Below are 55,546 nucleotides of genomic sequence, written 5' to 3' on the forward strand. Positions count from 1 at the left end.
GGGGTCAGGGCCCATCTTCGCGAACAGATCATCCAGCACCCCCGACTCACGCAGCCGTCTGGCGCCTTCCTCCTGCCGCCGCCGTCGCTCCGCTCGAGCTTCTTTGTCGATCATGGTCATCAGCGTCGTCCTTCCATAAGAAGCAGACACCCCTTACACAAACGATCTGACACCCTCCACCCGGGGAACCGGCAGTGCTGATCCCTAGCGCGCAGGAACCGTTTCATGTCCGCCGACGGTGTGTATCGGTCGACCGCGAGAACACACCCGGTGATCGGGTCGGCGAGGACCCGTTCCCACCCCGTCGCGTGGCCAGCGAGTTGCCGGGCGGTGGCGGGGTCGATCGGGCACCGCCCGGCCAGCCCCGCGGGCTCATCGGTCACTCCGGCCAACGCGAGAGCGGGAACGGTGACGTTCACGATCCCCCGGATCGCACCCAACCCGCCGAAGCCGTCCGACAGTCCGGCACCGGTTTCGACGGTCGGCGTGGTGGTGAGCAGCATGTCCGCGACCAGGTCCGCACGAATCTGATCCACCGTCCTCACATCACCCGGGTCGGCGTTCTTGATCGCCTTTGCTTGTTGTGTGATCCGGTCGTGCATCGCATGCGCCAACACCGCGGGCTGCACAGAGGTGAACTCCGCCATCCCGTCCCCGAGGTCCCGCACACACGCACCCCGCGACGCACGCGCCTCCCGGTGACGCTCCGCCAACGACCTCGGCTGCAACGACTCCGCCAATCGCGCCAACGCCGACCCGAGCCGCCCCGGTGTCGTCCCCTCCGCCCGGGCCAACGCCGCAGCCTCGAACTCCGACCGCGCCTCCGCATCCACAAGCGGCAGTCCGTGTTCCATGATCACCGCAACATGCCCCGCACCGATACGCCCCGCATCCCACGCGTCGAACGTCGCGGGAAACGCCTCGGCCAACACCGCGGCATCGTTCATGCGGCGCTGCACCGTCCGGTCCGACATGTTCGCCGCGACACCCAACTCCGCCGCCAACGCCCGCACCGGCAACTCCGCCTCACGCGACGAGACCGACACCAACTCCGCAACCCGCCGCATCCCGAGGTCCGCCGCATCCGCCAACACCCGCGCCTGCGCCGCCTGCGCCCGCGCCACCGCCCGGGACGCCTCCGCGAACCGCACCGCCAGGTCACGCGCGGCACATCAACATCCTCATCGGATGCGACACGCATGTTCGAATGCATGTTCGAAACTCTACGGACGACCACCGACATCCGACGCCCGAAAAGCACCGAAATCACGCCAAGACCGAGCGCGAAAGATGAGAGTTCCCACATCTGACGATGCCCAAGCATCGCGGCTGCTCAGCCCCGGTCGACGAAGCCCTGGTCGAGAATCCGGGCGACGACCCGCTCTGCAGCGCGCCCGTCCTCCCGGGCGGTGAACTTCCGCCGCCACGCCCCGTAACGCGTCGCATAGGTCGAGGTCGTCGACGGGTCCTCGATCGCCCCGACGAGATCGTCGAAGGTGCGGACGACCGGTCCCGGCGCGTGCGCCTCGAGATCGAAATAGAACCCGCGCAGCTCCCCGCGGAAGTGCTCGAGGTCGGGCACGAAGAAGTACATCGGCTTCGCCGTGACCGCGAAGTCGAACATCAGCGACGAGTAGTCGGTGATCAGGGCATCGGCCGCGAGCAGCAAGCGCGAGACATCCGGATACCGCGTGACGTCGATGACCCGCGTCCCGGCGGCGTCGCGCCCCGCCTGAATGGTCCGCGAGTGGCCGCGCACCAGGACGAACGCGCCCGTGCGGCGCGCCAGCTCGGCGGGATCGAAGAAGTCGACCATCTGCTCACGGTCATCGCGCCAGGTGGGGGCATAGAGCAGCACGCGTTCGCCTTCCGCGATGCCGAGCTGCGCCCGGACGGCCGCCCCGTCACCCGTCGTGAGGACGTCGTTGCGGGGGTACCCCTCGACCCACACCGGACGGGTGAGAAAGGCATAGGCCTTCCTCATGATGTTCTCGCTGTAGGGATTCGGGGCCAGGAGCACGTTCCAGCGCCGTGACTCCCGCACGACAGCCACGGCGCGACGGGGGTCGAAGCCGGGCCGGTGCAAAGCCAGGCGCTTCAACGGCGTACCGTGCCACGTCTGCAGGACGTGCTGTCCGGGGCGTCGCGCGTAGGCTCGGCGCAACCAGTCGTTGACGACGAGCAGACGTGCCGAGCCGCGGGTACGCCACCACTCGGGGCTGCCCTCGACGACCGGAATCGCCCCGTCGGGTACGGCTACCGAGAGATCGACAACGCTCCAGTACCGGACCACCCCCGGTGCGACACGAGCGAGCTCACGATCAATCGCGAGCGGGTTGCAGCTCGCCGAGCGCCCGTAGAAGCTCTCGAAGAACACCGCATTCTCGAGCGGGGCGGTACGTCCGACGTACCTGCGCGCGAGCGCGTCCTGTCCGGCCCCGGAGTCGTAGGCGGGGTCGACCGGCGGGCCGATCACGAGCGCCCCCTGCTCGCCGTCGAGGGTCGCGCGCAGGCCCGTCAGGATCTCGAGCGGCAGCGAATCCACCACGAGGGAGTCGTCCGCGGCGTCGGGGGTCGCGCGGATGCGAAGGCCATACGTGCCGCTCGGCAGCGGGAGCTCGGGACCGCCCCACCGGGCAGTCGTGAGGCGAATCCGGGCCTTCCAGGTCTTGCCGCCGCCCGTCACGACCGCGTCGACGCGCGCTCGGGGCCCCTCCAGCCACACCGCATCGGGCCGGGGTCCGGTGCCCTGCACGAGCAGTTCGTCGGTTTCGTCGCTCGTGAATCGCGCGGAGGTCATGCTGTGCTCTCTCGGTGCTCGGGGACCCGGCCTCGCAGGCGGGCCCCGTTCAGGATCGCACGGTAGACCCGCGCGGTGTTCTTGCCGTCCCGGTAGCTGTGCATGCGCTCGCTGAGCGCCAGCGAGCGCTCGATGCGCTCGTCGCGCGCTCGCGGGTCGGTGAGGACCGCGTCCAGTTGGTCGATCGTGTCGTCCCACGTGACGCCGGCATCGGGGCCCGCGACATCCGTGAATCGACCGTAGAATCCGCGTCGACGCCCGTACGCATCCACATCGGGTGCGAGATACAGCACCGGAAGAGGGACGAGCGAGGCATCGAACGCCATCGACGAGTAATCCGTGATGAGCGCGGTGAGAGCGGGCAACACGGGCGTCGCGTCGCGCAACCGGGCACTGCCGAGCGGATGCACCCGGTCGGTCTCGAACGGCGGTTCGTAGTCGCCCGCCCCGAGGGGGTGGGAACGCACGAGCAGCACGGCATCGCGAGTCTCCAGCGTCTCGACCAGACGGTGCCACTGGGCGGGTGTCGGGATGGCGGGGTCGGGCTCGCCATCACGCCACGTCGGGGCGTACAGCACGAGGCGGGAGCCCCCGAGAGATGTCAGGCCCGCCCCGGCGAGGGCGTCACGGGCGCGCTCGCGACGCTCATCCGGCGTTCCCGCCGAGAGCACATCGACACGCGGCTCGCCGGTGACGGGTACACGCGAGTCGTTCAGGCCGAAGGCGGACTCCAGCCGCCCACGTACGAGCGGGGACGCCGCCGGCAGCAGGTCGATCTGGCGCGCCGTGGCGCGGTACATCGTTCCGAGCGCGCGACGCAGCAGGCGCGATCCGGGAAGGATGCTGCTGCGGAGCGTCTCGGGAGAGTCGAGGCCGATGCGCTTGAGCGGAATCCCGTGCCAGAGCTGGGCGACGAACGCGCCCGACACCGCGTAGCGGTTGACGTCTCCGAACCCGTGTGTGACGACCACCACACGGGCGCGCGCCGTGCGCCAGAATCCGCGCCACGACATCCGCCTGGCGTGCGGGATGCCGAGGGCCGAGGCATCCGCGGCCTCACGATCCGATCCCGTGAGCCACACCGCCGGACGTCCGTCCGCCGCGACCCGGTGCCAGAGTGCGAGGGCCCCGTCACCGATACCCGCTCCGCAGCCGAAGACCCACTCGTCCCGCGAACGGGGAACGACGAGCGTCGCGAGCCGACCGGCCAGATACAGGGGGATGCGAGCGAGCTTGGCTGCGTTGCCGGCACCGAACGAGAAGGACGCCACGATCCCCTTTCCGCAGGCGAGCCTACCCGGTGGCCCCCGCGGAGCGGAGGATCGACGAGCAGAGCACAGCGCGACGCCCCCGACACCTCTTCACGACAGAGGGTGCCAGGGGCGTCGCGTGCTCAGTGCGCGTGCTCAGTGCTCGTTCACCCGAGTGAACCCAGGGTCACGTCCACGCTCTGCGTCTTGCCGTCGCGGACGAACGTCACGCTCGCGTCGCTTCCGGCCGCAGCCGCACGCACCTGCGCGGTCAGGTCCACCGCACTCGCGATCGGCACGCCGTTGAACGCCGTGACGATGTCGCCCTTCTTCATGCCCGCCGATGCGGCCGCGCCGCCATCGGTCACGCCGTCGATGTACGCGCCCGAGATCGCGGCGCCCTCGACCGAACTCGCCGGAAGGACCGTGGCCCCGAGCAGTCCGTGTGTGGCCTTGCCGTCCGCGATGATCTCGCCGGTCACCCGCTCGACGACGTTCGACGGGATCGAGAAGCCGACACCGATCGAACCCGCCTGCCCCGAGGCGGATCCTGCGGATGCGATCGCCACGTTGATGCCGATGAGTTTGCCTTCGCCGTCGACGAGCGCGCCGCCCGAGTTGCCGGGATTGATCGCCGCGTCGGTCTGGATGACCGCGATGCTGATCTTGCCCGCCGAGCGCCCCTGCTGACCCTGCTGGCCCGGGATGTCGAACTGGAACGGGCCCTGCTGGCCCGGTCCCTGCTCGTCGCCCTGCTCGTCCTCGTCCGCGCCGCCGCCCTTCGGAGCCGCGGACGAAGCGATCTCGATGCTCCGGTTCAGCGCACTCACGATTCCGGTCGTGACGGTGTTCGAGAGCCCCAGAGGAGCACCGATCGCAACCGTCGCGTCACCCACGTTCAGGTCGGACGAATCGGCGAACTCGATCGGGGTCAGCCCCGAAGCATCCTTCAGCTTGATGACGGCGAGGTCGTAGGTGGGATCCGTGCCGACGATCTCGGCGTCGTAGATCTTGCCGTCCGACGTCGTCACCCGGACGGTCGCGTCACCCGTCGCACCATCGAGGGTGACGACGTGCGTGTTCGTCGCCACGTAGCCGTCCTTGCTCAGGATGACACCGGAGCCGCTGCCGCCGGACCCGCCGCCCGACACCTGAATCGTGACGACGCTCGGCAGCACCTTGGCCGAGATCGCGGTCGTGGCGTTGACCTTGTCGGGGTTGTTGACGGTGACGGCCGAGCCGCCCTGAACGACCGTGGTCGAGGGCGCAGCCCACAGTTGCGTGCCGGCGTACGCGCCGCCGAGGCCCGCGGCCCCGCCGACGAGCGCCGCGGCGACGATGAAGCCCGCGACGCGGGCCGCCCCGGACTTCTTCTGCGCGGGCTGGGGGGCCGCAGCGACGGGCGCGGGACCGAGCGGAAGCGTGGGCTGGCTGCCGGTCGGGTGGGCGCCATAGGCCGCCGTTGCTGCCGGGCCGAAGGCCTGTCCGCCGGCGGGGGCGCCGACGTAGGCGGGCGCACCGGTCGGCGCTCCGGGGCTGTAGGGCTGCTGCGCACCCGGGAGCGGCGGCACGGGCGGATAGCCGTTGTGCGCGGACGCTGCGGGCGGAGTGTGCGGGGGCGCTGATGCCGTCTGCTCCTGCGGGGGCGCTGCGTCGTTCACCGGTGTCGCGTCGTTCACCGGTGTCGCGTCGTTCACCGGTGTCGCGTCGTTCGCGGGCATAGCGTCGTTCGCGGGCACAGCGTCGTTCGCGGGCACAGCGTCGTTGGTCGGCGCTGCCCCATTGCTGGGCGTTGCGTCGCCGTTCGGCTGCGCGGCGTCGTCGGTGGGGCTGGTGCCCTGGGTGTCGGTCATCGGTGCTCCTTCGTCCAAATCCCCTTCACTGTGCTCCCGCATCCTGTGCGTTGCTTATGACGCCACCGCATTTCGGCTATGCGAACGTGCTGGCCTAGCCTGGAGGGCGGCGCCCGCACACGGCGTCTACCGAGGAGGCGCGGATGTCCGAGCTCAGGGGCGCATGGCTGCGGACCGCCGCAGGGGCGGGACTGCTCGGCCCAGACGGCTCGGTCGCACAGACGATCTTCGCCGAGATGACGGCGCTCGCGACACGCACCGGCGCCATCAACCTGGGTCAGGGGTTTCCCGACGAGGACGGGCCCGCCGAGGTGATCGAGGCCGCGCGCGAGGCCATCGCCCAGGGCGTGAACCAGTACCCGCCGGGCCGGGGCATGCCCGACCTGCGGCACGCGATCGCCGAGCACCAGCAGCGCTTCTACGGGCTGCACCTCGATTCGGAGCGCGATGTTCTCGTGACGGCCGGGGCGACCGAGGCGATCGCGGCGGCCCTGCTGGCGCTGGTCGACTCCCCCGACGACGAGGTAGTCGTCTTCGAGCCGTACTACGACTCGTACGCCGCGTGCGTGGCCCTGACCGGGGCCCGGCTCGTGTCCGTGCCGTTGCGGTGGCCGGACTTCCAGCCCGACCTCGACGAGGTCGAGCGTGCCGTCACCGACCGTACCCGGGTCATCCTGATCAACAACCCCCACAACCCGACCGGGGCCGTTTTCGAGACGCCGGTACTGCGACGCATCGTCGAACTCGCCGAACGCCATGACGCGATCATCGTCGCCGACGAGGTCTACGAGCACCTGACCTTCGGGGTCGCGCACGTTCCGCTGGCCACCTTGCCCGGCGGCTGGGAACGAACCCTCACGATCTCGTCCGCGGGCAAGACGTTCTCGACGACGGGATGGAAGATCGGCTGGGCGACCGGCCCCGCGCCGCTGGTCACGGCCGTGAACACCGTCAAGCAGTTCCTGACCTACGCGAACGGAGCGCCCTTCCAGCCGGCCATCGCGACGGGTCTGCGGCTGCACGACGCCTTCTTCCAAGAAATCGCCGCGACGCTCGCCAACAAGCGCGACATCCTGGGCGCGGGGTTGCGCGCCGCCGGATTCGCCGTCTCGGAGCCCCGCGGTTCGTATTTCACCGTCGCGGATGCCGCGCCGTTGGGAGTCACGGATGCGGCGGCCTTCTGCCGCGAACTGCCCGAGCTCGCCGGGGTCGTCGGCGTCCCCGTGTCGGCCTTCGTGACGGCGGAGCGTCAGAACGAATACGCGACGCTCGTGCGGTTCGCGGCGTGCAAGCGCGTCGAGGTGCTCGAGGACGCTGCCGAACGGCTGGCAGCGCTCTCCCGCTGACCGGTAGTCGTCAGCGGGGTTCGACGCGGAACCGCCGGAGCGCCAGTGCCGGGTTCGTCCGACGCACGCGTTCGACCGCGGCACGCTCGACGAATCCCACGGCGACATCCGTTCCGGTGCCGACGGCCGCGATCTCGACGCCCTGCGGGTCGATCAGGGCGCTGTGTCCGACGCCGAGGGGCGGCGGATGATCCGCTGCGGCGACGTAGAGCGTGTTCTCGATCGCCCGGGCCTGCAGCAGCGTCCGCCAGTGGTGTTCCTTGAGCGGCCCGCGGACCCACTCGGCCGGCACGAGTACGACATCCGCTCCCGCGTCCGCGAGGAGTCGCGTGACCTCCGGAAAGCGCAGGTCGTAACAGGTCTGCAGCGCGAACCGCACACCGTCGCACTCGAAGGTCTGGGGCTCGACAATCTCGCCGGCCTCGACCCAGTCCGACTCACGCTGGCCGAACGCGTCGTACAGGTGCAGCTTGCGGTAGAGCGCGAGCACTCCCCCGCTGTCCACGGCGACCACGGTGTTCCGGACGCGCCGTTCGTCGTCCGCACGCTCGACCATGCCTGCGACGATGCAGACCTCGTATCGGGCAGCGAGGGCGATGAGCGCGGTCACGAAGGGTCCGTCGACGGCTTCGGCGTTCGCGGCGAGCGAGTCGTCGAACGGATCGACGAAGTAGCTCGAGTACTCCGGGAACAGCACGAGCCTCGCCCCACGGGCCACGGCGGTTTCGACCAGTTCGGCCATGGATTCGAGGTTCACCGCGCGAGAGGCGGTGGGCGCGAACTGCGCCACCGCCACGCCCACGCCCGCCTCGACGGTCGATCCGGTCACGCGGGCCCCTCACCGCGGCTGCGCCAGATCAGCGGCACGACGAGCCAGAGCACCACGATCAGCGCCCCGAGAGACAGTCCGGCGATCAGCGCCGCGTCCCGATCCAGAACGACATCGAAGACGAACGCGACGACACCGACCAGCAAGATCGACACCGTCGCGAGAGCGGTGATGAGCGCCGCATGGCCGTACGTCACGATGAGCCGCTTCTCACGACGACGGAAGAGGAAGCGGTGCAGCGCGACGGGCGCGAGGGCGATGATGGCGCTGAGCGCCGAGGCCACGACCAGAAAGAGGTAGAACGTGCGCTGCCCGTCATCGAGATCGGCGAAAGCCGGCTGGAACGCCAGGGCGAGCAGAAAACCGGTCAGGATCTGGGTGCCGGTCTGCAGAACACGGAGCTCCTGCAGGACCTCGATCCAGTTCCGGTCATACCGCTCGGAGGGTGTCTCGTGCCGCCCGTCGTGGGCGCTTTCCGCGGGATCAGGATCGCCGGATGCTCCGTTTCGCGCTCCGTGCGCGATCCCCTCGGCGTCGACCATCTCCCCATCCTGACGTGCCCCGCGATGCGCGGCAAGCCGCACGGCAAGCGACACCGAAAAGCAGAGAGTCCCGGATGCCATGACGGCTTCCGGGACTCTCTTTTTGTTGCGGGGGCAGGATTTGAACCTACGACCTCTGGGTTATGAGCCCAGCGAGCTACCGAGCTGCTCCACCCCGCGGCACAAGAATCGAGCTTAGCATGCGATCTCGGAGTGGTCGAATCGGGGCCACCTCGGACGCCGATCAGGACCGGGGCTCGAGACGACCGACGCCGTAGCGGCGCTCGGGCGGGACATCCGTCGCGGCACACAAAGCGACCCACACCTCGCGCGGGTCGACACCCGCGGCGATCGCCGCAGCAGCGGTGCGCCCACCGAGCGCATCCAGGCCGAGATCAGCCGTCACGACGGCACCATAAGCGGCGCCGAATTCATCCTCGACGGCGCGTTCGAATTCGCTTCGACGCATCCGGGGGTCAGCGCAACGACAGCTCGGCGTCGACGGACGCCACGAGGTCGTCGGGAACGACATCCGGGAAGGTCTGCAGACCCTCCATGACCGAGATGCGGTCGCCGACCTCGCGCATGATCGTCGAAATGGGCACGTCGAGGGCTTCGGCCACCGAAGCGAGGATCTCGCTCGAGGCCTCTTTCTGCCCACGCTCGACCTCGCTGAGGTACCCGAGCGCAACGCTCGCCTTGCCGGCGACCTGACGGAGGGTCTGACCCTTCTGCAGACGGAAGTCCCGAAGGACGTCCCCGATCTCTTGACGAACCAGGATCATGATGCCCCCTCCTCACTGTCCTCGCTGTGTCCCACCGAGTGGGCCACAATACAACACCGAATGGTGCCAATCTAATGCCCTCCGCTATGCGAAGGCTGGGAATCACCGAATGTAACGGAGACGAAACACGTCCTATTCCCCAGCCGCGCCCGCCTCGCGCGTTTGCCTCACACGGCGAGGAGGGCGCTCAACGCCTGGCGGACGGTCTCGGCGCGGATCGCGTCGCGGTCGCCCCCGAGTCGCAGCGTGAGAACGCTCGACCCGCCCGGCGCACTCACGCCGACGTAGACGGTGCCGACCGGCTGCCCGTCGGGCGAGTCGGGCCCGGCGATGCCGGTCGTGGCGATTCCGACGTCGGCGTCGCGCCCATCCACCACAACGGCGTGACGAACACCCTCCGCCATCTGCCGTGCGACCTCGGGATGCACGGCGCCGTGCTCGGCGAGCAGTGTGGCATCGACGCCCAGGAGCGAGTGCTTGAGCGGGGTCGCATAGGCGACGATCGCGCCGACGACCGTCGCGGATGCTCCGGGCACCGAGATGAGTGCCGCCGCGAGCATCCCGCCCGTGAGCGATTCCGCGACGCCGAGCGTCCAGCCACGCCGTTGCAGGTGTTCGAGGGCCGCCGAGGCATCCGTGCGCCCGCTCTCGGTCACGGTCGGGAGGCTCGCGAACGACGGGCACCGCGAATCTCGGTCACGACGTAGTCGATCCCGCTCGCGATGGTCAGGATGACGGCGATCCACATCGTCACGATGTTCACCCAGACGATCCAGTCCCCCACGACCGACGCCAGGGGCAGCAGGGCGAGCGACAGCGCGACGGATTGGGCGAGCGTCTTGAGCTTGCCCATCCACGCGGCGGCGACCACGTGGTCGCTTGCGACGACCAGGCGGTGCACCGTGATGCCGACCTCGCGGATCAGCACGACGATCGTGACCCACCACGGCAGCTCGAGCAGGATCGACAGACCGATGAAAGCGAAGCCCGTCAGCACCTTGTCGGCGATCGGGTCGAGCAGCTTGCCGAGGTCCGTGACGATCTCGTAGCGCCGCGCGATGTACCCGTCGATACCGTCCGTCGCGATCGCGACGATGAACAGCACCGCGGCCCACCAGCGCAGCGGGCCATCCGCGCCACCGTCGGCGAGCAGCATCCACAGGAAGACGGGGGCGCACAGGATCCGCGCGATCGTGATCGCGTTGGGCAGCTGCCGAGGAACGGCCATCAGTCGCGCCCCGTCAAGCCCCAGGCGTCCTCGTCGCCACCCTCGGCTTCGACGACCGGCAGGCCGTCGTACTGGGCGGCGAGCGAGTCGGCGACCGCGTCGGTGCCGTAGCGCGAGTCCGGCTCGTACCCGGCGGCCGGAGCCGGGGCCGCGACCGGAGCAGAAGCCGAAGCCGCGGGAGCGGAAGGCGCCGCCGGGGCAGCGGGCGCCACGTCACCGCGCAGCATTCCCAGCACCTCGGGCAGCTGTTCCGCGGTTACCAGCACATCGCGGGCCTTGGAGCCTTCCGACGGTCCCACGATCTCGCGCGCCTCGAGCAGGTCCATCAGGCGTCCGGCCTTCGCGAACCCGACCCGGAGCTTGCGCTGCAGCATCGAGGTCGACCCGAACTGGGTCGAGACGATCAGCTCGGCCGCCGCGAGCAGCAGCTCGAGGTCGTCGCCGATGTCGGCGTCGATCTCTTTCTTCTCGGCGACCGCCGCGACATCCGCCCGGTATTCCGGGCGCGCCTGTCCGGTGACGTACGCCACGACCGTCTCGATCTCGCGCTCGCTGACCCACGCGCCCTGCACGCGGATCGCCTTCGAGGCCCCCATCGGCAGGAAGAGTCCGTCGCCCTGACCGATCAGGCGGTCGGCGCCGGGCTGGTCCAGGATGACGCGGGAGTCGGTCACGCTCGTCACCGCGAACGCGAGGCGGGAGGGCACGTTGGCCTTGATCAGACCCGTGACGACATCGACGCTCGGGCGCTGGGTCGCGAGCACCAGGTGGATGCCCGAGGCCCGGGCGAGCTGTGTGATGCGGACGATCGAGTCCTCGACGTCGCGCGGGGCGACCATCATGAGGTCGGCGAGCTCGTCGACGACGACGAGCAGGTACGGGTACGGCTTGAGCACACGCTCACTGCCCGCGGGCAGCTGGATCTCGTTCGCCACGACGGCCTTGTTGAAGTCGTCGATGTGACGGAAGCCGAACGACGCGAGGTCGTCGTACCGCATGTCCATCTCCTTCACGACCCACTGCAGCGCCTCGGCGGCCTTCTTGGGGTTCGTGATGATGGGCGTGATCAGGTGCGGCACACCCGCGTACGACGTCAGCTCGACGCGCTTCGGGTCGATCAGCACCATACGCACCTCGGACGGCTTGGCGCGCATCAGCAGGCTGGTGATCATCGAGTTCACGAAGCTCGACTTACCCGAACCGGTCGAACCGGCGACGAGCAGGTGGGGCATCTTGGCCAGGTTCGCGACGACGAATCCGCCGCCGACATCCTTGCCGACGCCGATCGTCATGGGATGCGTCGACTGTTGCGCGTTGCCCGAGCGAAGCACATCGCCGAGCGTCACGATCTCGCGGTCGGCGTTCGGGATCTCCACGCCGATCGCGCTCTTGCCGGGGATCGGCGCGAGGATGCGGACCTCGTTCGAGGCCACGGCGTAGGCGATGTTGTTGGTCAGGGCCGTGATGCGCTCGACCTTGACTCCCGGGCCGAGCTCGATCTCGTACTGCGTCACCGTCGGGCCGCGCGAGAAGCCCGTGACCCGAGCATCCACGCCGAACTGACGCAGCACCTCGGTCAGCGAGCGCACGACCTCGTCGTTCGCGGCCGATCGCGCCTTCGCGGGTGTGCCCGCCGCGAGGGCGCTGACGGACGGCAGGCGATAGGGCGTCGCGGGGCGGTTGCCGGCGAGCGCCCCGTCCGTGCCGAGCCCCGAGAGCCCCGGCAGCACGCCGTCGTCGATGGGGTCGGCGGAGTCGTCGTGGATCGAGGTGCCGTGGATCGAGGTGCCGTGCTGGCGCGCGGCCTCGGCGGCACGCTCGGCATCGGCGAGCAGGTTCGGGTCGATGACCTCGGTGAGCGCGTCCGGCGAGAACACCGGTGCGGGTGGGACGGGCGGTGCGGTGGCGATGGCCTGCTCGAAACCGCCGTGGGTCGAACCCGGCGTCAGCAACTCGGTGAGGTCCTGCGAACTCAGGCCACCCTCGGGGTCTTCCTCGCGGCCGGTCTTGTTCCTGCGCCACCACGGCGTGCTCGGGTCTTCGGCCTCGGCCGCCGTCTCGGGCTGCCCCGCGGCGGTCTCGGTGCGGGCGTGCTCGCCGAACATCCAGGCGTACAGGTCCCCCAGACGCGAACCGATGCGGTTCGGCGGCGTCTTCGTGATGATCAGGATGCTCAGCAGTGCGACGAGCACGAGAACGATCCACGCGCCGATGGGTGTCAGCGCGAGGGCGAGGGGCTCGGCGACCATCCAGCCGAACAATCCGCCCGAACTGCTGAGCACCGGAAGACCCTGGCTCGGCACGGGACGGTCGCCGGCGAGATGACAGAACCCCGCGCCGGTGAGCACGAGCATGCCGAAACCGATCCCGATGCGTCCGTTGTCATGGACGCTCGCCGGGTGACGGAACAGCCATCCGGCCAGGATCAGCACGAGGACCGGCAGAACGAACGCGAGCCGACCGAGCATCCCCCCGACCGTGTAGTCCGAGATCGTCCGGGCGACACCGGTGCCGATGAAGAACCATTCGATGACACCGCCGAGGATCGCCAGCAACACGAGCAGGAATGGGAAACCATCCCGGCGCTGATCCTTCTCGAGCGTCTCGGGACCGAAAGCGCGGAACAGCCCCCCGACGCCGTGCGCGAGCCCCATCCAGGCACGCGCGACCGCCGGCGGCCTCACGGGCTCGTCGTCGTAGCGCTTGGGTGCGGGCGCGGGCTTTCGCGCGCGCGTCGTGGTGCCCTTAGCGGGCGCGCGGCCGCTCTTGGTCGGGCTGGTGCTCCTGGCCATTCCCCCACGGTACGACTGCACGACGACGTTCGCCCGCAGCGACGCGGCTCGGGCTCAGCCCCGGCTCAGCTCGAACTCAACGGAGTCGCTTGACCATGGTGTCGCGACCGACGCCCGGCTGCGTCACCGCGAACCCCTCGGAACGGTAGAAAACAGCGGCGAAGTTGCCGCGCTCGACATTCAGACTCAGCCGAGCGAAACCCGCCCGGGCCGCCTGCGTCGTGAGCTGCTTCAGCAGCGTCCGTCCCACCCCGTGTGCGCGCCAGATCGGGCGCACGCCGATGATCATCTCGGGAACCCCCGTGCCCACATGGGCGAAAGCGGGATCGGTGCGCGGAAGCATCCGGTACCAGGCGGCGCCGATCGGCGAACCCTGTGGGTCCAGCGCGACGAATCCGGCGTCGCTCGGACGCATCCATCCCGCGACGAACCGGCCGTGTTCTGGTGTGGCCAGAATCTGATGCCGTGGACGCGCGCCGCCCGCGCGCCAATTCACGGCCTCCACGACCATGTCCGCGAGGAATCCGCCATCCGCCTGTGCGGCGGGACGGATGCTGAACGACGCGGGCATGCGGCGAGTGTAGCGGCGCACGAGCGCAGGCGGACACACCGAGACAGGCACAGGTCGGTCAGATCCGCCCGGCTCGGTGCGAGCGCCCGATCCGGTGCGCTCCCGCCGGTGCTACGCCTCGATGACGAGGGGCACGATCATGGGTCGGCGGCGCAGCGACTGGCTGACCCACCGACCGATCGTGCGGCGCACGATCTGCGACAGGGCATGGGTGTCGCGGACGCCCGACTGGGCGGCATCCGCGAGAGCCGCCGCGATCTTCGGCTTGACGCTGTCGAAGACCCTGTCGTCCTCCGCGAAGCCGCGCGCGTGGATCTCTGGTCCCGTGATGATCTTCCCGGTCGCGGCGTCGACGACGACGATGACCGAGATGAACCCCTCTTCGCCGAGGATCCGGCGATCCTTGAGGTCGGCATCCGTGATCTCACCGACGGTCGAGCCGTCGACGTACACGAACCCGATGTCGAGTTGGCCGACGACGGATGCGACGCCGTCGCGCAGATCGATGACCGTGCCGTTCTCGGCGAGGAACGTGCGCTCGACCGGAACGCCGCTGTCTTGCGCGATGCGGGCGTTGGCGGTCAGGTGCCGGTACTCGCCGTGGATCGGCAGCACGTTCTTCGGCTGCAGGATGTTGTAGCAGTAGAGCAGCTCACCCGCGGCGGCGTGGCCCGAGACGTGCACCTTCGCGTTGCCCTTGTGCACGACGTTCGCGCCGAGCTTGGTCAGCCCGTCGATCACGCGGTAGACCGCGTTCTCGTTGCCGGGGATCAGGCTCGACGCGAGGATCACGGTGTCGCCCGGACCGGGCTCGATCTCGTGGTCGAGGTTCGCCATGCGGCTGAGCACGGCCATCGGCTCGCCCTGCGAACCCGTCGACATGTAGACGATCTTGTCGTCGGGCAAATCTCGCGCCTTCTTGTAGTCGATCAGCACACCCTCGGGCACGCGGAGGTACCCCAGGTCGGACGCGATCGTCATGTTGCGCACCATGCTGCGCCCGAGGAACGCGACCCGACGCCCGTGGGCGGCCGCGGCATCCAGCACCTGCTGCACGCGGTGGACGTGGCTCGAGAAGCTCGCGACGACGACACGGCGCTTCGCCTTGCCGATCACCTGGTCGAGGACCGGCCCGATCGAGCTCTCGAGCGGCGTGAAGCCCGGGACATCCGCGTTCGTCGAATCGACGAGGAAGAGGTCGACGCCCTCTTCGCCGAGACGCGCGAAGGCGCGCAGGTCGGTCAGGCGGCCGTCGAGCGGCAGCTGGTCCATCTTGAAGTCGCCCGTGGCGAGCACCAGACCCGCGGGTGTGCGGATCGCGACGGCGAGCGCGTCGGGGATCGAGTGGTTCACCGCGATGAACTCGAGGTCGAACGGCCCGACCCTCTCGTGCTGCCCCTCGCGCACCGTGAGGCTGTAGGGGCGGATGCGGTGCTCTTTGAGCTTCGCCTCGATCAGGGCGAGCGTCAGGCCGGAGCCGATGATGGGGATGTCTCCCTTGAGCTTGAGGAGGTACGGCACCGCACCGATGTGGTCTTCGTGGCCGTGCGTGAGCACGAGGCCGACGATGTCGTCGAGGCGCGACTTGATGGGCTCGAAGTCCGGCAGGATCAGGTCGACGCCCGGCTGGTGCTCTTCGGGGAACAGCACGCCGCAGTCGACGACGAGGAGCTTGCCCTCGAACTCGAAGACGGTCATGTTGCGGCCGATCTCACCGAGGCCGCCGAGAGGGAAGACGCGCAGGGTGCCTTCTTGGAGGGCCGGCGGATCGTAGACGTTCGTGGGCATGCTGCCTCCAGGATGCGCCGAGGCATCCGATCGTGTGTTGTTGTGGTGTGCGCGGCCCGGTGAGGGGTCCGCGGCTGTGGTCTGTGGGTCCGCCCGGCTGGGCGGGTGGTGCCCGTCTCCTGGTCCCGCGGGTCGTGGAATACCGAGGCGGGCGAGCGGGAATCGTACCTAGCGGGTCGTACCGTGGATCTTCGGCAGGGCGCCGCCCGCGGCCGCGTTGCGGTCGGGGCGGAAGTTCGAGAAGTCGGCGCCGGCGACCTCGCGGACGAGGGCGAGCTCGTCCTCGATCGCCGCTGCCTCCCATTCCTCGGGACCGACGAGCGGCAGGCGCACGCGCGGGCTGCCGATGCGGCCGAGGCCGTGCAGGATGTACTTCGCCGCAACCGTGCCCGGCACGTGCGTCATGACGGCGCGAACCAGAGGCTCGAGCTGCTTGTGCGCGGCCGTCGCGGCGGCGAGGTCGCCACGGTTCACGGCGTCCACGATCGTCCGGTACGGGGTCGCGGTGATGTTCGCCGTGACACCGATGAGCCCCGAGGCCCCGATCGCCAGGTGCGGAAGCACGTTCGCGTCGTCGCCCGAGAAGTACATCAGGTCGGTCTGGTTGAGCACGCGGCTCACTTCGCTGAAGTCGCCCTTCGCATCCTTCACGGCGAGGATGTTCGGGTGCTTGGCGAGCCGCAGGATCGTCTCGTACTTGATCTCGACGCCGGTCCGGCCCGGGATGTCGTAGAGGATGACGGGCAGGTCCGTCGCGTCCGCGACGAGGCGGAAGTGCGTCAGGATGCCGGCCTGCGTCGGCTTGTTGTAGTACGGCGTGACGATCATGATGCCGTCGGCGCCGGCCTTCTCGCTCGCCTTGTAGAGCCCGATCGCGTGCGCGGTCTCGTTCGATCCGCCGCCCGTGATGATCTTGGCGCGACCGGCCGAGACGTCCTTGCCGACCTCGACGAGCCGGAGCTTCTCGGCATCCGTCAGCGTGCTGGTCTCACCGGTCGTGCCGGTGACGACGATGCCGTCGGCGCCCGCCGTGATGACGTCGTCGATGTGCTTCTCGACCGCGGGCCAGTCAACCTCGCCGTCGGCCGTCATCGGGGTGACGAGCGCGACCAGCACCTGACCGAAGGGATTGGCGGTGTGCGTCATGGTTCCTAGGTTATCGGGCCGCGGTGTCGTAAGCCCCCACCCCGGAGCGCGTGGACAGGTAGTTCATAGCTCCTTTGCGTACTCGGGGTCGTGCCGTCCCCGGGCGACCAGGACGAATCGGCCCCGAGATCAGCGTCCGCGCTCGCCCACCCGGGCGGCGAACGACGGCGGCACGAACCGCGTCAGAGCCACGAGCGCCTTGTAGAGCAGCGACGGCACCGACACGGCCTTGCCCCGGGCGATGTCGCGCAACGATTCCGAGACGACGTCGGATGCGTCGAGCCAGAGCGCCCCCGGCACCCCCTCGTCGCCGGGCGCGAGACCCATCCGCCCGTGAAAGCCGGTGTGCGTGAAGCCCGGGCACACCGCCGTGACGGTCACCCCGCGCGGCGCATACCGCCCGTTCGCCCACCGGCTGAAGCTGATCAGCCAGCCCTTGCAGGCGCCGTAGGTGGACCGCGGGATGAAGCCCGCGACCGAGGCGACATTGACGATCCGGCCGCTGCCGCGATCGAGCATGCCGGGGAGCGCCGCGTGCATGAGTCGCATCGGCACCTCGACGTGCAGGGCCAGGTGCCGCGCCTCATCCTCGATGTCGTTGCGCTCGAACGCGAGATCCAGCCCGAAACCGGCGTTGTTGACGAGCATCTCGATCGGTCGCGCCGTTTCGGAGAGGCGGGCCGTCACCCTGTCGCGCTGGCGCGGCTTGGTCAGATCCGCGGCGAGCACCTCGTACGAGATCCCGTGGGCGTGCGCGAGCTCAGCCCCCAGGCGCTCGAGCTCCCCGCGATCGCGGGCGACCAACACGAGGTTGGCACCGCGTGCGGCCAGTTGCCGCGCGTACTCGGCGCCCAGCCCCGAGCTGGCACCCGTGATCAGCGCCGTCTTGGCCATGTGACCTGCCCGCGTCTCAGGGCGCGACGCGGCCGTTGCCGTTGAACGATGCGTGCGTGAACGGCATCAGCTCCGCCCAGATGCGCTCCATCTGCTCGGCGACCATCTCGATCTCGCGCTGCGGGAACGACGGGAAGTGCGTGCCCTCGCGCTTGGTGCGCAGCGACAGGAAGTTCATCAACGCACGGGCGTTCATCGTCACGTACATCGACGAATACGTGTTGAGGGGCAGCACGATGCGGGCGACCTCGCGAGCAACGCCGGCATCGAGCATCCGCTGGTACGCCTCGAACGCGTGGACGGATGCCTCGCGCGTGACGGCATCGGTCAGCGCGGTCTGCTCGGGGGTTCCGGCGAGGAACTCGTAGGCGCCCGGCTTGCCGACCTGGATGAGGCGGCGGTCCGCGGCGGGGACGTAGAACACCGGGCGGAGCTCCCGGTAGCGACCCGACTCTTCGTTGTACGACGCGATGCGGTGCCGCATGAACTCGCGGAACACGAAGATCGGCGCTTGGACGTAGAAGGTCATCGAGTTGTGCTCGAAGGGCGAACCGTGGCGGTCGCGCATGAGGTAGTTGATCAGCCCGCGGTCGCGACCGGATGCTTCGGCGCCCGAGGCGGCCTCGTCGAGCGTCTGCTCACCCATGGTCGATACGCGCGCGGCGAACAGCACGTCGCTGTCGGAGGCGCTCGAACGCACGAGCTCGACGGTCATGTCGGAGCGGAACTCGACGGGGGGAACGGTGGACTCGGCGGAGGCAGCGGCATCGGTCACGCGCCCAGACTACCCGCGAGCATGCGTCCGTTTGTTACGGCGGAGCCGTCAAAAGTCGGACGAACGCGGCCGGCCCCGTCGTACACGCCTATCCTGGGTTGCTGTGACTCTCGTTGAAGCCCTGATCGGATTGGCCGTCCTCCTGACGGTCACCGTCGTCGCGGGCCTCGCCGTTCGCTGGAACCAGGGCCGAGCGCGCCACCACGTCCCACATGAGGTCGTGGAACCCGCCCGATTGGGCGCCGACGGCCTGGGCGACGTCGCCACGCTGCTGCAGTTCAGCACCGAGATGTGCTCGCGGTGCCCGGGCGTCCACCGCACGCTGTCATCGGTCGCCGATGCTCGGCCCGGGGTGCGGCACCTCGACGTCGACCTCACGCACCGCCCCGACATCGCCAAGCACTTCCACGTCCTGCAGACCCCCACCACGCTCATCCTGGATCGTGACGGCGTCGTGCAGACCCGTTTCGGCGGCGTTCCGCGGCGCGATGTCGTCGAGATGGAGCTGACGCGGCTCACCGGGGCGCAAACCGAGCCCGAAGCGGAGCCGGAACGTGTCTGATCGACCCGCCACGCCCGCGGGCATCGACCCACGCGGCCCGCGCTTCGCCGCATCCATCACCGCCTTCCTGCTGGCCGTCGCCGTCGTGCTCGGATTGACCGGGCTGTCGACGGCAACCGCTCAGAGCTTCGGATGGTTCGCCTACCAACCCCTCGCGGACGCGACCTTCGTCCCGGGTGCCGGATGGGCCGTCAGCATCGCGTCCGTCGCACAGCGCGCCCTCGACCCCGCGTTCCTGCTGCTGCTCGTGATCGCCCTCCTGTTCCTGTGGGGCGTCCTCTCGCCGCGCACGGCGCCGTGGGGTGTGCTGTTTCGGCGAGTCATCCGTCCGCGCCTGAAGCCGCCCACCGAGCTCGAAGATCCGCGCCCGCCGCGGTTCGCGCAGGGTGTCGGGCTGTTCGTCGTGACGATCGGGCTGATCCTGCACCTCGCCGGAGTCCCCTGGGCGCTGCCGATCGCGGCCGCCGCGGCGTTAATCGCCGCGTTCCTCAACGCCGTTTTCGGGCTCTGTCTCGGCTGCCAGCTGTACCTCGTGCTGCAGCGCGCGGGGATCGTCGGGCGCGCGCGCCCCGCGTTCTGACGCTTCGCGAGCGCCGATCTCTCGCATCCGACTTCGGGCACGGTCGACCCACGAACGGCTCCCCCGGATTAGGCTGACGGGAGAGCATCGTCGCCCCTCACGCGCGACGATGAAGCCGCGCACACCACCCCGGAGGATCCCCATGAGCGTTACGAGCGAAGCCAGCACCGCCTGGAAGGGCAGCCTGATGGACGGGTCCGGAACGGTCGCCCTCGACACGTCCGGCGCCGGAACGTTCGATGTCAACTGGAAGGCCCGCTCGCAGGGATCGTCGTCGGTCACCACGCCCGAAGAGCTCATCGCCGCGGCGCACTCCTCGTGCTTCAGCATGGCTCTCTCGCACGCGCTGAGCGAGAACGGCACCCCGCCCGAGAGCGTGGACACCACGGCATCCGTCACCTTCGTTCCGGGCACGGGCATCACGGGCAGCCACCTCAACGTCAATGCGGTCGTTCCCGGCCTGAGCGCCGAGGACTTCGCCCGCATCGCGCAGGACGCGAAGACGGGCTGCCCCGTCTCGCAGGCGCTCGCGGGCATCGAGATCACGCTCGAGGCAACGCTCGCCTGAGGCGGGCGGACCGGATGTCTCAGCGCGTCGTCATCGCGGGCGCGTCCGGCCTGATCGGCCGCGCCCTCACCGAGAGCCTTCTCGCCGACGGCACTGAGGTGACGACGCTCGTGCGGCGTGAGCCGACGGCACCGTCCGAGGTCGCGTGGCTGGGCGGCGCGCCGCTCGACCCGAGCGTCCTCGAGGACGCGACCGCGGTCGTCAACCTCAACGGGGCGAGCATCGGGCACATCCCGTGGACGCCGTCGTACAAGCGCACGCTGGTCTCTTCTCGACTCGAGGCGACGGGGGTGCTCGCGGATGCCCTCCGCGCCCTCGGCGACGCCGCTCCGGCCCTCGTATCGGCGAGCGCCGTCGGATTCTACGGCTCTGCCCCGGGGCGCGAGTTCCGTGAGGACGCCGGGCCCGGCGGGGGGTTCCTGAGCGACCTGTGCGTCGAGTGGGAGGCCGCCGCGCGGGGGGCCGGGTCGGCGCGCGTCGCGCTGCTGCGGACCGCGCCCGTCGTCCACCCCGAGAGCGTGCTGAAACCCCTCATCCTGCTGACCCGGTTCGGTCTGAGCGGCCCGATGGGCCGCGGGACCCAGGTATGGCCCTGGATCTCGCTCGTCGACGAGGTGCGCGCCATCCGTCACGTCATCGATGCGCAGCTCGAGGGACCCGTCAACCTGTCGGGGCCGACGCGGGCGACCGCGAACGACCTCGGTTTCGCCCTCGCCCGCCGCATGAACCGGCCGTACATCCTGCGGGCGCCCGCGTGGACCCTGCGGGCGGCGCTCGGGCGCGACATGGCCGATGCCGTGCTGCTCGTCGATGCGCACGTGGTACCCGCAGCGCTCGAGGCATCCGGTTTCACCTTCACGCACACCACCGTCGAGGAGGCGGTGGCGGCGGTGATCCCCGCGGCGCGCTGAACCCTCTGCGCGCCGTCGTCAGGTCGTGCTGCGGCGCTCGGCCGATTCGAGCTTGATCGCCTGCCGCACGGCTGACCGCGCGCGCCGTCTGTCTCCCGCGCCGTCGTAGGCCAGGCCGAGCCGGTACCAGGCGCGCCAATCATCGGGTGCGGACTCGACCGCCGCGCGATACCGCGGGAAGAGTGCCTCTGCCTCGTCGCGGTCGACGCGTCCGCTGGGACGCACCGACAACTGCTCTTCGGGCAGTGCACCCTCGCTCTCGAGACGTCGGCCGACGTTCTCGGCCCGAATGCCGAACCAGAGTTCGCGGCCGATCGCCCACGCCGCGATCGCCGGAAGGATGAACAGCGCGAGGCCCATGGTGATCCCGACCGGGTCGCCCGTCGTGAGCAGCAGGATCGCACGCTGAGAGACCAGCACCACGTACAGGACCAGCACCGCGGCCATGATGGCCACGCCGATGCGTGCGTTCACAGTCCGGTGACCCGAGCGACCTGCCCGGGCACGCCGCCGTCGTCGACGGGAGCCTCCGGCTCGTCACCGGGGAGGCGAATGCCGATGTCGATGAAGCGATCCAGACCCACGACGACCCCGCGCACGGTGCGGGCGGCGTCGAGGGCGATGCGGATGCCGGGGGCATATGCCAGCGCCGGATCGACCGTGTCGTGGACGATCTGCAGCGTCTCCCCCGGGCCCGACAGCAGCACCTCTTGGCGCGCGATCACGCCGGGCCGGCGGAGCGAGTGGACGGGGATGCTCGCGACGCGCTGGCCGCGGGCGCGCTGGTCGGTGTGCGGTGCCTCGACCGGGCCGACACTCTCGCGCGCTGCGGCCATGAGCTCGGCCGTGCGCACCGCGGTGCCGCTCGGCGAATCGACCTTGCGTTCATGGTGCGCCTCGACGATCTCGATCGAGGGGAAGAACGGAGCCGCGGCGGCCGCGAGCGCGGTGCCGATGACCGATCCGAGCGAGAAGTTCGGAATGAAGACGACTCCCGTACCCGCCGCCTCGACGAGCGGCCGGACCAGCGCGATGCGCTCCTGCGACCACCCCGAGGTGCCGACGAGGACGTTGATGCCGCGCTCGATGGCCGCGCGGACGACGTCGATCGACACGGCCGGGGACGAGACATCCACGACCAGGTCTGACCCGTCGATCTCGGAGATCTCGCTGCGGGAAGACAGAACGGCGACGACGTCGTAGCCCTCCGTCGCCTCGATGACCTCGCGCACGACGCCGCCGAGCCGACCTGTTCCGCCCACGATGGCTACGCGTGTCGTCATGAGCCCATCCTAGGTTCGGCTGCCGGGGTGGGCGGGACGCCGGGCCGAGGGGGCCGTGCCATCCGCACGGCCCGATGCCCGACACTCCGATCAGGCGCCCCGTTGCTCGGCGCGTCGGGCGAACCGTCGTGCGAACGGCACGGCATTGGGTCGGACCATGGACGGATGCCTCGACATAGGCTCGAAGTGTGGTGCGATTCATCGAGATGGCGGCGGATGCTCCGACCGCCCACGATCTGCTGACCGAGTACTTCGCGGCCCGGGCCGAGGCGTTCCCGGGCGGCGCATACCGGCCGACCTACCCCGATGCAGCGGTGTTCGTCGCCCCGGACGGCGTGTTCCTCGTGGTCGAGGACGAGGTCGCCGAGGCGGGTGTGCGTCCCACGGTCGGATGCGGAGGCATCCGGCGCGTCGCGGACGGCCCGGACGGGGTGCGATTCGAGGTCAAGCACCTGTACCTCGACCCATCGACGCGCGGCCGCGGGTGGGGGCGCCTGATGCTCGACGAGCTCGAGCGTCGGGCCCGCGCCTGGGGCGCCGCAGAGCTCGTGCTCGACACCCACCACACCCTCGCGGCGGCCGGGGGCCTGTATGCCTCGGCGGGATTCGAGGCGATCGAGCCCTACAACGACAACCCGAACGCGACCGTATGGCTGCGCAAGCGGCTCGACTCTTGATGGCGACCGGCTCAGGAACGCCTGTTGGGGCGCGTGGCTCAGGCATCGGGATCGTAGGCGGCGAAGTCGCCGACAACGCGGAAGGCCGGTCCGACCTCCTCCTGGAGATCTCTCAGGAGGGACTCCCCCTCGGCGATCCACTGACGTCCGATCTCAGGATCGGGCCACCTGACCTCGAACACCGGGTCCAGGACGTTCTGCCAGGTGTCGTTCCAGACCCGGAGCCGATACCGAAGCTCGGGTGAGATCGGAACAGCGCGACCGACGACTTCGCGGCGGCCCCACTCGGGGAACACGAGTATCGTCCGCGCTCGCGCTGGGTTCCCCTGTTCCACCGCGCAAATCTACAACGACGAGACGGCCCATCCGGTGGGTGCACCCGACCGGTGGTTGTCCGCCCTCCGCGCCGCACGGGCGGTGAGGGGCGCGGCTATCAGCATCGCGAAGAGAGCGCAGGCGGCGCCGATCCCAGCCCAGACCGGGAGACCGGCCGGGCCACTCGACGCCAATCCGAAGAGCACCCACACTGCGAGGAGAAGAAGTCCCCCGGCCACGACCCCGGCGCCGAGCATCCACCCGACGACGGTGCCGTAGGTCCTCCAGAACATCCCTCGACACTATTGGACGGAGAGTCGACGGGGTGCGACGGCAATGAGAGACCCGACGGCGCGAACGCACCTGCTGCGATCGCGCGGACCGAACGGCGAACGCCCGCGGCGGGATACGGCCACGCCGACGCCCCTCGCGCCAGGGCTCAGACCGGGTGGGTCTCGGGCAGCCCGGTCCGCAGTTCGAACGGCAGGTGCGCGAGGTCGTTGTGCGTGAGCAGCGTCCACGGCCGCCCCTGCTTCTGCGCGATCACCGTCAGGCCGCAGTGCGCCTGGTTGAGCGTCATCCAGCGCCACTCGGGCGCCCCGAGAACCTCGCGAACGAACCAGCTGATGACGAAGTTGTGCGTGATCACGAGCTCGTGCACCTCGCCGGTGCGACGGACGAGGAACTCGCTCACGGCATCCGCCATCTGAGCCCGTCCCGCCTCGATCTCGTCGTCGGTCACCGACCCGAAGAACGGCTCGTACACCCCGGGCGTCTCGGGTGACATACCCGAGGGGACGCAGTCGAAGAGCAACGACGAGGGTTGCGGGGTGATCGCCGGCATCCGCTCCGCCACCATGCGAGCCGTCTCGGTCGCCCGCAACAACGGTGAGTGCCAGACGGCGCTGAGGGGAATTCCGGACAGCCGATCGGCGATCAGGGATGCCTGACGCTGACCCCGCGGAGACAACGGGCCGTCGACGAGCCCGTGCTCTGCATCCTGGTGTTCGCCGTGTCGAACGAGGTAGATGAAATGCGTCATCCTCGCCCACTTCCGTCCCGACGGGCCCCGATGCCACGCCGCTTCCAGCCTATGTCACGAACGGCGTCACCGATGGCGTATGTCACGAAATGGTCTCGGGAGACCCGAAACCGGTGACTCACTGAGCAGCGCGGGACAGCTCGCCGAGGTGCGCGCGGCTCAGCTGGACGCCAACGCCCTGCGCGAGTTCTTCGACGTGTTCTGGTGCGTAGGCGTTGACGATCGGCGCGACCACCGTGCGCTGAGCGAGCAGCCAGGCGACCGCGACCGCGGCGTCGGGCACCGAGAGCTCGAGTGCGATGCCATCCAGCGCCTTCAGCACCCTCTGGCCGCGCCGGTTGAGATATGCCGCAACCTGCATACCACGCGCCGACAGACCGACACGGTCGCGGCTGCGGTGACGGCCGGACAGGAATCCGTGAGCCAGGGGATGCGAGGGCGTGACCGCGATGCCCTGCGCACCGGCGACGAGACGCAGGTCACCCTCGAAGGGCGAGCGGTGGACGACGTTGTAGTGCGCATCGAGCACCGTGAAGCGCGGGTAGCCGGCCGAGGCGAGAATCCGCGCCTCGACGAGACGCTCGGGCGTGAAGCCCGCAGCGCCCAGGTGCCGGACCTTGCCCGAGCCGATCAGCCACTCGGCCGTCGCGAGGGTCTCTTCGAGCGGGACGGATGCGTCGGCACCGTCGAGATAGACCACGTCGATGTGATCGGTCCCCAGACGCACGAGGGATGCCTCGACCGCACGCACCAGGTTGACCGGACCGAGACCGGGGTTGTCGGGGTGCGCGCCGACCCTCACGGACACGACCATCTGATCCCGCGCCTGGCGCGATGCCAGCCACTGCCCGATGATGTGCTCGCTGCGCCCCGCCGAGAACGAGTCGGCGGTGTGCAGAGCGTTACCGCCGAGCTCGACGTAGCGGTCGATGATGCGGTGACTGGTCGCCAGGTCGATGTTCCAGCCGAACTCCGCGCCCCCGAGCATCAGGGGGAAGATGTCGAGACCTGTCTCGCCGAGGGTGACACGCATGCCGTGTCCGATGCTCGGGCCGAGAACGGGGATGGGCGAAGAAGGATGCGGAGCGGGCGGCGAACCCTGCCCTGTCGACACATCGGTGCCGATGCCGAAAAAGCTCATGCTTCCACCCCCTCGCGCGCTACGTGCCACGAGTCGCGACCTTCATGCCTGTGTCGCGCCCCCCGACGCTTTCTTCGAGATTAGGGCAGGCCACCGACCGTGGCGCGCGTTCCGGTGACGAACCTATGAACTAGCCATAACGCTTTGGTCACGACACTGGGCGAAGCCCCCGCACCCGAGAAGGGGTACGGGGGCTTCTTCGATCCGATGCGGATCTGACCGGTGCGGGCCTCGACTAGACGGCAACCTCGGGCGCGCCTTCGGCGGCACCCTGGTCGGCTGCCTGATCGGCCGACTCTTCGACGACCGGCTCGAGCGACAGCTTGCCGCGGTCGTCGATCTTCGTGATCTTCACGAGGATCTTCTGACCGACGCTGAGTACGTCTTCGACGTTCTCGACACGCTTGCCACCGGCGAGCTTGCGGACCTCGCTGACGTGCAGCAGTCCGTCCTTGCCGGGCAGGAGCGAGATGAACGCACCGAAGGTTGCGATCTTGACGACGGTTCCGAGGAATTGCTCGCCGACCTCGGGGTTCGTCGGGTTGGCGATCGCGTTGACCTGCGCGCGAGCGGCCTCGGCCGACGGACCGTCGACGGCGCCGATGTACACGGTTCCGTCTTCCTCGATCGAGATCTGGGCGCCGGTCTCGTCCTGGATGGAGTTGATCGTCTTGCCCTTGGGCCCGATGAGCTCGCCGATCTTGTCGACCGGGATCTGCACGCTGATGACGCGGGGCGCGGTGGGCGCCATCTCGTCGGGAGCGTCGATCGTGGCGTTGATCAGGTCGAGGATGGCGAGACGCGCATCCTTGGCCTGCTGCAGCGCCGCGGTCAGAACCGAGGTCGGGATGCCGTCGAGCTTGGTGTCGAGCTGGATCGCCGTGACGAACTCGCTCGTACCGGCGACCTTGAAGTCCATGTCACCGAGCGCGTCTTCCGCGCCGAGGATGTCGGTCAGCGCGGCGTAGCGCGTCTGTCCGTCGACCTCGTCCGAGACCAGGCCCATCGCGATACCGGCGACCGGGGCGCGCAGGGGCACACCGGCGTTCAGCAGCGACAGGGTCGAGGCGCAGACCGAGCCCATCGACGTCGAGCCGTTCGAGGACAGCGCCTCGGAGACCTGACGGATGGCGTAGGGGAACTCTTCACGCGACGGCAGCACCGGCACGAGGGCGCGCTCGGCGAGGAAGCCGTGCCCGATCTCGCGGCGCTTCGGGCTTCCCACACGGCCGGTCTCACCGGTCGAGTACGGCGGGAAGTTGTAGTGGTGCATGTAGCGCTTGTGCGTGACGGGCGACAGCGAGTCGATCTGCTGCTCCATCTTGAGCATGTTCAGCGTGGTGACGCCCAGGATCTGGGTCTCGCCGCGCTGGAAGATCGCCGAACCGTGCACGCGCGGGATGACGTCGACCTGTGCGTCGAGCGCACGGATGTCGGCGAGCCCACGGCCGTCGATGCGGACACCGTCGGCGAGGATGCGTCCACGGACGATCTTCTTGGTGACGGACTTGTATGCGGCGGAGAACTCGAGCGTTGCGACGGCCTGGAGCTCGCCGGACTCGACGGCCGCGAGCAGCTCGCCCTTGACCCGGTCCTTGAGCTCGTCGTCGGCGGTCTGGCGCTCGACCTTGTCGGCGATCTGGTAGATGCCCACGAGCGGGTCGTAGGCGCGGTGCGCGACGAAGTCGTAGGTCTCCTGGCTGTAGGGCAGGAAGACCGGGTAGTTCGCGATCTCCTTGGCAGCCGTGTTCGCCAGCGTCTGCTGGGCGTTCACGAGCTCGCGCAGGAACGGCTTGGCGGCCTCGAGCCCCTCGGCCACGACGGCCTCGCTCGGCTTGGTGGCGCCGCCCTTGATCAGGTTCCAGCTACCTTCCGTGGCCTCGGCCTCGACCATCATGATCGCGACATCGCCGTCGGGCAGGACGCGTCCCGCGACGATGAGGTCGAAGACGGCCTCTTCGAGCTGCGTGACGGTCGGGAACGCGACCCACTGGTCGGCGTGCTCGCCGTGACCCGGGATGAGCGCCAGGCGGACGCCGGCGATCGGTCCGGAGAAGGGCAGGCCCGAGATCTGCGTGGACGCGGACGCCGCGTTGATCGCGAGGGCGTCGTAGAACTCACCCGGGGCGATCGAGAGGACCGTGATGACGATCTGAACCTCGTTGCGCAGACCCTCGACGAACGAGGGACGCAGCGGACGGTCGATCAGACGGCAGACGAGGATGGCCTCGGTCGAGGGACGACCCTCACGACGGAAGAACGAGCCGGGGATCTTGCCGGCGGCGTACGAGCGCTCCTCGACGTCGACCGTGAGCGGGAAGAAGTCGAAGCCCTCGCGCGGGTGCTTTCCGGCGCTGGTGGCCGAGAGGAGCATGGTCTCGTTGTCGAGGTAGGCGGCGACGGCGCCCTGAGCCTGCTGCGCGAGGCGGCCGGTCTCGAAGCGGATGGTGCGGGTGCCGAAGCGGCCGTTATCGAGAACGGCCTCGGCGGATGTGATTTCAGGACCTTCCAAGAGGTCTCTCCTTCTTTGTTTCGACTCGCGCGCCCGTATGGCGCACGAGTGTGTGCGAAGAAGCAGGAACAGGCAGATATGGGCGCGCGGCGCGCAATACGCGATCTAGCCTGCGCTGGCCACCAGTAGAAATCCACCCGGCGCACACGCGACGAGGAGACCACCACAGGGGACCAGCTTTCTGCCGGCCTGCTCCAGGTGCACCGCGGTTCGCGATGCGTATGAAATTGTCTGATCACGCGACGAATGCCGCATTCTCACCCCTCACCCTAGCAGTCGTGGCCTGCGCGTCGCCCGCATGCCGTGCCTGCGGCGTAGGCTTCTCGCGCTACGGTGAGCGCGTGATCACACGTGCGAAGCGCCTGCTGGCGCCCCTGAGCACCCTCCTTCTCGCCGTGGTGCTCAGCACGGGGCTCGCCGCCTGCGCTCCGGGCCTCCCTGCCGCGGACGGCGAGGCGCCCGCACCATCAGCCACCCCGGCGAGCGACAGCGAAACGCTCGCGCTGCTGTTCATGCTCGACGCCGAGGCCGGCACCCTCACCCATTTCGACGGCGCGAACTACGTCCTCGAGCTCACCACCGCCGGCGAGCGGATGATCTGGTTCTCGGACCGCCCGGACCAGAAATCCGGATCTCTCGGCACCGACGAGTTCATCACCACCTGGCCCGCATTCGGATTCGACGAATCCCCACCCAACATCGGCTTCACCGCCAACGGCACCGCCGACGGCGTCTCCATCGTCGCCACCATGACCGAACCCTCCTACGACACCGCCACCGCCGTCTTCACCGCCAACCTCGAGATCCTCTTCGCCTCCCCCAACCACGCCCTCGAGCAAGGCCGAGACACCGCCTACACAGCAGAACAGCTCCCCACCACCCTCACCGACATCGCGATGTTCATCGATGACGCGGCGTTGACCACAACGACGGAGACCTGCGTGACCGACGCCAACGGCTTGACGAAGTGCGACCTGATCTACTCCCAGACGTTCATCCCGTTCGACTCCAGCTTCTGACAGACGCCACACTCCCCCGCAGGCGCGACCCCGCGTAGGCTGGCGGCCATGAGTACCGACGACACAGCGCCCGCCTCGGCATCCGACGATGTCAAGCGCAAGTTCAAGGAGGCGCTCGAGAAGAAGAACGCCCGCCACCGCCAGGGCGAGGCTCACCTGAACGGCGATTCCGCCATCCACGCCACCCAGGGACCCGCGTCGGTCAAGCGCGAGTTCCGACGCAAGAGCGGCTGAGAAGGAGCATCTGATGGTCTTTGAACCCACATTCGAGGAGATCGACGCCGACGCGGCGGCTCGCGACGCGGCTCTCTCGAACAGCGTGGACCCCGAGGCGGTCGTGGACGCGATGCACGCCATAGACCCCGAGGCGCCCGCAGACACGGCTGGCGCCGTTTCGGACGACGACCTGGATGCAGACCTCGAGGGCGAGGCGGACGCCGCACTCGCCACCGAGGTCAGCGCCGATGACCTACCCGCGTACGGCGAGGAGTGACGATGTCCGATCGACGAGAGCCCAACACCGGCGAAGAGCGCGACGCGGTCGCGATGGGCGACGCCCCGAACGACGAGGGAGAAGAGCTCACGGCCCTGCAGACCGCCGAACTCCGGCGTCAGCTCGAGCTGGAACTCGAACAGTACGAACAGGGCATGGAGGGCTGAGGCTCCTCATTCGGGTGAAGCCGGCCGTGCCGCCTCGACGGCGTCGACTCAGCGGAGCGCGTCCTCGATGATGTCGGCCAGCTCGGTCGGCTTCGACAGGAACGGCGAGTGGCTGGTGTCCATCCGCACCGCGGTCGATCCCGAGCGCGCAGCGAGAGCCTCCTGGGCGGGGAGCGGGAACACCGCATCCTGCTCGGTGACGACATAGGTCGTTTCCTTTTCGCGCCACGCGACCGTGGTGACCTCGTCGCTGAAGGCTGCGCTGCTCTGCGCCTTCAACCGTCCCACCGCTTCGGCAGCAGTCGCCTCGTCGACGTCGGCGAAGAAGAGGCCGGTTGCGGGCTCGGCATCCGTCCCCGCCGTCGCGAGCGGACCGTCGACGACCCACCACGAGGGCGCGACGCCGCCCACCGCGCCGAGAAGCGACTCCCCCTCGTCGAGGACGAAGGCCGCGACATAGACGATGTGGACGACGGAATCGGATGTCGCACCCTGCGTCGTGGGGCCGCCACCGTACGAATGGGCGACAACAGCGACCGGCCCCTCGATGTCATCGATCGCTCGCGCGATGGCATCCGCGTCATCCGTCATGTGGAGACCGCGCGGGTCGTCCGCGTGAACCGTCGGCAGGTCGACGGTGCGGACGTCCCAGCCCCGTGAGGCGAGCTCGGTCTGAAGGGGCGCCCAGGCCCACGAACCGTGCCAGGCACCGTGGACCAGCAGAAGTGTGGGGCGTTCGGTCATGGAGTACTCCGTCTTCGTTGTCGGGATGATGCCGCCGAGGGCGGGCGCGATTCGGGCGGCGCCGCTTGAGGCTCGGACATCTAGGGATCAAGATAGGCTCACGCGTCCACGCACACACTGGCGCGGAACGAAAGTCGATGGCGATGAGCGCAATCCCCGTGCCGCACGAGCCCGTGCCGGTCCTTGCCGCGTCGACCACGGATCAACGGGAGTCCGACAGGTTCGACAGTTTTCGCGACGCACTGTGCGATGTCTACCTCGGCATCCGTCCCGAGCGAACCTCCTCGGGGACGTTCGATGCCGACCTCCTCGCCTACGAGTGGGATGGCGCGATCCTCTCGCGGATGCGTGCCCCCGGCCACGAAGCCCGGCGCGACGCGGCTTCGCTCGCCCGGGTGCCGGACGGTGCGCTGTTCGTCAATGTCTCACCCAACTCGTCGTCACGGCTCCACCATCTCGACGAGACCTGGCGGATGCCCGCGGGAGCGCCGATCTTGATCGACAACTCGGCACCGTTCACCCTCCATCTCGACCCCCGGCGGCGATTCCGTCTGTACTCGCTCCGCGTGCCGCGCACATTCGCTGGCATCGAGCCCACCGGCCGCGACATCGCCGAACTGAACCGCCGCCTCGCCGCATCGGGAGAGGGCGCGCGGCTGGGCACGCAGTGCGCGCTGCTGACGGCGGAGTTCGACGCCGGGCGTTGGGAAGCGGCATCGGCCATGACACGAGCGGTCATCGCGATGCTCCGTGGCGCTCTCACCGGCGTGGACCCGGCGACGGATGCGCCGTCCCGGCTCGAGTCCGGCAAGCGCGCCGCATCGACGCGCATCCATGACGCGGACTTCGACGTGCACGAGTTCGCTCGATCCGTGAACGTGTCGGTCCGGACGATCCAGAACGATTTCCGTGCGGCGGGAGAGACGTTCCGGGACTGGTTGCTCGGGGCACGGCTGGACGCGGCTCGGGAACGTCTGCGCTCCCCCGCCTGGCAGGGACGATCGATCGAGGCCGTCGCGGTCGCATCCGGTTTTCGTGACGTCGCACACTTCCATCACGCGTTCCGAGCGCGGTTCGATGCGACGCCCGGGTCGCACCGGCCCTGACGCGTCGTGCGCTGACGGGTCGCGCGAGATGCCTCAGCTCGTCGGTGTGCGCCGACGCGCACGCCCGGGGAGCACGATGTAGTCGGAGTGCTTGGGGTCGAGCCCGTCGCCCGCGGTGCGTCCGCGCATCCGCCGCCACATCCACGGCAGCGCGTGCGCGGTGAGCCAGCGCCCCGCCAGCGCGGCCTCTTCGTCGTCGTGGAAGGACGCCTCGAGCGCCTCGAGCTGTTCCGCGTCGCGGATGCCGAGCACGTCCGCCGCCCGGTAGGCGAGCAGGCGATGACCCGCCGACCGCAGATGCACGCCGTCGTCTGCCCAGAGTTCGAGCTCGGAGATGCGCGGCAGCGCCTCGACATCGAGAAGCAGCGCGCCGGTCGCCCGTGCGATGCGGCGCAGCTCGGAGTTGTAGTGGGCGAAGCGACGCGCGAAAATCCGGGCGGCTCGGCGGTGCGGCAGGAACGGGGTCGCGAGCAGCACATCGCATCCGGCCTCGCGCAGCGTCCGCACGACGGCCTCGACCTCGGCGGCCAGTCGACTCGGGTCGGCACCCTGCTTGACGAGATCGTTGGCTCCGATGAGCACGGAGACGAGATCGGGGCGGAGTGCGAGCGCCGCGGGCAGCTGCCGCTCGACCACATCGCGCACGCGCTTGCTGCGAACAGCGAGGTTCGCGAACCGGAAGCCGGATGACCCGCCGGCGCCCGCCGAGGCGAGGAGCAGCGCGAGGCGGTCCGCCCATCCTCGGTACTGATCGGCCGGGGCGCGCGAGGCGTCGCAGAGCCCCTCCGTGATCGAGTCGCCAAGAGCGACGTAACGGCGCCAGCGGGGCGCCGCCGTCGTCGAGTCGGATGGCGCCGACGGCAGCTCGGGACGGGTGATGCCTCGCGCGAGCAGGGCGTCGTCGATGGGCCGCAGGGTGCGTGCCTCGTCGTAACGGTCGACCAGGTCGCGACACAGGGCCTCCCAGGTGCGGTGGCGCACCCCCTCGCGCGCGGCCACACCGAACGAACGACGCTTCGCCTCGTCGCCCGTGAGGTCGGCGACACGAGCCCGCAGGTCACGCAGGTCACCCGGTTCGTACAGCCACCCGTCGATGCTGCTGCGCACGAGGTCGACCGGGCCGCCGCGGCCCGTCGCAACGACGGGGATACCGCTCGCGTGTGCCTCTTGCACGGTCTGGCAGAAGGTCTCGCTCTCGCCCGGGTGCACGAAGACATCGAGGCTCGCGAGGGCTTCGGCCAGGTCGAGGCCGTCGAGGAATCCGGTGAAGACAGCGGTTGGGAGCGCGGCGCGCAGGCGTGCGCGATCGGGGCCGTCCCCGATGATCACGAGGCGGACTCCGGGTAGGTCCGTGACGGCACGCAGGTCCTCGACCTGTTTCTCGGCCGCGAGACGCCCCGCATATCCGACGAGGATCTCGTCCGGTGCGATCCGGCGCCGCCAGGCCTCGCTGCGGCGCTCGGGGGTGAACCTCTCGGCGTCGACGCCGCGTCCCCACGGCCGCAGCCGGTCGATGCCCAGTGCCTCGAGCTGCGCGATCGCCGCCGACGAAGGTGCCAGCGTCAGGGTCGCGCGACGGTGCAGCCGGGCGACATGACGCGCCACCAGCGGCGCGGCGCCGACGACGCCGTATTTCTCGGCGTAGGAGATGACATCCGTCTGATAGATCGCGACGGACGGCACCCGCAGGGCATCCGCCGCGGCGACCCCCTGCGAACCGAGCACGAACGGCGAGGCCAGGTGCACGACATCCGGGGCGAACTCGCGCAGCAGCCTCGTGAGGTACGCCGTGCGCGCGAAGACCACGCGTACGTCGGGATACGACGGCAGCGGCACGGATCGCAGCAGCTCGGTGCGCACATCCGTGAAGTCGGGCAGCATGGGTCGGGCGCCCGGTTGGACTCCGCCCGGGTGGGGGGCGATGACGAGGGTCTCGTGCCCCTCGCGGCGGAGGTGACGCAGCACCTGCGCGACCGAACCGGTCACGCCGTTCATGTGTGGCAGGGCGGATTCCGCCAGCAGGGCGACTCTCACACGTCCAGGGTGGGGCCCGCGGATCACCCCGACGCGCCGAAACCGCCCCGGGCACCGAGAGTTCACCGAGCGCACGCATCCGCGTCACCGAACGGATGCCGCCGCGTCGTGCACCGCCGGACGCCCCGCACAGGGCGGCGTTCGCTCGCCGTTCATCCGGCCTTGGTACCCACAGGGGGTGATTGACGACGTCCTCGCCGCCGTCGCCGCGAGCCCGTGGGCTCTCGTCGCGATGTTCGGGCTCGTGCTGGGCGACGCGTTCCTCGTCGTGATCCCGGGCGAGACCGCGGTCACGGCGCTGGCCGCGCTGAGCGTCGTGGCCGGGGATCCGTCCCTCGTCGCGATCATCGCCGTCGCCGCCGTCGCCGCGTTCCTCGGCGACACGGTCTGCTACCTCATCGGCCGTCGCGTGGGGCTCGAGAGATGGGCATGGATGCGCCGACCGCGCGTTGCGGTCTTGTTCTCGTGGGCGCGGGCCCGCCTCGAGCGCAGCACGGCCGCGATCGTGTTCACCGCGCGCTTCATCCCCTTCGCCCGCCTCGCCGTCAACCTCACGGCCGGTGCGGGCGGGGTCACGGCCCCGCGGTATCTGCCGCTCGCGGCGCTGGCCGCACTCGGCTGGGCGTGCTACCAGGCGCTCGTCGGCACCGTCGTCGCCACGCTGCTGCCCGGTGCGCCGGTGCTGGCGATCCTGGCCTCGATCGCGGTCGCACTGCTGCTGGGCGTGGCGCTCGACGCCGTGCTCGCCGCGCGCTGGCGTCGCACGCCCCGCGCCTGAGGACGGGTCGGGCCCGAGGCATCCCTCAGCTCCGTCCGCGCCCCCGGCCGAGCTGGAGCCGCCGACTACGCCGGTTACGCACGAGTCAGCCCCCTACACGTGCGATAGGGGGCTGACTCGGCGACGAGCAGCGCTCTCGGGAGGACTCGAGCGAGTCGCGCTACTCCCCCGCGAGGCCGCCGAGCAGATGGCCGAACGAGCGCCCCTCACCGAGGTAGTTGGCAGGGTCGAAGGGATCGGCCGACTCGGCCGTCTCGCGCCGTGCGAGCGCATCGGCGAGCTCACGGGCGGCCTTGTCGATGCGGTCGCCGAGCGGGGCGACGCCGTCGCCCTGTGCTCCCCAGTCGCTCGAGGCCGCGAACACGCCCGTCGAGATGGCATCCGCGTGCAGATACGCGAACAGGGGACGGATGGCGTAGTCGATCGCGAGCGAATGGCGCGGGGTGCCAGCGTTCGCCCCGATCAGCACCGGCTTTCCCGTCAGCGCGTCCGGGTCGAGCACGTCGATGAACGACTTGAACAGGCCCGAGTAGCTGGTCGAGAAGATCGGCGTGACGGTGATCAGCGCGTCCGACGAGACGACCGTGTTGATGGCCGCCTCGAGCGCGGGCGGAGCGAAGCCGGTCAGCAGGTTGTTCGTGATGTCGTGCGCGTAGTCGCGCAGCTCGATCGTGTCGACCGTGGCCTCGATCCCCCGCACCGCGAGCTCGCGGACCGTCGCCGAGGCGAGCCGGTCACCGAGCAGGCGTGTGGTCGACGGGTTCGAGAGCCCCGCGGTCACGACCGCGATCCGACGGGCGGTCATGTCAGACCCCCCGACGCGTCGCGGCGGCACCGAAGGACGACCCCGAAACGACGGGCTCGGACTTCTGCGCGGCGAGCTTGCCACCGGGCACCGGCAGAGCACCCGCTGCGGCGAGCGCGACACGAGCCGCGTGCGTCGGCGCATCCGGCACCTCGGCCGGACGGTTCTTCGCGAGCTCCTTGCGGAGCACGGGAACGACCTCGCCACCGAGGATGTCGAGCTGCTCGAGCACCGTCTTGACCGGGAGTCCCGCGTGATCGATCAGGAACAGCTGGCGCTGGTAGTCACCGAACAGGTCGCGCATGCCCGCGTAGCGGTCGATGACCTGCTGCGGCGAGCCGACGGTCAACGGCGTCATCTCCGAGAAGTCCTCGAGGCTCGGGCCGTGCCCGTAGACCGGCGCGTTGTCGAAGTAGGGGCGGAACTCGCGCACGGCATCCTGCGAGTTGGCGCGCATGAACACCTGGCCGCCGAGACCCACGATCGCCTGCGCCGCGGTGCCATGGCCGTAGTGCTCGAAGCGCTGGCGGTACAGCCCGATCAGGCGCTGGTAGTGCTCGGCCGGCCAGAAGATGTTGTTCGCGAAGAATCCGTCACCGTAGTAGGCCGCCTGCTCGGCGATCTCGGGCGTACGGATCGAGCCGTGCCAGACGAAGGGCGGGACGTCGTCCAACGGGCGGGGCGTCGACGTGAACCCCTGCAACGGGGTGCGGAACCGGCCCTCCCAGTCGACGACGTCCTCGCGCCACAGCTTGTGCAGCAGCGCGTAGTTCTCGATCGCGAGGGGAACGCCCTGACGGATGTCCTGACCGAACCACGGATAGACCGGACCGGTGTTGCCGCGCCCGAGCGTCAGGTCAACACGACCGCCCGCGAGGTGCTGGAGCATCGCGTAGTCCTCGGCGATCTTCACCGGGTCGTTCGTGGTGATGAGGGTCGTCGCGGTCGAGAGCAGGAGTCGCTCGGTCTGCGCGGCGATGTACCCGAGCGTGGTCGTCGGGGACGACGACCAGAACGGCGGGTTGTGGTGCTCGCCGAGGGCGAAGACGTCGAGCCCGACCTCTTCCGCGTGCTTGGCGATCGCGATCGTATTGCGGATCTTCTCCGCCTCGCTCGGGGTCGTGCCGGTCGTCGGGTCCTCGGTGATGTCGCTCACCGTGAAGATGCCGAACTGCACGGCAGGCCCTGCGGCGGGTGTTGTGGTGTTCACGTCCACGATCTTCTCCCTCTGCGTCCGGGTTGTCCGCGGCGCTTCTATTCAAGTGAATGTATCTCGTGTAACGCGCGTCCGTCCAGGTTATTCCCGGGGCGTCGCGAGCCCGCCGTCCGCCGCCCGCCCGACGCTCAGAGCGCGGCGGCGAACATCGCGAGCATGTCTCGCGTCAGCTGATGCGGCGTCGTCTCGCAGGGGCTGTGCCCCGTCGGGTACAGCCGAAGCTCGCCGCCGATCGCGCGCGCGTACTCGGCATGCTCTGTCGTGGGCCAGAGGTCGTGTTCGCCCACCGCAACGAGCTTGGGGATCGGCAGCGCTGCGACGGCTCTCGAGACATCCGGGGTCGTCATCATGAGGCCGACGATGTCGTTCACGCTGTCGCGCCGCGTCAACGCGAACCGCTCGCGCACGAAGGCGATCCGCCGGGGCGGCACGCGGTTGAGGTTGTTGCGGATCCCCCACAGCAGCAGGGCAGCACCCGTGCGCGGGGATGCGCCGGCGCTCAGCCGTCCGATGCGCTTCACGCCGCGGAACACCTGACCCGCCGCGGGGGGTGTCGACAGCAGGGTGAGGCTCGCGAAGAACTCCGACCGCTCGACCAGCACCTGCTGCGCCACGAGCCCCGCGAAGCTGTAGCCGAGTACGTGGACCGGCCCGGACTCATCGAAGCCGTCCTCGAGCGCCGCGATGAAGTCGTCGGCGAACAGGCGGTAGTCGTAGCGGGGTCGCGGCGGGTCGAGGTTCCACGGGCCGGCCTGCCACGACTCGTACTGACCCGCGAGGTCGATCGACTCGACGCGGTAGCCCGCGTCCGCGAGCAACGGGAACATGAGGACGAAGTCCTCCTTCGACCCGGTCACCCCGGGCAGGAGCAGAACACGGGGGCCGTCCTCCGGCCCGAGCCGCACCCGTGCGAGGGAGCCGCTCGGGGCCTCGAGCACGTCGCGTACCGTTCCCTCGGGGAACACGTGCCAATCCACATCGGGGATTGCTCGATCCCGACCGGGCGCGTCATCGATCACCGTCATGAACACCTCACCTCGACGCGACAATACCGGGACACAACCCGCGGCGTGGGTGCGCACCGCCAGGGTAGGGTGGCACGCCTATGAGCGACGCGAGCCCACGCCCCTCCAGCGCCGACGACGGCGCGGGCACGGGCGCGACCGCGAAGCCCCGTTCCCCCGGCGCGTCGAAGCGCGTTCCGTTCTGGGACAACGCCCGCTTCGCGTGCATCGTGCTGGTCGTCCTGGGTCATTCGGTGCAGCGGCTGACCTACGACTCCGACATCGCGCTCACGCTGTACTTGGTCATCTACGCGTTCCACATGCCCGCGTTTGCGATCATCTCGGGTTACTTCTCGAAGGCGGGAACACCGTCGCACCGGCAGATGGCGCGCGTCATCACCGACATCCTGGTCCCCTACGTGATCTTCGAGGGACTCTGGTCGCTGACGAAGTGGATCGTCGAGGGCGACGTCGCACCGGACCTCAGTCAGCCGTCGTGGACCCTCTGGTTCTTGCTCGCGCTCGGGATCTTCCGGCTCGTGCTGCCGTATCTGGCGCTGCTGCGCTGGCCCCTGCTCTGGGCCGTGCTCATCTCGATCGGCGCGGGCTACCTGCCGAACATCGACTCGACCTTCTCGCTCTCGCGCACGCTCGGGCTGCTGCCGTTCTTCACGCTCGGGTGGTGGCTGCGCGAACACGACATCGTGGATCGACTGCGGCTGCTGCGCTCCCGCTCGCCGCTCGTCGTGATCGGGGCGATCGCCGCCCTCGCTCTCGCGGCTTTCGTGGCGTGGTTCTACCTCGACGTGTGGGAGCGGATGAACCTGCGCACGTGGCTCTTCTACGACGACGCCTACGCCGACCTCGGTGGTACCCAGTGGTGGGCGGGTGGGGTGCGGCTCGCTCTCATGGTCGTGGCGCTCGTCCTGAGCGTGGCGTTCCTCGTGCTCGTGCCGCGGCGGAACACGTGGTGGACCCACTTCGGTCAGTACACGATGTACGTCTACCTGCTGCACTCGTTCGTGCTGTACCCGTTCCGCGAGTCCGGTGTGCTGCGCGACCTCGAACCGACCTGGCTGTGGCTCCCGATCGTGGTGGTCGTCTCGGTGCTGATCGCGCTGGGCCTCGCGACGGCGCCCGTGCGGCGCGTCTTCCGGCCCCTCGTCGAGCCGCGGCCGGGCTGGTTGTTCGCCGACCCCGCGCTCGCGGGGCGCGAGGGACGCCGGTCGGATCCCACCGGCTCGCGCCGAACGCCGCCCCCGCCGTCGCGCTAGCGAAAGCTCAGGCGAACAGCCCGGCGCCGACGAAGGATGCCGCAGAGGCCCCCGGCGGGACGGCCCAGATGCCCGACCCGACGTGGCGCACGTACTCGTTCATCGCGTCGGTCGACAGCGCGCGCTGGATCTTCACGAACTGCTCGGGCGAGCGCTGGTACGACAGGAAGAACAGGCCCGCGTCGAGGCGGCCGAGCTGGTTGTTGCCGTCCACGAAGTTGTACCCGCGACGCACGATCCGGACGCCGTCGTTGAGGGTCGGATGCGCCAGCCGCACATGACTCGCGGCGTCGATGGCCGTCCGGCCCGAGGCATCCGTCGCCCGGAAGTCGGGTTGTGTGAATTCGCCGCCGCCCGACAGCGGCGCCCCCTCGCCCTTGGACCGGCCGATGATGCGCTGCTGCTCCGACAGACGCACGCGGTCCCAGGACTCGATGATCATGGCGATCTTGCGCGCGACCAGGTACGAACCGCCCGCCATCCAGGCGGGTTCGTCGGATGCGCCGACCCAGACGTGCTCGTCGAGCCCCGCACGGTCGTTGGCCAGGATGTTGGCCGTGCCGTCCTTGAAGCCGAACAGATTGCGCGGCGTCGCCTGCGAGGTCGTGGTCATGGATGTGCGTCCGAAGCCGAGCTGCGACCAGCGGATACGGGCACGACCGAACGCGATGCGGCTGAGGTTGCGGATCGCGTGGACCGCGACCTGCGGGTCGTCGGCGCATGCCTGGATGCACAGATCCCCGTCGCTGAGCGCCGGGTCGAGGTCGTCGCCGAGGAACGCGGGCAGCCGCTCGAGCCCCGCGGGCCGACGCGCGGCGATGCCGTAGCGGTCGCCGTCCGCGTTCTGGAACAGGCTCGGGCCGACCCCGATCGTGATCGTGAGCGAGCTCGCGGGCAGCCCCAGAGCCTCACCGGTGTCGTCCGGCGGGGCCTCGGGCGAACCGCCGACCGAGCCGGACGCGCTGACGTCGAGACCCTGCGTCATGCGGGCAGCCGCATAGGACCAGTCCTGCAGCAGGCTGACCAGGTCGTCCCGGTTCGTGCGCGCCATCATGTCGAAGGCGGCGAAGTGCAGATGGTCCTGGACGGGCGTGGTGATTCCGGCCTGGTGCGCGCCGAAGAAGACGTGCACACCGTCCGTGCCGCCCGCGGCCGTGGCGCGCGAGATGGCCATGCCCCCGGCGACACCGCCCGCGGCACCGGCGGCCAGGCCCGCCGCCCCGGCTCCGAGCAGGCCGAGCAGGCCGCGGCGCGACAGGCCGGGTCGGGTGTCTTCGGGCAACGGCGATGCCGGGGCGCCCGCGGTGGGGGCCCCGGCATCCGTCCCGCCGACAGGCGGAGTCGTCTCGCTCACATCACTCCAGAACGGTCACCGTGAGCCGCGAAAGCGGCTCGGCGAGCGCGTTGATCAGGTCGGTGAACTCGCGCTTGTCTTCATCGGTCAGCTCACGGTAGTTCACAAAGCCCTCGGCGAGCGATCCGTGCTTGGCGAGGGATGCTTCGAGCGCCGCGTAACCCGCATCGATCTCGTCGACCAGGGCGGCGCCGGCATCACCCTTCGATGCCGCGAAGTCGCGCGCGAGCGAGAATGCCATCTTGGAACCCTCGACGTTGGCGGCGAAGTCCCACAGGTCGGTTCCCGACCACCAGTCCTCCTCGCCCGAGATCTTGCCCGTGGCGACCTCGTCGAGCAGCGCGATGGCACCGTTGCTGAGGCCCGCGACTCCCTGAGCGTCGAGCGCCTTCTGGAAGTCGTCCGAGTGCACGTAGGTGTCGAGCTCCTGGATGTCGGCGACGAGCTCGTCACCGAATGCGGCGCGCTCCTCGGGCGTCGACGGGGTCCAGTTCTGCCAGGCCGGGGTCTCGCCGTCGGCGTTCAGCGCGTCGAGCGCCGGAACCCAGAGGTCCTTCTCGATGCGGTGGAACCCGGTCCAGTCCAGTCCCTCGGCGACGGCGTCGACCTCACGGTAGTCGATGCGCGGGTCGAGGTCGCCGAGCGCCTCGGCGACGGGCTCGATGCGCTCGTAGAACGCGCGCACCTGCGGGAAGAGCGCGCGGGCCCTGTCGTCGTCTGCGGTCGCGTACGCGGTGGTGAACTCCTCGACCGCGGGGACGAGCTTCTCGACCTGGTCCTTCACGAACGCGGCGTACAGGTCGACGGCCTGCTGCTTCTGCTCGGCGTCCGGACCGTCGATCGCGACGGCGTCGCCCGAGACCGAGAATCCGGCGCGGCCCACTCCCTCGCCGACCATGCCCGGCTTGCAGAGCGTGAAGTACTCGCCCGGCTGTGCGACGACGGTCAGGGTGCGGGATGCTCCGGGGGCGATGTTCTCGACCTCGCCGACGATCCGCAGCCCGTCGTCCGCCAGCAGGTAGAACTCGGTGATCTGGTCGCCCTCGTTCTTCACGTCGAAGGCGAGCGTGCCGCTGGCGGCGGTCGCGGCCGAGACATCGCACCCGGCGTCGGTCGACGACACCGTGATCGCGTCGGCGGCGGCGACGTCCGCCTTCGCGACGCAGCCCGCGAGCGCCAGCGCGGCGACTGCGGCGATCGCCGTGGTGGTCAGGCTCTTCGTGATGATCCTGTGAGCGGTCATGGGGCTCCTTGTCGAATGGTGTCGGGTGACGGAGGGGATGTCTGAGCGGCGGGTGTCGCCGAATCCGCACGCACGAGTTCGGGCCGAGGTGCGGGCCGGTGGGCGCGCAGGTTGCGCACGAAGACGAAGGTCACGACCCCGACGTAGGCGATCCAGGCGAACACCTGCAGCCACGACATCTGCGGCGTGAAGCCGATGGTGGCCTGCAGGATCGCGGCGAGGGGGCCGCCGGGGGCGACGACGTCGCTCACGTCGAACGCCCAGCCGAAGGGAACGCCGGCCCAGCCGGTCGCGACGGCGCCCGTGGTGGGGTCGAGAGGCGCGAGCGCCGTGAAGGGGCCGGGCAGGACGCCCGCCTCCTGCAGGTCGTGGACGCCGTAGGCGAGCACGCCCGCGGCGACGACGATCAAGAACGCGCCCGTCCACGTGAAGAAGCGGCGCAGGTCGAGTCGCAGCATTCCGCGCGCGAGCAGCCAGCCGAGCACGACCGCGGCCAGCAAGCCCAGAAGGGCGCCGAGGAGCGCCTCGGGGGCGTTGCCGAACGACTGCACCATCGACCACAGCAGGAGCGTCGTCTCGACGCCCTCACGCGCGACCGAGACGAACCCGATGACGACGAGCCCCCACAGCGAGGCGGATGCGAGGGCTCGATCGACCCCGGCGTGGAGCGTGTTCTTGAGCGTTCGACCGGCCCGCTGCATCCAGAAGATCATCCAGGTGACCATGGCGACGGCGGTCAGCGAAAGCAGTCCGCCGATCAGTTCTTGCGCCACGGTCGTGAGGGCGTAGGCACCGAAGGTGAAGATGGCTCCGAGCGCGAGCGACAGTGCGACGGCCAGCCCGACACCGACCCACAGTCGGGGCAACACGTCCCGACGTCCGAGCTTCGACAGGTAGGCCACGAGGATGCCGACAACGAGGGCGGCTTCCAGGCCTTCACGCAGGCCGATCAGGAATGTGGCGAACACGGTGCTATCGCGCGGCTTTCGGGATTTTCGAGGGGGTCCAGAGTGCTTTCGAGGCATCCGGTTATGAGGTTAGGCAACCCTCACTCAGGGGACGATACTCCCGCAGGGTGACACTTCTCAAATCGGTGCCCGTCCGGGCCGCGAGCGGGCAGAACGAAGGCCCGCCCCACACCGTGGGACGGGCCTTCGAGAAAGCGATTGAACGCTGGTGCGACTTAGCGGCGGAGTCCGAGACGCTCGATCAACGACCGGTAACGGTTGATGTCGATGTCCTGGAGGTAGCCGAGCAGACGACGGCGCTGACCGACCATCAGGAACAGACCACGACGCGAGTGGTGGTCGTGCTTGTGCTCCTTCAGGTGCTCCGTGAGGTCCTTGATGCGCTGTGTCAGCATCGCGACCTGCACCTCGGGGGATCCGGTGTCACCGGGGTGCGTCGCGTACTCTTCGATGATCGCCTTCTTGGCTTCGAATTCAAGCGGCATAGAGGGGATCCCCTTTCTCTTCATTGCGCGGCGCCCATCGCCTGATGCGTGAGCTCTCTTTATCCGCGGCCGATCGAACGGCAACCTCCAGAGTCTACCAGCACAAGGGCGACCCGCGGATGCCTCGCCCCCGGCTAGCCTCGAGGGGTGCAGTTCACCGTCCGCGTCAAGCCCGGAAGCCGAAAGGGTCCTCTCGTCGAGGCATCCGGTGACGACCTGACGGTGTTCGTGCGCGAGCGTGCCGTCGACGGCGCCGCGAACGAGGGCGTCGTGCGCGCCCTCGCCGCGCACTTCGGCGTTGCCCCGCGTGACGTATCGATCCTGCGGGGTCACGCGGCACGCATCAAGCGCGTCGAGCTATCGGGCGTCGACGGGGTCGAGCTGTCGGGCATCGACAGAGTCGAGCGCGACAGGTGATGGCGCGGCTGCGCCGCGACCATTTCATCGACCTGCGCCCCCTGACGACCAGCCCCGCCTTCGCCCGGTTGTGGATCGGGTCGACGCTCGCCGGGCTCGGTGGGCAGCTGACGATCGTCGCGGTCATGCTCCACGTCTTCGAGCTGACGGGATCGACCCTCGCGGTCGCGATGATCGCCGTCGCGGGGCTCGTGCCCATGGTGCTCGCGGGGCTCTACGGTGGCATGCTCGCCGACTACTTCGACCGCCGCGCGGTCGCTTTGATCGCGGCATCCGTCACCTGGGTCTCGACGGTGCTGCTCGCCGTGCTCGCCTGGACCGGCAATGAGACGGTGGCCTGGTTGTTCGTGCTGTCGATCATCAACTCGTCCGCGAATTCGATCGTCTCGGCGACGAAATCGGCCATCACCCCACGACTCGTCGCCCGCGAACTGCTCCCCGCGGCCGCCGCGCTCAACGGCATCACGGTGGGCATCATGGTCATGGCCGGGCCCGCACTCGCGGGGGTGCTCGTCGCGTTCGTCGGCTATCGCTGGACGTACACGGTCGACGTCGTCCTGATGCTGACCCTGTTCCTCGGGCTCTGGACTCTCCCCCGCATCCGTCCCGAGGGTGTCACCGTGCGACCGGGTCTGCGCTCGCTCGCCGACGGGTGGGCGTTCCTGCGCCGGGCCCCGAACATCCGGCTCCAGTACATCCTCGACATCATCGCGATGACATTCGGAAATCCCCTGGCCCTCTTCCCCGCGATCGGGGCCGTGCTGCTCGGCGGCGGGCCCATCACGACGGGCGTCCTGACCGCGTCGGTCGCGGCGGGCGCGTTCTTCTCGAGCCTGTTCTCGGGGCCGATCGGGCGGGTCCGCAGGCAAGGTCTCGGTATCGAGCGGTCGATCCAGGTGTTCGGCGCCGCCACGGCCGCTTTCGGGGTCGTCCTCCTGCTCGGGGCGCTCGGCGTGTTCGCGCCCGCGGATCTGGGTGAGGATGTCGCGAACCTCCCCCTCATCGCGCTCGCGATCCTCCTGCTCGCGGTGACCGGCGCGGCCGACAACGTCAGTGCGATCTACCGCCAGACGATGATGCAGTCGGCCGTGCCGGATGCGATCCGCGGGCGCCTGCAGGGGGTCTTCATGGTGGTCGTGGCGGGCGGTCCGCGTCTCGGCGCCCTCTACGCGGGTACGCTCGCGACCGTCACCGCCCTGTGGTTCCCGCCGCTGATCGGGGGCCTCGTCGTCGTCGGACTGGTCGGGTTCCTCGCGCGCCGCAGCCCGGGGTTCCGCGCCTACGACGCCCTCGACCCGCAGCCCTGACAGCACTCGGAATCGACCGAGCGCGTTGCACGACCGCCGATCGTCGGCGGATTCCGGACGTGGCATCCGCGCACGGGCAGGGACGTCGGACGACAGGGCTAGAGTCACCGAATGAGCACCACCCCTCCCCCTCTCGAGCACCCCAGCGCGCCCCCGACCCGCATGCCGCGCTCGATCGCCGGGCCGTCGAGCGTGTGGGTCGCGGTGCAGTTCACGCTCACCGGCATCGTGTGGGGGTCGAGCTTCCTCTTCATGAAGGTCGCGCTCGAGGGGATGTCACCGGGGCAGGTCGCCTGGTCGCGCCTCGTGCTCGGGGCGATCACGCTCGGGATCTTCGTTGCGCTCCGCCGCGAACGGCTGCCTCGGGTGCCGCGCGTGTGGATGCACATGACCGTGCTGGCGATCACCTTCTGCGTGATCCCGTTCCTGCTCTTCTCGTGGGCGCAGCAGCACGTGACGTCGGGGCTCGCGAGCATCTACAACGCTACGACGCCGATCATGACGGCGATCATGGCTGGGCTTCTCTTCCGCGTCGAGCGACTCAAGGGCATGCAGATCGCCGGCATCGTCGTCGGCATCCTGGGCGTCATGGTGCTGATCGCGCCCTGGGAGGGTCTCGACCTCGACCAGAGCCTCGTCGCGCAGCTCGCGACCCTCGGGGCGACCGCCTGCTACGGGTTCAGCCTCGCGTACATGCGCAGGTTCGTCTCGAACTCGGGCATGAGTGCCCTGGTGTTCTCGTTCCTGAACATCGGGATCGCCGCGGTGATCATGCTCGCCCTGACCCCGGTCGTCGCACTCGGCGAGGTCGCGCTCGATCCGTGGATCGTCGCGAGCATCCTGCTGCTCGGATGCCTCGGCACCGGCGTCGCGTACATCTGGAACCAGAACGCCCTCCGCGCGTGGGGCCCGACGCGCGCGTCGACGGTGACCTATCTCACGCCGGTCGTCGGCGTCGCGCTCGGTCTGATCGTGCTCGGCGAGCCGCTCTCGTGGAACGAACCGGCGGGCGCGGTCGTCGTGTTCCTCGGCATCCTGCTCGCGCAGGACCGCCTGCGGCTGCACCGCCGCGCCTGACGCCCACCACGCACGAGCAACGAAAAAGGGACGGATGCCGGAGCATCCGTCCCTCCTTTCGCGCAGGTGAAGTCGCGACGCGATCAGACCGCGAGCGAACCCTGCAGGTCGAGCTCGATGGTGACGTCCTTGCCGACGAGCACGCCGCCGGTCTCGAGGGCGGCGTTCCACGTCAGACCGAAGTCCTCACGGTTGATGACGGTCTTGGCGGTCGCGCCCGCCTTGTAGTTGCCCCACGGGTCGGTGCCGAAGCCACCGAAATCGAAGTCGAACGTGACGGGCTTGGTGATGCCCTTGATCGTCAGGTTGCCGTCGACGAGGAAGTCGCCGTTCTCGATCCGGACGCCGGTCGAGCGGAACTCCATGGTCGGGTAGGTCTCGACGTCAAAGAAGTCGGCCGAGCGAAGGTGGTTGTCGCGCCCCTCGTCCTTGGTGTCGATCGACGCGACGTCGACCGTGGCCTCGACCGTGGCCTCGAGCGGGTTTTCGGGTGCGGTGAGGGTGGCCGCCTTGACGCCGAAGGTGCCGCGCACCTTCGAGATCATCATGTGGCGCACGCTGAACTGGACCTCGCTGTGCGAGGGGTCGAGGGTCCAGGTGCCCGCCTTGTAGCCGGGGAACTCGATCGCGGTCGTGGTGGAGTCGGTCATTGTGATCCTTCGGTTTTGGGGGCCGGTTCTCCGGCAGTACGGCGGGTGTAACGCGCGAGGACGTCCTGTATTCCCGTGAATGCAATTTTTTCTTGCGCGGATTCGGTTCGTCAAAACGTCCGCACACGACGACGGCGGGCTCGGCTACGCGCGCCGAACCCGCCGTGACGACGAGATGAGGTCAGCCGACCTTGATCAGGTCGATGACGAAGATGAGGGTCTTTCCGCCGAGGAAGTGTCCGCCGGCCGGACCGTAGGCGAGGTGCGGCGGGATGACCAGCTCGCGTCGGCCACCCTCTTTCATGCCGGGGATGCCGTCCTGCCACCCCTGGATCAGACCGCGGAGGGGGAACTGGATGCTCTCGCCCCGGCCCCATGACGAGTCGAACTCCTCACCCGAGTCGAACTCGACGCCCGCGTAGTGGACGGTCACGCTGTCACCGGGCTTGGCCTCGGCACCCTCTCCGACGATCAGGTCGCGGATCACGAGAGTCTCGGGCGCGGGCCCCTCGGGGGCATCGAAGGTGGGCTTTGTGCGGTCTGCAGTCATGAGACCATCCAACCCGACGGCCTACGCGGGGTCAAAGCCGACGCGAGCACTCTTGACACCTTCACAGGGCGGGGGCAGACTCGGGGTAGGCCAACTCAGCGCCCGGTAGACACGCAGGCATCGCCGCGGCACCGGGCGCTGAGTCATTTCCCGGGCACTGTCCGAGCCCTGTCCAGGCACTGGCCGGGCGCTGTCCAGGCACTGTCCGGGCGCTCCTCCCTGCCGTCCGCGGACGGCGAGCCTCGACCCGACGTTCAGATCGAGAGCAGCGACGCCCGCGCGGCCGCCGTGCGCTTCAGCAGCACCGTCTCGTCTTCCGCGGCCGCGGCATCCCGTCCCGAAATCGCGCGCTGGCGAGCAGCGGCGAGTGCGGTGGCGTCGGCTATGAAGGAGCGCATGATCGCAGAGCGGTCGGTCCGGAGGGTCTTCGCCCATCGCATCGCGTCGCGGCGTCCCGACGGCGTCGCGAGCATGTCGACCTCCTGCGCGGTGAACCAGCCGGCGGACGCGTACTCGGCCAGCCGGGCGTGCGTCAGGCGTGCTTCTTCGCGACGGAGCGCCAGGATGCCGATCATGAACCCGATGAACAGCGGCACCTGCAGCGTCAGGTAGAGCGCGAAGAAGTCGCCGAGCATCGCCGAGCCGTTCCAGAAGGCGTGGAGCGCGATGGCGCCCATCAGTCCCAGTCCGAGCGCCCCGACGGCACGTCCGCCCCTCGCACCGCGCCGAGCCGCGAGTCCCAGCGCGAAGCCCGTGACCGCGGTGAACATCGCGTGCGCGAAGGGCGACAGGATGCCCCGGACGAAGAACGTCCCGGTCAGGTCTTCCGCACCCCCGTCCAGGTAGCTGATCGCGAAGTACTGGATGTTCTCGGTGAAGGCGAAGCCCGCTCCGACGAGCGCGCCGTACACGATGCCGTCCACGGGGCCGTCGATGGCGTGACGCGCGGTGAAGAAGATCAGCAGCAGCCCGAGCGCCTTCGCGACCTCTTCGACGACCGGCGCCTGCACGACGTTCGAAAAGAGATCGCGCGCGACGGAGTCGCTGTTGCCGATCAGCAACGTGACGCCGAGGTCCGCGAGCAGCGCGATGCCCACCGAGGCGACCGCACCCCACGCGATGGCGAAGACGACGAGCCCGCGGGGTTCGGGCTCCCACCGGTCGATGATCCTGACGGCGATCAGCACCACGGCGAACGGAACGAGCGCGACGATCATCCCGATGATGGATGCGCCCGGGCCGAGGAAGGTCAGGAAGTAGCCGACGAGCGCGACCAGCAGGACGGCCAGCAGCGCGAACAGCCAGATCGATGCACGCCGCCCCCTGCTCGGCGACGCGGGAACGGACTCGACGGAGGCGAAGACCGGCACGGGTGAGGGCGGAATGTAGGCGCCCGCGGCGTGCGGCGGCTGTTCGAGCGGCGACGCGAACGCGGGGGCGGGCGGAACGGATCCCGCCGAGCGTGGCGAACCGGGGCCGTCGGGCCAGGGCGGGGGCGCATAGGTCACCCGGCCAGCTTATGGCGGCCCTCCGCGGTCGACGGGCCGCTACGGCATGCGGCCGTCGCGGGCGGGTAGCGTGGGAGGGTGCGTTTTGCCCATATCGTGCCCTCCGGGGCGAGCTCCCCCGTCCTTGCCGTTATCGACGGCGAGGACGCGATCGCCGTCCCCGACCTCGTTCCGGACGGCCCCGCCGACCTCCAGACCCTGATCGAATCGGGCGAGGAAGGGCTGAGCCGGGTGCGCCGTGCCGTGGCGGCGCTGACGAGCGAGGCGGCGGACGCGGTGCCGAGGCATCCGCTCTCGAGCGTCGGATTCGCGTCCGCGTCGAACCGCCCGCCGCTGATCCTGGCCATCGGGCTGAACTACACGGCGCACTCGAGCGAGCTGGGGCTCAAGACGGACGCCGCTCCCACGGTGTTCAGCCTCTGGCCGAACTCGCTGACGGGCCACGAGCGCACGACGGCGTGGCCGCGATCGCTCAGCGAGGCCGTGGACTACGAGGCCGAACTGGGTGTGATCATCGGCGCTCCCGCCCGCGACGTCTCACCCGAGGATGCCCTCGATCACGTCTGGGGATACACGGTCGTCAACGACATCACCGCGCGCGACATCCAGTTCTCCGAAGCGCAGTGGTCGCGTTGCAAGTCGTTCGACGGATTCACCCCGACCGGCCCGTTCGTCGTGACGGCGGACGAGATCCCCGACCCGCAGAACCTGCACATCTGGGCCGTCGTCGACGGGCACATGGTTCAGGACGGTTCGACCAGCCAGATGGTCCGCACGGTGGCGACTCTCATCTCGCACCTCTCGGGTACGACGACGCTGCTGCCCGGCACGCTGATCTCGACCGGCAGCCCGGGCGGTGCCGGCTATTCGCGCGACCCGCAGATCTTCCTGCGCGACCGCTCGACCGTGACGGTCGGAGTCGACGGGATCGGCGAACTGACGACGCACTGCCGCATCATCGACTGACGCGCACGATCGATCCACCGGTCGTTGAGCGAGGCGGGAAGCGCGAGACGAGACGACGCCCGCTCCGCCGTCCTGCGTCCGCTCAACGACCGGACGGCGAGTCCTAGCCGCAGGTGATCGTGACGCCGTTGTCGAGCGTCCAGGTGCCCGGGCCGAGGTCGGCGCACTGGCGCAGCAGCTCGGCCGCGCCCGCGGCGAAGATGCTGACGAGGACGATCGCGACGATGATGCCGACAACGGTGAGGACCGCTCCGACGATGATCGCCCACACCGCGGGGGTGTTCTTGTGCCCGGCCTTGCGGCTCTGCACGAGCGCCACGATTCCGAGGATCAGGCCGATGATGTTCGCGAAGAACGCGACGATCAGGGCGACGATGCCGAGCGTCTTGCCCGGGACGGGGGCTCCGGGTGCCGCTCCGGCGGGTGCCGGGGGCGCGGAGGGGTAGGTGGGCGGCGGCGGGGTGTGGTCCGCGGGTGCGTTGGCGTCGGTCATGAGAAATCCTCTCGTCGGTACGGCCTCGAACCTATCGGTTCTCTATGAACACCGGCAACGGCGCGCGTTCATTCATCCGCAACCTGATGTCAGAGATCTTCGGCGGCGACGACGATCGGGATCGCGGCGGTGACGGCCTCGAGTCCCGACAGGCGCGCGGGCGACAGCTGCTTGGCGACCTCTTCCGCCGACATCAATCCCGCCTCGACGACCAAATCGCCGACATTCCGCCCGGTGAGCAGCGCCGCCTTGGCGAGCGCCGCGGATGCCGCATACCCGATGAACGGTGTGAGAGCCGTGACGACCCCGACCGACGACCCGACCATCGCACCGAGCCGATCGCGGTTCGCCGTTATGCCGTCGACGCAGTTGACCCGCAGGGTCCACATGGCCTGACGCATCCACGTGATCGACTGGAAGATCGAGTGCGCGATGACGGGTTCGAACGCGTTCAGTTGCAGCTGTCCGCCTTCGACGGCCATCGTGACCGTGACATCCGCTCCGGCGACCGCGAAGGCCACCTGGTTGACGACCTCGGGGATGACGGGATTCACCTTGCCGGGCATGATGCTGGACCCGGCCTGCCTCGCGGGCAGGTTGATCTCGCCGAACCCCGCCTGCGGTCCCGAGGACAGCAGCCGCAGATCGTTGCAGATCTTCGAGAGCTTGATGGCATTGCGTTTGAGCGACGCCGAGAACGACATGAACGAGCCGGTGTCGCTCGTCGATTCGACCAGGTCCGCCGCGGTCTCGAGCGGCAGCCCCGAGATATGGCTGAGCTGCCGAACGACCGACTGCGCGTAACTGCGGTGCGCGGTGATACCCGTGCCGATCGCGGTCGCGCCCATGTTGATCTCTGTCAGCAGGTGGGCGTTCTCGCGCAGACGGTGGTAGTCCTCGCCGAGCGTCGTGGCGAAGCCGTGGAACTCCTGCCCGAGCGTCATCGGCACGGCATCCTGCAGCTGCGTGCGTCCGACCTTGAGCACGTCGCGGAACTCCGTGGCCTTGGCGAGGAAAGACCTGCGCAGCAGGTCGAGCTCGTCGAGCAGACTGACCAGCGCCAGGCTCAACCCCACCTTGATGGCGGTCGGATAGACGTCGTTGGTGGACTGGCTGCGATTCGTGTGATCGATCGGCGACAGGAACGCGTAGTCGCCCTTGGATCTTCCCGCCAGCTCGAGCGCCACGTTGGTGATGACCTCGTTGGCGTTCATGTTGGTCGACGTGCCCGCGCCGCCCTGGATGACCCCGACCACGAACTGGTCGTGAAACTCACCGTCGATGATGCGCTGTGCCGCACGGTCGATCAGCTCGGCCCTCTCGGCGTCCAATACGCCGATCTCGCGGTTGGCTCGCGCGGACGCCTGCTTGACCATCGCCAGCGCACGCACCAGCTCGGGATACACCGAGATGGGCCGCTTGGCGATCGGGAAGTTCTCGAGCGCGCGGGCGGTATGGATGCCCCAATACGCGTCGATGGGGATCTCGAGGGTTCCGAGGGAGTCGGATTCGGTGCGGGTGGCCGACGTTGCGTCCACGTCGATGTGGGAGGCCATGTGGGTGTCCTTGTGGGTCGATCACGGCGGATAGAGGTGCCCCGAGCCTAACGCGCCGCGCCCCCCGCCCGTCGTGGCGCCGCCGGCAGAGGATTCCGGCGCGGCCGGAGGACTCTGCGCCCGAGAAAGCCCTCCTCCGGCGCAGAAGTCCTCCGCCGACGCGAGCCGACGCTCCTCGAATCAGCGATTCAACGGCGACATGTCGGCGTACCGGTCGCCGACGGGGGCGCCCACGTCGCCGAGCGCCGCGATCTGCTCCGGCGAGAGCACCACCGCATCCGCCGCGACGTTCTCCTCGAGCGCCACGATGCGACGCGTCCCCGGGATGGGGGCGATGTCGTCGCCCTGGGCGAGCAGCCAGGCCAGTGCGACCTGAGCGGGCGTCGCACCGACATCCTGCGCGACCGCTTCGACCCTCTCGACGATCGCGAGGTTCGCGCTCAGGGCGTCGCCGGCGAAACGCGGGTTGGAGCGGCGGAAGTCGCTCTCGTCGAGCTGGTCGAGCGAGCGGATCGCCCCGGTCAAGAAGCCTCGTCCGAGCGGCGAATACGGCACGAATCCGATGCCGAGTTCGCGGACGGTGGGCAGGATCTCGGCCTCGGGATCGCGCGTCCAGAGCGAGTACTCGGTCTGGAGCGCGGTCACGGGATGCACCGCGTGCGCGCGCCGGATCGTGGGGGGCGCCGCCTCCGACAGCCCGTAGTGCAGGATCTTGCCCTCGGTGATCAGCTCGGCGAGGGCACCGACCGTCTCTTCTATGGGGGTCGCGGGGTCCATGCGGTGCTGGTAGTACAAGTCGATGTGGTCCGTGCCGAGTCGGCGCAGCGACCCCTCGACCGAGAGCCGGACGTTCGCGGCGCTCCCGTCGAGCCCGCCCGTGTCATCGACCGTGTGCCGGATCGTGCCGAACTTGGTCGCGATCACGACCTCGTCGCGTCGGCCCGCGATCGCCCGGGCCAGGAGCTCTTCGTTCAGGTACGGGCCGTAGATCTCCGCCGTGTCGAGGAACGTGACTCCGAGCTCGAGGGCGCGGTGAATGGTGCGGATCGCGCCCTCATCGTCGCGGGCCGCGCCGGTGTAGAACGCGCTCATGCCCATGAGGCCGAGGCCGATCCGGCCGATGACCGGTCCATCCGTTCCCAGCGTGATCTTCTTCATGCGTTGGCTCCTCTTTCTTCGTAGATGGCGATCTTGATATCGATGGCGGCGAGGCTCGCCGAGATGTCGTCGAGCTGGTTCAGCACGGCGACGCGGTGCCGCACGAGCAGTTCGCGGCGCGCGTCGACCGTCTCGTCACCGCGCCGGACCAACTCGGTGTACTCGCGGATCGTCGTAATGGGCATGCCGGTCGACCGCAGCCTCGTCAGAAACTGAACCCAGGCGATGTCGGCGTCGCCGTAGCGACGGTGCGACGACGACGCACGCTCGACCGGATCGAGCATGAGCCCCGCACGTTCGTAGTAGCGCAGAGTGTGCGTCGAGAGTCCCGTCGCGGCCGCCGCATCCGAGATCGCGACGCCGTCCCGGTTGGGTGCCGGTTCGTGAGTGAGGGTCATGCCCCCACGCTAGAACTTCGAGCGCACTCGAAGTCAAGCGCTCGGAGCGGCTCCTCGATCGGGCTTGCGCGAGAAGACTTCGAGGCGCTCGGTGGGGGTGAGCCGGGACATCCGCTCGTACCACTCCGGGGCGAAGTAATCACCCTCGGCCGCACCCGAGACAGGTACGACGGAGTGCGTGATCGTGTCGTCGTAGACGTGCACGAGGTGGAACGACTGCCCGGCGTCCATGCCATTGACCGACAGCGCGGGGCGGGCGATGTCCATCGTGTAGCACGTGGCCGCCGCGACGCTCACGGGGACGCCGGCGAAGGTTCCGCTCGTCGAGTAGTGCAGATGACCGGCGAGAATCGCGCGCACGTCGCTTCCCGAGATGACCGCGGCGAGGCGCTCCTGTCGCTGCAGCTCGAGGATCCCGAAGAGCGGCACATGGCTCGGCAGCGGGGGGTGGTGCAGCGCGAGGATCGTGCCGAGCGGCGCCGGATCGGCGAGCCTGTCGCCCAACCAGTCGAGTTGCGCGTCGTCCAGATCGCCGTGATGCCAGCCCGGCACGCTCGTATCGAGGGCGAGCAGGCGCAGCCCCCCGAGATCCCACTCCCCCAGCACCGGATCCTCGCTCGGTTCGAGCCCGAGCAGACCGCTGCGGAGCGCCGGGCGTTCGTCGTGGTTTCCCGCGACCCAGGCCACGGGGCATCCCCACTCCCGCGCCACGGGCTCGATGATGGCGAGGAGCCGCGCGTAGGCGTCGGCTTCGCCGAGGTCGGTCAGGTCACCCGTGAACACGAGCGCATCGGGCGTGAGGCCGAGCTCGACGACCCGGTCCATCGTTCGGCGAAGGTTCGCTTCGGTGTCGTAGCGGCCGCCGAGTGGCACGTTTCCGGCGAGCAGGTGGGTATCGCTCACGTGGATGATCGTGCGCTTCGCGGGCGGGTACTGCCCGAAGGCGACGGAGGTCTCGGTCACCCGCCCAGCCTATGTCGAGGTTCGGACGCGACAAGGCGATATGCCGCCCACGAGAGGTCGCAACATGCCGCGCTCGACAAGTAGCCACGGCATGTTGCGTCCTCTCGATAGGGGCCCCGTGCAATCCGATCGCCCGTCCGCGGCGAATACGGGAGTGCGGGCCAGGGCGGTGCGCGGGGCGGAGACGATCATGGCGAACCCGAACAGGGTGAAGCGACCGGGGACCAAGCGGTTCCTCGCGTGGGCGGCGCTCGCCGGGGTCGTCAGCGCGGCGGTGTTCCTCGCCATCGCCGAGCTTCTCGCGCTGCTGTTCGCTCGCGGAGGGTCGCCCCTGCTCGCGGTCGGGTCGTTCGTGATCGACATCGTGCCGCAGCCCTTCAAGGAGTTCGCGATCGCGACGTTCGGCGAATACGACAAGATCGCGCTCCTCGTGGGCCTCGGCCTCGCCGTGCTGATCGCCTCGGCGATCGCGGGCATCCTCGAACTCGTCCGCCCTCCCCTCGGCGCGATCGCCCTGGGCATAGCGGGCGTCCTGTCCGTCGCCGCCGTCGTGACGCGCGCGGGAGCCACAGCGCTGTCGTGGATCCCCTCGGTCGCCGGCGCCGTCGCGGGCGCCGCGTTGGTCGTCGTTCTGGGACGGATGCTCCGCGCCTGGCGTTCTGGTGTGAACGCCTCGTCCGGCTCGACGTCGGGAGCCGCGGCGGGCGTGGCTCGACGCCGCTTCCTGCTGATCGGCGGCATCGCGGCCGCGGGTGCGGTGGTCGTGGGTATCGGCTCGCGAGTAGCCGGGGCCACGACATCCTCGATCGCGGCGATCCGGCGCGGGCTGAACCTTCCCGCGCCCCGCACGACCGTGACGGTTCCCGCGGGCGCCGAACTCGACATCCCGGGCATCTCGCCCCTCTACACACCCAACGCGGACTTCTACCGCGTCGACACCGCGCTGACGGTGCCGAGCGTCGATCCCGGGACCTGGCGCCTGAGCGTCGTGGGCATGGTCGACACCCCCCTGGAGCTGACGTTCGACGACCTGGTCGGGATGGGCCTGGACGAGTACTCCGTGACCCTCACCTGCGTGTCCAACGAGGTCGGCGGGGACCTCGTCGGCACCGCGAAATGGTGGGGCGTGCCGATCCGCGACGTCCTGCGCGCAGCCGGGCCCGCCGCGGGGGCGGACATGGTGCTCTCGCGCAGCGTGGACGGATTCACCGCGAGCACACCGCTCGAATCGCTGACGGACGACGGGCTCGACGCGATCCTCGCCGTGGCGATGAACGGCGAGGCCCTCCCCCTCGAGCACGGCTTTCCGGTGCGGATGGTCGTGCCCGGGCTGTATGGCTACGTGTCGGCGACGAAGTGGCTCACAGAGCTGAAGGTCACGACCTTCGCGGACGACGAGGCCTACTGGACGCCCCGCGGATACAGCGCCCAGGCGCCGATCAAGATGTCGTCGCGCATCGACACGCCCCGGCCCGGCAACCCGGTCGCCGCGGGACGCGTCCCCATCGCGGGTGTCGCGTGGGCGCAGACGGTCGGCATCGACCGCGTCGAAGTGTCGATCGACGACGGCGACTGGCAGGTCGCGACGCTCTCGACCGCGGTCGGCGTCGACACGTGGGTGCA

The 55,546-nt window shown here is 69.4% G+C and carries 58 protein-coding genes and 1 tRNA gene (1 of these 59 cut by a window edge); 18 read left to right on the plus strand and 41 right to left on the minus strand.

Features of this window, described 5'->3' with window-relative positions:
* Positions 1 to 119: 119 nt before the first annotated feature.
* The 4 genes from C2868_RS09170 to C2868_RS09185 all read right to left on the minus strand — a co-directional run bounded on the left by C2868_RS09170 (position 120) and on the right by C2868_RS09185 (position 5,903).
* The gene (locus tag C2868_RS09170; protein WP_181003409.1) at positions 120 to 1,124 is read right to left on the minus strand and encodes a DUF222 domain-containing protein; all 1,005 of its coding nucleotides are present in this window, start codon (positions 1,122 to 1,124) and stop codon (positions 120 to 122) included.
* Between the two features lie 209 nt (positions 1,125 to 1,333).
* Entirely contained in the window at positions 1,334 to 2,800 is a 1,467-nt protein-coding gene (locus C2868_RS09175) for a CDP-glycerol glycerophosphotransferase family protein (protein ID WP_100810458.1), read from the minus strand.
* Complete coding sequence (locus C2868_RS09180) at positions 2,797 to 4,071, minus strand: CDP-glycerol glycerophosphotransferase family protein (RefSeq protein ID WP_100810457.1); 1,275 nt, start codon at positions 4,069 to 4,071, stop codon at positions 2,797 to 2,799. Before C2868_RS09180 ends, C2868_RS09175 begins: the two co-directional genes overlap by 4 nt.
* A 146-nt stretch (positions 4,072 to 4,217) precedes the next feature.
* Positions 4,218 to 5,903 (minus strand): S1C family serine protease, encoded by a 1,686-nt coding sequence (locus C2868_RS09185; protein ID WP_100810456.1) that lies wholly within the window; start codon positions 5,901 to 5,903, stop codon positions 4,218 to 4,220.
* Between the two features lie 143 nt (positions 5,904 to 6,046).
* Between C2868_RS09185 and C2868_RS09190 the strand changes: the two genes are divergently transcribed.
* Positions 6,047 to 7,249, plus strand: coding sequence for an aminotransferase class I/II-fold pyridoxal phosphate-dependent enzyme (locus C2868_RS09190; RefSeq protein WP_100810455.1), 1,203 nt, complete (start codon positions 6,047 to 6,049; stop codon positions 7,247 to 7,249).
* Positions 7,250 to 7,259: 10 nt separating this feature from the next.
* Here the strand turns inward: C2868_RS09190 and C2868_RS09195 are convergent, their stop codons facing one another.
* From C2868_RS09195 to thyX, 13 genes are all read right to left on the minus strand, one after another.
* Positions 7,260 to 8,078, minus strand: coding sequence for a carbon-nitrogen hydrolase family protein (locus C2868_RS09195; RefSeq protein ID WP_100810454.1), 819 nt, complete (start codon positions 8,076 to 8,078; stop codon positions 7,260 to 7,262).
* The gene (locus C2868_RS09200; RefSeq protein WP_219811470.1) at positions 8,075 to 8,620 is read right to left on the minus strand and encodes a DUF6328 family protein; all 546 of its coding nucleotides are present in this window, start codon (positions 8,618 to 8,620) and stop codon (positions 8,075 to 8,077) included. The genes C2868_RS09195 and C2868_RS09200 overlap by 4 nt, the downstream gene beginning before the upstream one ends.
* A 106-nt stretch (positions 8,621 to 8,726) precedes the next feature.
* Positions 8,727 to 8,800, minus strand: a tRNA-Met gene (locus C2868_RS09205).
* Between the two features lie 64 nt (positions 8,801 to 8,864).
* Complete coding sequence (locus C2868_RS09210) at positions 8,865 to 9,152, minus strand: DUF3046 domain-containing protein (RefSeq protein ID WP_374935774.1); 288 nt, start codon at positions 9,150 to 9,152, stop codon at positions 8,865 to 8,867.
* The gene (locus C2868_RS09215; protein WP_036297033.1) at positions 9,097 to 9,405 is read right to left on the minus strand and encodes a helix-turn-helix domain-containing protein; all 309 of its coding nucleotides are present in this window, start codon (positions 9,403 to 9,405) and stop codon (positions 9,097 to 9,099) included. Before C2868_RS09215 ends, C2868_RS09210 begins: the two co-directional genes overlap by 56 nt.
* A gap of 167 nt (positions 9,406 to 9,572) precedes the next feature.
* Positions 9,573 to 10,061, minus strand: a complete 489-nt coding sequence (locus tag C2868_RS09220; RefSeq protein ID WP_100810452.1) for a CinA family protein — start codon at positions 10,059 to 10,061, stop codon at positions 9,573 to 9,575.
* The gene (gene pgsA, locus C2868_RS09225) at positions 10,058 to 10,633 is read right to left on the minus strand and encodes a CDP-diacylglycerol--glycerol-3-phosphate 3-phosphatidyltransferase (protein ID WP_100810451.1); all 576 of its coding nucleotides are present in this window, start codon (positions 10,631 to 10,633) and stop codon (positions 10,058 to 10,060) included. Before pgsA ends, C2868_RS09220 begins: the two co-directional genes overlap by 4 nt.
* Entirely contained in the window at positions 10,633 to 13,425 is a 2,793-nt protein-coding gene (locus C2868_RS09230; RefSeq protein WP_100810450.1) for a DNA translocase FtsK, read from the minus strand. The genes pgsA and C2868_RS09230 overlap by 1 nt, the downstream gene beginning before the upstream one ends.
* A 76-nt stretch (positions 13,426 to 13,501) precedes the next feature.
* A complete protein-coding gene (locus C2868_RS09235) occupies positions 13,502 to 13,996 on the minus strand; it encodes a GNAT family N-acetyltransferase (RefSeq protein WP_100810449.1) in 495 nt (164 codons plus the stop codon).
* Between the two features lie 111 nt (positions 13,997 to 14,107).
* Positions 14,108 to 15,784, minus strand: a complete 1,677-nt coding sequence (locus C2868_RS09240; protein ID WP_100810448.1) for a ribonuclease J — start codon at positions 15,782 to 15,784, stop codon at positions 14,108 to 14,110.
* A 168-nt stretch (positions 15,785 to 15,952) separates the two neighbouring features.
* Entirely contained in the window at positions 15,953 to 16,930 is a 978-nt protein-coding gene (gene dapA / locus C2868_RS09245) for a 4-hydroxy-tetrahydrodipicolinate synthase (protein ID WP_036297018.1), read from the minus strand.
* Positions 16,931 to 17,059: 129 nt separating this feature from the next.
* A complete protein-coding gene (locus C2868_RS09250; protein WP_100810446.1) occupies positions 17,060 to 17,824 on the minus strand; it encodes an SDR family oxidoreductase in 765 nt (254 codons plus the stop codon).
* Between the two features lie 16 nt (positions 17,825 to 17,840).
* Entirely contained in the window at positions 17,841 to 18,539 is a 699-nt protein-coding gene (thyX, locus tag C2868_RS09255; RefSeq protein WP_100811273.1) for an FAD-dependent thymidylate synthase, read from the minus strand.
* Positions 18,540 to 18,702: 163 nt separating this feature from the next.
* Between thyX and C2868_RS09260 the strand changes: the two genes are divergently transcribed.
* The 4 genes from C2868_RS09260 (at position 18,703) to C2868_RS09275 (ending at position 21,220) form a co-directional block, all read left to right on the plus strand.
* Positions 18,703 to 19,161 carry a thioredoxin family protein gene (locus C2868_RS09260; RefSeq protein ID WP_100810445.1) on the plus strand — a complete coding sequence of 153 codons (459 nt, stop codon included), beginning with the start codon at positions 18,703 to 18,705 and terminating at the stop codon, positions 19,159 to 19,161.
* Positions 19,154 to 19,741: a DUF4395 domain-containing protein gene (locus C2868_RS09265; RefSeq protein WP_100810444.1), complete on the plus strand. Its 588-nt coding sequence runs from the start codon at positions 19,154 to 19,156 to the stop codon at positions 19,739 to 19,741. The genes C2868_RS09260 and C2868_RS09265 overlap by 8 nt, the downstream gene beginning before the upstream one ends.
* A gap of 142 nt (positions 19,742 to 19,883) precedes the next feature.
* Positions 19,884 to 20,309, plus strand: coding sequence for an OsmC family peroxiredoxin (locus C2868_RS09270; RefSeq protein WP_100810443.1), 426 nt, complete (start codon positions 19,884 to 19,886; stop codon positions 20,307 to 20,309).
* A 14-nt stretch (positions 20,310 to 20,323) separates the two neighbouring features.
* Positions 20,324 to 21,220 (plus strand): TIGR01777 family oxidoreductase, encoded by an 897-nt coding sequence (locus C2868_RS09275; protein WP_100810442.1) that lies wholly within the window; start codon positions 20,324 to 20,326, stop codon positions 21,218 to 21,220.
* 18 nt (positions 21,221 to 21,238) lie between these two features.
* Here C2868_RS09275 and C2868_RS09280 read toward each other — a convergent pair whose 3' ends face one another.
* Together C2868_RS09280 and dapB are read right to left on the minus strand one after the other, a co-directional pair.
* Positions 21,239 to 21,694, minus strand: a complete 456-nt coding sequence (locus C2868_RS09280) for a hypothetical protein (RefSeq protein ID WP_100810441.1) — start codon at positions 21,692 to 21,694, stop codon at positions 21,239 to 21,241.
* On the minus strand, positions 21,691 to 22,503 hold the full coding sequence (gene dapB / locus C2868_RS09285; protein ID WP_100810440.1) for a 4-hydroxy-tetrahydrodipicolinate reductase: 813 nt from the start codon (positions 22,501 to 22,503) through the stop codon (positions 21,691 to 21,693). The genes C2868_RS09280 and dapB overlap by 4 nt, the downstream gene beginning before the upstream one ends.
* A gap of 188 nt (positions 22,504 to 22,691) precedes the next feature.
* On the opposite strand from dapB, the gene C2868_RS09290 reads away from it, so the two are divergent.
* Positions 22,692 to 23,180: a GNAT family N-acetyltransferase gene (locus C2868_RS09290; protein ID WP_308455395.1), complete on the plus strand. Its 489-nt coding sequence runs from the start codon at positions 22,692 to 22,694 to the stop codon at positions 23,178 to 23,180.
* Positions 23,181 to 23,218: 38 nt separating this feature from the next.
* On the opposite strand, the gene C2868_RS09295 is transcribed toward C2868_RS09290, so the two are convergent.
* The 5 genes from C2868_RS09295 to C2868_RS09315 form a co-directional block, all read right to left on the minus strand.
* Positions 23,219 to 23,515: a hypothetical protein gene (locus C2868_RS09295; RefSeq protein ID WP_146048035.1), complete on the minus strand. Its 297-nt coding sequence runs from the start codon at positions 23,513 to 23,515 to the stop codon at positions 23,219 to 23,221.
* A 9-nt stretch (positions 23,516 to 23,524) separates the two neighbouring features.
* Positions 23,525 to 23,788, minus strand: a complete 264-nt coding sequence (locus C2868_RS09300) for a hypothetical protein (protein ID WP_103663179.1) — start codon at positions 23,786 to 23,788, stop codon at positions 23,525 to 23,527.
* Between the two features lie 146 nt (positions 23,789 to 23,934).
* The gene (locus C2868_RS09305; protein ID WP_100810437.1) at positions 23,935 to 24,537 is read right to left on the minus strand and encodes a histidine phosphatase family protein; all 603 of its coding nucleotides are present in this window, start codon (positions 24,535 to 24,537) and stop codon (positions 23,935 to 23,937) included.
* A 118-nt stretch (positions 24,538 to 24,655) separates the two neighbouring features.
* Complete coding sequence (locus C2868_RS09310) at positions 24,656 to 25,678, minus strand: aldo/keto reductase (RefSeq protein ID WP_100810436.1); 1,023 nt, start codon at positions 25,676 to 25,678, stop codon at positions 24,656 to 24,658.
* Between the two features lie 235 nt (positions 25,679 to 25,913).
* Positions 25,914 to 28,190 (minus strand): polyribonucleotide nucleotidyltransferase, encoded by a 2,277-nt coding sequence (locus C2868_RS09315; RefSeq protein WP_103663180.1) that lies wholly within the window; start codon positions 28,188 to 28,190, stop codon positions 25,914 to 25,916.
* Positions 28,191 to 28,531: 341 nt separating this feature from the next.
* On the opposite strand from C2868_RS09315, the gene C2868_RS09320 reads away from it, so the two are divergent.
* From C2868_RS09320 to C2868_RS17440, 4 genes are read left to right on the plus strand one after another with little or no spacing between them, the layout of a single operon-like run.
* On the plus strand, positions 28,532 to 29,209 hold the full coding sequence (locus C2868_RS09320; protein WP_100810434.1) for a hypothetical protein: 678 nt from the start codon (positions 28,532 to 28,534) through the stop codon (positions 29,207 to 29,209).
* Between the two features lie 48 nt (positions 29,210 to 29,257).
* Positions 29,258 to 29,443 carry a DUF5302 domain-containing protein gene (locus C2868_RS09325; RefSeq protein WP_100810433.1) on the plus strand — a complete coding sequence of 62 codons (186 nt, stop codon included), beginning with the start codon at positions 29,258 to 29,260 and terminating at the stop codon, positions 29,441 to 29,443.
* A 13-nt stretch (positions 29,444 to 29,456) separates the two neighbouring features.
* Positions 29,457 to 29,702 (plus strand): hypothetical protein, encoded by a 246-nt coding sequence (locus C2868_RS09330; protein WP_100810432.1) that lies wholly within the window; start codon positions 29,457 to 29,459, stop codon positions 29,700 to 29,702.
* A 2-nt stretch (positions 29,703 to 29,704) separates the two neighbouring features.
* Positions 29,705 to 29,869, plus strand: a complete 165-nt coding sequence (locus C2868_RS17440; RefSeq protein ID WP_157813889.1) for a hypothetical protein — start codon at positions 29,705 to 29,707, stop codon at positions 29,867 to 29,869.
* Between the two features lie 48 nt (positions 29,870 to 29,917).
* On the opposite strand, the gene C2868_RS09335 is transcribed toward C2868_RS17440, so the two are convergent.
* A complete protein-coding gene (locus C2868_RS09335) occupies positions 29,918 to 30,613 on the minus strand; it encodes an alpha/beta fold hydrolase (RefSeq protein ID WP_100810431.1) in 696 nt (231 codons plus the stop codon).
* 143 nt (positions 30,614 to 30,756) lie between these two features.
* Here C2868_RS09335 and C2868_RS09340 point away from each other — a divergent pair, with 143 nt between their 5' ends.
* The gene (locus C2868_RS09340; protein ID WP_181003410.1) at positions 30,757 to 31,719 is read left to right on the plus strand and encodes an AraC family transcriptional regulator; all 963 of its coding nucleotides are present in this window, start codon (positions 30,757 to 30,759) and stop codon (positions 31,717 to 31,719) included.
* Between the two features lie 33 nt (positions 31,720 to 31,752).
* Here C2868_RS09340 and C2868_RS09345 read toward each other — a convergent pair whose 3' ends face one another.
* The gene (locus tag C2868_RS09345) at positions 31,753 to 33,753 is read right to left on the minus strand and encodes a GDSL-type esterase/lipase family protein (protein WP_100810429.1); all 2,001 of its coding nucleotides are present in this window, start codon (positions 33,751 to 33,753) and stop codon (positions 31,753 to 31,755) included.
* Between the two features lie 178 nt (positions 33,754 to 33,931).
* On the opposite strand from C2868_RS09345, the gene C2868_RS09350 reads away from it, so the two are divergent.
* Positions 33,932 to 34,531, plus strand: coding sequence for a DedA family protein (locus C2868_RS09350; protein ID WP_100810428.1), 600 nt, complete (start codon positions 33,932 to 33,934; stop codon positions 34,529 to 34,531).
* A 160-nt stretch (positions 34,532 to 34,691) separates the two neighbouring features.
* On the opposite strand, the gene C2868_RS09355 is transcribed toward C2868_RS09350, so the two are convergent.
* The 3 genes from C2868_RS09355 to C2868_RS09365 form a co-directional block, all read right to left on the minus strand.
* Positions 34,692 to 35,336 (minus strand): FMN reductase, encoded by a 645-nt coding sequence (locus tag C2868_RS09355; RefSeq protein ID WP_100811271.1) that lies wholly within the window; start codon positions 35,334 to 35,336, stop codon positions 34,692 to 34,694.
* Between the two features lies 1 nt (position 35,337).
* Positions 35,338 to 36,513 carry an LLM class flavin-dependent oxidoreductase gene (locus tag C2868_RS09360; protein WP_100810427.1) on the minus strand — a complete coding sequence of 392 codons (1,176 nt, stop codon included), beginning with the start codon at positions 36,511 to 36,513 and terminating at the stop codon, positions 35,338 to 35,340.
* Positions 36,514 to 36,680: 167 nt separating this feature from the next.
* Positions 36,681 to 37,577: an alpha/beta fold hydrolase gene (locus C2868_RS09365; protein WP_100811270.1), complete on the minus strand. Its 897-nt coding sequence runs from the start codon at positions 37,575 to 37,577 to the stop codon at positions 36,681 to 36,683.
* A gap of 80 nt (positions 37,578 to 37,657) precedes the next feature.
* Here C2868_RS09365 and C2868_RS09370 point away from each other — a divergent pair, with 80 nt between their 5' ends.
* Positions 37,658 to 38,830: an acyltransferase family protein gene (locus C2868_RS09370; RefSeq protein ID WP_100810426.1), complete on the plus strand. Its 1,173-nt coding sequence runs from the start codon at positions 37,658 to 37,660 to the stop codon at positions 38,828 to 38,830.
* Positions 38,831 to 38,837: 7 nt separating this feature from the next.
* Here C2868_RS09370 and efeB read toward each other — a convergent pair whose 3' ends face one another.
* From efeB to rpsO, 4 genes are all read right to left on the minus strand, one after another.
* Positions 38,838 to 40,112, minus strand: coding sequence for an iron uptake transporter deferrochelatase/peroxidase subunit (efeB, locus tag C2868_RS09375; RefSeq protein ID WP_103663211.1), 1,275 nt, complete (start codon positions 40,110 to 40,112; stop codon positions 38,838 to 38,840).
* A gap of 73 nt (positions 40,113 to 40,185) precedes the next feature.
* Complete coding sequence (gene efeO, locus C2868_RS09380; protein WP_100810425.1) at positions 40,186 to 41,427, minus strand: iron uptake system protein EfeO; 1,242 nt, start codon at positions 41,425 to 41,427, stop codon at positions 40,186 to 40,188.
* Complete coding sequence (gene efeU / locus C2868_RS09385) at positions 41,424 to 42,395, minus strand: iron uptake transporter permease EfeU (protein WP_100810424.1); 972 nt, start codon at positions 42,393 to 42,395, stop codon at positions 41,424 to 41,426. The genes efeO and efeU overlap by 4 nt, the downstream gene beginning before the upstream one ends.
* Positions 42,396 to 42,610: 215 nt before the next feature.
* Positions 42,611 to 42,880 (minus strand): 30S ribosomal protein S15, encoded by a 270-nt coding sequence (rpsO, locus tag C2868_RS09390; RefSeq protein WP_100810423.1) that lies wholly within the window; start codon positions 42,878 to 42,880, stop codon positions 42,611 to 42,613.
* Positions 42,881 to 43,027: 147 nt separating this feature from the next.
* Between rpsO and C2868_RS09395 the strand changes: the two genes are divergently transcribed.
* The 3 genes from C2868_RS09395 to C2868_RS09405 all read left to right on the plus strand — a co-directional run bounded on the left by C2868_RS09395 (position 43,028) and on the right by C2868_RS09405 (position 45,681).
* Positions 43,028 to 43,297, plus strand: a complete 270-nt coding sequence (locus tag C2868_RS09395) for a DUF167 domain-containing protein (protein ID WP_100810422.1) — start codon at positions 43,028 to 43,030, stop codon at positions 43,295 to 43,297.
* Positions 43,297 to 44,604: an MFS transporter gene (locus tag C2868_RS09400; protein ID WP_100810421.1), complete on the plus strand. Its 1,308-nt coding sequence runs from the start codon at positions 43,297 to 43,299 to the stop codon at positions 44,602 to 44,604. Before C2868_RS09395 ends, C2868_RS09400 begins: the two co-directional genes overlap by 1 nt.
* A gap of 162 nt (positions 44,605 to 44,766) precedes the next feature.
* Positions 44,767 to 45,681 (plus strand): DMT family transporter, encoded by a 915-nt coding sequence (locus C2868_RS09405; protein ID WP_232711219.1) that lies wholly within the window; start codon positions 44,767 to 44,769, stop codon positions 45,679 to 45,681.
* A gap of 83 nt (positions 45,682 to 45,764) precedes the next feature.
* On the opposite strand, the gene C2868_RS09410 is transcribed toward C2868_RS09405, so the two are convergent.
* The 3 genes from C2868_RS09410 to C2868_RS09420 all read right to left on the minus strand — a co-directional run bounded on the left by C2868_RS09410 (position 45,765) and on the right by C2868_RS09420 (position 48,389).
* A complete protein-coding gene (locus C2868_RS09410) occupies positions 45,765 to 46,331 on the minus strand; it encodes a YceI family protein (RefSeq protein ID WP_100810419.1) in 567 nt (188 codons plus the stop codon).
* Between the two features lie 181 nt (positions 46,332 to 46,512).
* Positions 46,513 to 46,881: an FKBP-type peptidyl-prolyl cis-trans isomerase gene (locus C2868_RS09415; RefSeq protein ID WP_100810418.1), complete on the minus strand. Its 369-nt coding sequence runs from the start codon at positions 46,879 to 46,881 to the stop codon at positions 46,513 to 46,515.
* A gap of 254 nt (positions 46,882 to 47,135) precedes the next feature.
* The gene (locus C2868_RS09420) at positions 47,136 to 48,389 is read right to left on the minus strand and encodes a PrsW family intramembrane metalloprotease (protein ID WP_100810417.1); all 1,254 of its coding nucleotides are present in this window, start codon (positions 48,387 to 48,389) and stop codon (positions 47,136 to 47,138) included.
* Between the two features lie 78 nt (positions 48,390 to 48,467).
* Between C2868_RS09420 and C2868_RS09425 the strand changes: the two genes are divergently transcribed.
* Positions 48,468 to 49,355: a fumarylacetoacetate hydrolase family protein gene (locus C2868_RS09425; protein ID WP_100810416.1), complete on the plus strand. Its 888-nt coding sequence runs from the start codon at positions 48,468 to 48,470 to the stop codon at positions 49,353 to 49,355.
* A gap of 103 nt (positions 49,356 to 49,458) precedes the next feature.
* On the opposite strand, the gene C2868_RS09430 is transcribed toward C2868_RS09425, so the two are convergent.
* The 5 genes from C2868_RS09430 to C2868_RS09450 form a co-directional block, all read right to left on the minus strand.
* Positions 49,459 to 49,848, minus strand: a complete 390-nt coding sequence (locus C2868_RS09430; protein ID WP_100810415.1) for a hypothetical protein — start codon at positions 49,846 to 49,848, stop codon at positions 49,459 to 49,461.
* Positions 49,849 to 49,937: 89 nt separating this feature from the next.
* Positions 49,938 to 51,404 (minus strand): aspartate ammonia-lyase, encoded by a 1,467-nt coding sequence (locus C2868_RS09435; RefSeq protein WP_100810414.1) that lies wholly within the window; start codon positions 51,402 to 51,404, stop codon positions 49,938 to 49,940.
* 180 nt (positions 51,405 to 51,584) lie between these two features.
* Positions 51,585 to 52,562, minus strand: coding sequence for an aldo/keto reductase (locus tag C2868_RS09440; protein ID WP_100810413.1), 978 nt, complete (start codon positions 52,560 to 52,562; stop codon positions 51,585 to 51,587).
* A complete protein-coding gene (locus C2868_RS09445; protein WP_100810412.1) occupies positions 52,559 to 52,960 on the minus strand; it encodes a MerR family transcriptional regulator in 402 nt (133 codons plus the stop codon). The genes C2868_RS09440 and C2868_RS09445 overlap by 4 nt, the downstream gene beginning before the upstream one ends.
* A gap of 33 nt (positions 52,961 to 52,993) precedes the next feature.
* Positions 52,994 to 53,923: a phosphodiesterase gene (locus tag C2868_RS09450; RefSeq protein WP_100810411.1), complete on the minus strand. Its 930-nt coding sequence runs from the start codon at positions 53,921 to 53,923 to the stop codon at positions 52,994 to 52,996.
* Positions 53,924 to 54,113: 190 nt separating this feature from the next.
* Between C2868_RS09450 and C2868_RS09455 the strand changes: the two genes are divergently transcribed.
* On the plus strand, positions 54,114 to 55,546 hold the 5' portion of the coding sequence (locus C2868_RS09455) for a molybdopterin-dependent oxidoreductase (protein WP_100810410.1). The gene runs 151 nt beyond the window's last position; the window shows 1,433 of its 1,584 coding nt (coding positions 1-1,433); it begins with the start codon at positions 54,114 to 54,116; its stop codon lies off the right edge, out of view.

The organism is Microbacterium sp. CJ77 (genome assembly GCF_002911615.1).
Classification (GTDB): Bacteria; Actinomycetota; Actinomycetes; order Actinomycetales; family Microbacteriaceae; genus Microbacterium.

Excerpts from the sequence above, each read along its gene's own strand:
- C2868_RS09175 (WP_100810458.1), bottom strand. The coding sequence starts at position 2,800 with ATGACCTCCGCGCGATTCACGAGCGACGAAACCGACGAACTGCTCGTG.
- C2868_RS09185 (WP_100810456.1), bottom strand. The coding sequence starts at position 5,903 with ATGACCGACACCCAGGGCACCAGCCCCACCGACGACGCCGCGCAGCCG.
- C2868_RS09190 (WP_100810455.1), top strand. The coding sequence starts at position 6,047 with ATGTCCGAGCTCAGGGGCGCATGGCTGCGGACCGCCGCAGGGGCGGGA.
- C2868_RS09200 (WP_219811470.1), bottom strand. The coding sequence starts at position 8,620 with ATGGTCGACGCCGAGGGGATCGCGCACGGAGCGCGAAACGGAGCATCC.
- C2868_RS09210 (WP_374935774.1), bottom strand. The coding sequence starts at position 9,152 with ATGTCGTTCCCGACGACCTCGTGGCGTCCGTCGACGCCGAGCTGTCGT.
- C2868_RS09215 (WP_036297033.1), bottom strand. The coding sequence starts at position 9,405 with ATGATCCTGGTTCGTCAAGAGATCGGGGACGTCCTTCGGGACTTCCGT.
- pgsA (WP_100810451.1), bottom strand. The coding sequence starts at position 10,633 with ATGGCCGTTCCTCGGCAGCTGCCCAACGCGATCACGATCGCGCGGATC.
- C2868_RS09230 (WP_100810450.1), bottom strand. The coding sequence starts at position 13,425 with ATGGCCAGGAGCACCAGCCCGACCAAGAGCGGCCGCGCGCCCGCTAAG.
- C2868_RS09235 (WP_100810449.1), bottom strand. The coding sequence starts at position 13,996 with ATGCCCGCGTCGTTCAGCATCCGTCCCGCCGCACAGGCGGATGGCGGA.
- C2868_RS09240 (WP_100810448.1), bottom strand. The coding sequence starts at position 15,784 with ATGCCCACGAACGTCTACGATCCGCCGGCCCTCCAAGAAGGCACCCTG.
- dapA (WP_036297018.1), bottom strand. The coding sequence starts at position 16,930 with ATGACGCACACCGCCAATCCCTTCGGTCAGGTGCTGGTCGCGCTCGTC.
- C2868_RS09250 (WP_100810446.1), bottom strand. The coding sequence starts at position 17,824 with ATGGCCAAGACGGCGCTGATCACGGGTGCCAGCTCGGGGCTGGGCGCC.
- thyX (WP_100811273.1), bottom strand. The coding sequence starts at position 18,539 with ATGACCGTCGAGCTCGTGCGTTCGAGCGCCTCCGACAGCGACGTGCTG.
- C2868_RS09270 (WP_100810443.1), top strand. The coding sequence starts at position 19,884 with ATGAGCGTTACGAGCGAAGCCAGCACCGCCTGGAAGGGCAGCCTGATG.
- C2868_RS09275 (WP_100810442.1), top strand. The coding sequence starts at position 20,324 with ATGTCTCAGCGCGTCGTCATCGCGGGCGCGTCCGGCCTGATCGGCCGC.
- dapB (WP_100810440.1), bottom strand. The coding sequence starts at position 22,503 with ATGACGACACGCGTAGCCATCGTGGGCGGAACAGGTCGGCTCGGCGGC.
- C2868_RS09300 (WP_103663179.1), bottom strand. The coding sequence starts at position 23,788 with ATGTTCTGGAGGACCTACGGCACCGTCGTCGGGTGGATGCTCGGCGCC.
- C2868_RS09305 (WP_100810437.1), bottom strand. The coding sequence starts at position 24,537 with ATGACGCATTTCATCTACCTCGTTCGACACGGCGAACACCAGGATGCA.
- C2868_RS09310 (WP_100810436.1), bottom strand. The coding sequence starts at position 25,678 with ATGAGCTTTTTCGGCATCGGCACCGATGTGTCGACAGGGCAGGGTTCG.
- C2868_RS09325 (WP_100810433.1), top strand. The coding sequence starts at position 29,258 with ATGAGTACCGACGACACAGCGCCCGCCTCGGCATCCGACGATGTCAAG.
- C2868_RS09330 (WP_100810432.1), top strand. The coding sequence starts at position 29,457 with ATGGTCTTTGAACCCACATTCGAGGAGATCGACGCCGACGCGGCGGCT.
- C2868_RS17440 (WP_157813889.1), top strand. The coding sequence starts at position 29,705 with ATGTCCGATCGACGAGAGCCCAACACCGGCGAAGAGCGCGACGCGGTC.
- C2868_RS09335 (WP_100810431.1), bottom strand. The coding sequence starts at position 30,613 with ATGACCGAACGCCCCACACTTCTGCTGGTCCACGGTGCCTGGCACGGT.
- C2868_RS09340 (WP_181003410.1), top strand. The coding sequence starts at position 30,757 with ATGAGCGCAATCCCCGTGCCGCACGAGCCCGTGCCGGTCCTTGCCGCG.
- C2868_RS09355 (WP_100811271.1), bottom strand. The coding sequence starts at position 35,336 with ATGACCGCCCGTCGGATCGCGGTCGTGACCGCGGGGCTCTCGAACCCG.
- C2868_RS09365 (WP_100811270.1), bottom strand. The coding sequence starts at position 37,577 with ATGACGGTGATCGATGACGCGCCCGGTCGGGATCGAGCAATCCCCGAT.
- C2868_RS09370 (WP_100810426.1), top strand. The coding sequence starts at position 37,658 with ATGAGCGACGCGAGCCCACGCCCCTCCAGCGCCGACGACGGCGCGGGC.
- efeO (WP_100810425.1), bottom strand. The coding sequence starts at position 41,427 with ATGACCGCTCACAGGATCATCACGAAGAGCCTGACCACCACGGCGATC.
- rpsO (WP_100810423.1), bottom strand. The coding sequence starts at position 42,880 with ATGCCGCTTGAATTCGAAGCCAAGAAGGCGATCATCGAAGAGTACGCG.
- C2868_RS09400 (WP_100810421.1), top strand. The coding sequence starts at position 43,297 with ATGGCGCGGCTGCGCCGCGACCATTTCATCGACCTGCGCCCCCTGACG.
- C2868_RS09405 (WP_232711219.1), top strand. The coding sequence starts at position 44,767 with ATGCCGCGCTCGATCGCCGGGCCGTCGAGCGTGTGGGTCGCGGTGCAG.
- C2868_RS09410 (WP_100810419.1), bottom strand. The coding sequence starts at position 46,331 with ATGACCGACTCCACCACGACCGCGATCGAGTTCCCCGGCTACAAGGCG.
- C2868_RS09415 (WP_100810418.1), bottom strand. The coding sequence starts at position 46,881 with ATGACTGCAGACCGCACAAAGCCCACCTTCGATGCCCCCGAGGGGCCC.
- C2868_RS09430 (WP_100810415.1), bottom strand. The coding sequence starts at position 49,848 with ATGACCGACGCCAACGCACCCGCGGACCACACCCCGCCGCCGCCCACC.
- C2868_RS09435 (WP_100810414.1), bottom strand. The coding sequence starts at position 51,404 with ATGGCCTCCCACATCGACGTGGACGCAACGTCGGCCACCCGCACCGAA.
- C2868_RS09440 (WP_100810413.1), bottom strand. The coding sequence starts at position 52,562 with ATGAAGAAGATCACGCTGGGAACGGATGGACCGGTCATCGGCCGGATC.
- C2868_RS09445 (WP_100810412.1), bottom strand. The coding sequence starts at position 52,960 with ATGACCCTCACTCACGAACCGGCACCCAACCGGGACGGCGTCGCGATC.